Origin of the sequence: Candidatus Thiodiazotropha sp. CDECU1 (assembly GCF_963455295.1) — a bacterium.
Lineage (GTDB): Bacteria > Pseudomonadota > Gammaproteobacteria > Chromatiales > Chromatiaceae > Thiodiazotropha.
This window is the reverse complement of sequence record NZ_OY734020.1, coordinates 2,766,723-2,824,393: the sequence shown is the minus strand read 5'-3', so window position 1 is coordinate 2,824,393 and position 57,671 is coordinate 2,766,723. Positions and strand designations below refer to the sequence as shown.

The 57,671-nt window shown below is 54.0% G+C and carries 50 protein-coding genes and 1 pseudogene (2 of these 51 cut by a window edge); 35 read left to right on the top strand and 16 right to left on the bottom strand.

Annotated features, from left to right (window positions below; translation table 11 throughout):
* The 5 genes and pseudogenes from R2K28_RS12855 to aat form a co-directional block, all read right to left on the bottom strand.
* A protein-coding gene (locus R2K28_RS12855; protein WP_316364886.1) for a hypothetical protein crosses the window boundary here: on the bottom strand, positions 1-422 show its 5' portion. Its footprint begins 364 nt before the window's first position; 422 of the gene's 786 nt are visible here — the first part of the coding sequence; its start codon is at positions 420-422; its stop codon lies off the left edge, out of view.
* Positions 423-433: 11 nt separating this feature from the next.
* Positions 434-2,608 (bottom strand): TonB-dependent receptor, encoded by a 2,175-nt coding sequence (locus R2K28_RS12850; protein WP_316364884.1) that lies wholly within the window; start codon positions 2,606-2,608, stop codon positions 434-436.
* Between the two features lie 307 nt (positions 2,609-2,915).
* Positions 2,916-6,755: pseudogene (locus R2K28_RS12845) on the bottom strand (beta-propeller domain-containing protein).
* 76 nt (positions 6,756-6,831) lie between these two features.
* Positions 6,832-7,581: an arginyltransferase gene (locus R2K28_RS12840; protein WP_316364882.1), complete on the bottom strand. Its 750-nt coding sequence runs from the start codon at positions 7,579-7,581 to the stop codon at positions 6,832-6,834.
* Positions 7,575-8,294, bottom strand: a complete 720-nt coding sequence (aat, locus tag R2K28_RS12835) for a leucyl/phenylalanyl-tRNA--protein transferase (RefSeq protein ID WP_316364879.1) — start codon at positions 8,292-8,294, stop codon at positions 7,575-7,577. Before aat ends, R2K28_RS12840 begins: the two co-directional genes overlap by 7 nt.
* Positions 8,295-8,533: 239 nt before the next feature.
* Here aat and R2K28_RS12830 point away from each other — a divergent pair, with 239 nt between their 5' ends.
* The gene (locus tag R2K28_RS12830) at positions 8,534-9,202 is read left to right on the top strand and encodes a flagellar brake protein (protein WP_316364878.1); all 669 of its coding nucleotides are present in this window, start codon (positions 8,534-8,536) and stop codon (positions 9,200-9,202) included.
* Between the two features lie 337 nt (positions 9,203-9,539).
* On the opposite strand, the gene R2K28_RS12825 is transcribed toward R2K28_RS12830, so the two are convergent.
* Positions 9,540-10,496 (bottom strand): acetylxylan esterase, encoded by a 957-nt coding sequence (locus R2K28_RS12825; protein WP_316364876.1) that lies wholly within the window; start codon positions 10,494-10,496, stop codon positions 9,540-9,542.
* Between the two features lie 85 nt (positions 10,497-10,581).
* Between R2K28_RS12825 and R2K28_RS12820 the strand changes: the two genes are divergently transcribed.
* A complete protein-coding gene (locus R2K28_RS12820) occupies positions 10,582-12,597 on the top strand; it encodes a cyclic nucleotide-binding domain-containing protein (protein ID WP_316364874.1) in 2,016 nt (671 codons plus the stop codon).
* 30 nt (positions 12,598-12,627) lie between these two features.
* On the opposite strand, the gene R2K28_RS12815 is transcribed toward R2K28_RS12820, so the two are convergent.
* Positions 12,628-13,848 (bottom strand): ribonuclease H-like domain-containing protein, encoded by a 1,221-nt coding sequence (locus tag R2K28_RS12815; RefSeq protein ID WP_316364873.1) that lies wholly within the window; start codon positions 13,846-13,848, stop codon positions 12,628-12,630.
* On the bottom strand, positions 13,838-16,285 hold the full coding sequence (locus tag R2K28_RS12810; protein ID WP_442871398.1) for a DEAD/DEAH box helicase: 2,448 nt from the start codon (positions 16,283-16,285) through the stop codon (positions 13,838-13,840). Before R2K28_RS12810 ends, R2K28_RS12815 begins: the two co-directional genes overlap by 11 nt.
* A gap of 66 nt (positions 16,286-16,351) precedes the next feature.
* Here R2K28_RS12810 and lexA point away from each other — a divergent pair, with 66 nt between their 5' ends.
* The 6 genes from lexA (at position 16,352) to R2K28_RS12780 (ending at position 23,706) form a co-directional block, all read left to right on the top strand.
* Entirely contained in the window at positions 16,352-16,948 is a 597-nt protein-coding gene (gene lexA / locus R2K28_RS12805) for a transcriptional repressor LexA (RefSeq protein ID WP_316364871.1), read from the top strand.
* A gap of 12 nt (positions 16,949-16,960) precedes the next feature.
* Positions 16,961-17,821, top strand: coding sequence for a DUF4743 domain-containing protein (locus R2K28_RS12800; protein WP_316364870.1), 861 nt, complete (start codon positions 16,961-16,963; stop codon positions 17,819-17,821).
* Positions 17,822-17,971: 150 nt separating this feature from the next.
* A complete protein-coding gene (locus R2K28_RS12795; protein ID WP_316364868.1) occupies positions 17,972-20,059 on the top strand; it encodes a carboxy terminal-processing peptidase in 2,088 nt (695 codons plus the stop codon).
* Positions 20,060-20,236: 177 nt separating this feature from the next.
* Positions 20,237-21,862 carry a glutamate--cysteine ligase gene (gene gshA, locus R2K28_RS12790; RefSeq protein ID WP_316364865.1) on the top strand — a complete coding sequence of 542 codons (1,626 nt, stop codon included), beginning with the start codon at positions 20,237-20,239 and terminating at the stop codon, positions 21,860-21,862.
* A gap of 66 nt (positions 21,863-21,928) precedes the next feature.
* A complete protein-coding gene (locus R2K28_RS12785) occupies positions 21,929-23,119 on the top strand; it encodes an O-succinylhomoserine sulfhydrylase (RefSeq protein WP_316364862.1) in 1,191 nt (396 codons plus the stop codon).
* Positions 23,116-23,706: a class I SAM-dependent methyltransferase gene (locus R2K28_RS12780; RefSeq protein WP_316364860.1), complete on the top strand. Its 591-nt coding sequence runs from the start codon at positions 23,116-23,118 to the stop codon at positions 23,704-23,706. Before R2K28_RS12785 ends, R2K28_RS12780 begins: the two co-directional genes overlap by 4 nt.
* A gap of 21 nt (positions 23,707-23,727) precedes the next feature.
* On the opposite strand, the gene R2K28_RS12775 is transcribed toward R2K28_RS12780, so the two are convergent.
* Positions 23,728-23,931 carry a hypothetical protein gene (locus R2K28_RS12775; protein WP_116444856.1) on the bottom strand — a complete coding sequence of 68 codons (204 nt, stop codon included), beginning with the start codon at positions 23,929-23,931 and terminating at the stop codon, positions 23,728-23,730.
* A 144-nt stretch (positions 23,932-24,075) separates the two neighbouring features.
* Between R2K28_RS12775 and R2K28_RS12770 the strand changes: the two genes are divergently transcribed.
* From R2K28_RS12770 to R2K28_RS12735, 8 genes are all read left to right on the top strand, one after another.
* Positions 24,076-24,765: an MBL fold metallo-hydrolase gene (locus R2K28_RS12770; protein WP_316364857.1), complete on the top strand. Its 690-nt coding sequence runs from the start codon at positions 24,076-24,078 to the stop codon at positions 24,763-24,765.
* A 9-nt stretch (positions 24,766-24,774) separates the two neighbouring features.
* A complete protein-coding gene (locus R2K28_RS12765; protein ID WP_116444854.1) occupies positions 24,775-25,080 on the top strand; it encodes a CDC27 family protein in 306 nt (101 codons plus the stop codon).
* Between the two features lie 234 nt (positions 25,081-25,314).
* Positions 25,315-26,238, top strand: a complete 924-nt coding sequence (gene hemF, locus R2K28_RS12760) for an oxygen-dependent coproporphyrinogen oxidase (protein WP_316364855.1) — start codon at positions 25,315-25,317, stop codon at positions 26,236-26,238.
* 7 nt (positions 26,239-26,245) lie between these two features.
* On the top strand, positions 26,246-26,839 hold the full coding sequence (locus tag R2K28_RS12755; RefSeq protein WP_316364854.1) for a DUF938 domain-containing protein: 594 nt from the start codon (positions 26,246-26,248) through the stop codon (positions 26,837-26,839).
* Positions 26,840-27,239: 400 nt separating this feature from the next.
* The gene (locus tag R2K28_RS12750) at positions 27,240-27,776 is read left to right on the top strand and encodes a glycine zipper 2TM domain-containing protein (RefSeq protein WP_316364853.1); all 537 of its coding nucleotides are present in this window, start codon (positions 27,240-27,242) and stop codon (positions 27,774-27,776) included.
* Positions 27,777-27,793: 17 nt separating this feature from the next.
* Entirely contained in the window at positions 27,794-28,060 is a 267-nt protein-coding gene (locus R2K28_RS12745) for a PepSY domain-containing protein (protein ID WP_116444850.1), read from the top strand.
* Positions 28,061-28,168: 108 nt separating this feature from the next.
* Positions 28,169-28,843 (top strand): response regulator transcription factor, encoded by a 675-nt coding sequence (locus tag R2K28_RS12740; RefSeq protein ID WP_316364850.1) that lies wholly within the window; start codon positions 28,169-28,171, stop codon positions 28,841-28,843.
* Between the two features lie 41 nt (positions 28,844-28,884).
* Positions 28,885-30,243, top strand: a complete 1,359-nt coding sequence (locus tag R2K28_RS12735; protein WP_316364848.1) for an ATP-binding protein — start codon at positions 28,885-28,887, stop codon at positions 30,241-30,243.
* A 17-nt stretch (positions 30,244-30,260) separates the two neighbouring features.
* Here the strand turns inward: R2K28_RS12735 and rsgA are convergent, their stop codons facing one another.
* The 3 genes from rsgA to R2K28_RS12720 all read right to left on the bottom strand — a co-directional run bounded on the left by rsgA (position 30,261) and on the right by R2K28_RS12720 (position 32,924).
* Complete coding sequence (rsgA, locus tag R2K28_RS12730; protein WP_316364845.1) at positions 30,261-31,262, bottom strand: small ribosomal subunit biogenesis GTPase RsgA; 1,002 nt, start codon at positions 31,260-31,262, stop codon at positions 30,261-30,263.
* Positions 31,263-31,270: 8 nt separating this feature from the next.
* Positions 31,271-31,555, bottom strand: a complete 285-nt coding sequence (locus R2K28_RS12725; protein WP_316364842.1) for a c-type cytochrome — start codon at positions 31,553-31,555, stop codon at positions 31,271-31,273.
* Between the two features lie 130 nt (positions 31,556-31,685).
* Positions 31,686-32,924, bottom strand: a complete 1,239-nt coding sequence (locus tag R2K28_RS12720) for a M48 family metallopeptidase (protein ID WP_316364839.1) — start codon at positions 32,922-32,924, stop codon at positions 31,686-31,688.
* Between the two features lie 445 nt (positions 32,925-33,369).
* Here R2K28_RS12720 and orn point away from each other — a divergent pair, with 445 nt between their 5' ends.
* A complete protein-coding gene (gene orn, locus R2K28_RS12715; RefSeq protein ID WP_316364838.1) occupies positions 33,370-33,918 on the top strand; it encodes an oligoribonuclease in 549 nt (182 codons plus the stop codon).
* 3 nt (positions 33,919-33,921) lie between these two features.
* Here orn and queG read toward each other — a convergent pair whose 3' ends face one another.
* Complete coding sequence (gene queG / locus R2K28_RS12710; protein WP_442871397.1) at positions 33,922-35,001, bottom strand: tRNA epoxyqueuosine(34) reductase QueG; 1,080 nt, start codon at positions 34,999-35,001, stop codon at positions 33,922-33,924.
* Positions 35,002-35,207: 206 nt separating this feature from the next.
* On the opposite strand from queG, the gene R2K28_RS12705 reads away from it, so the two are divergent.
* The 12 genes from R2K28_RS12705 to R2K28_RS12650 all read left to right on the top strand — a co-directional run bounded on the left by R2K28_RS12705 (position 35,208) and on the right by R2K28_RS12650 (position 48,480).
* Positions 35,208-36,716, top strand: coding sequence for an NAD(P)H-hydrate dehydratase (locus R2K28_RS12705; RefSeq protein ID WP_316364836.1), 1,509 nt, complete (start codon positions 35,208-35,210; stop codon positions 36,714-36,716).
* Positions 36,709-37,179 carry a tRNA (adenosine(37)-N6)-threonylcarbamoyltransferase complex ATPase subunit type 1 TsaE gene (gene tsaE / locus R2K28_RS12700; RefSeq protein ID WP_316364834.1) on the top strand — a complete coding sequence of 157 codons (471 nt, stop codon included), beginning with the start codon at positions 36,709-36,711 and terminating at the stop codon, positions 37,177-37,179. Before R2K28_RS12705 ends, tsaE begins: the two co-directional genes overlap by 8 nt.
* Before the next feature lie 103 nt (positions 37,180-37,282).
* A complete protein-coding gene (locus R2K28_RS12695; protein ID WP_116444363.1) occupies positions 37,283-38,599 on the top strand; it encodes an N-acetylmuramoyl-L-alanine amidase in 1,317 nt (438 codons plus the stop codon).
* Positions 38,600-38,727: 128 nt separating this feature from the next.
* Entirely contained in the window at positions 38,728-40,503 is a 1,776-nt protein-coding gene (gene mutL, locus R2K28_RS12690; RefSeq protein ID WP_316364830.1) for a DNA mismatch repair endonuclease MutL, read from the top strand.
* Position 40,504: 1 nt separating this feature from the next.
* Complete coding sequence (gene miaA / locus R2K28_RS12685) at positions 40,505-41,473, top strand: tRNA (adenosine(37)-N6)-dimethylallyltransferase MiaA (RefSeq protein ID WP_316364828.1); 969 nt, start codon at positions 40,505-40,507, stop codon at positions 41,471-41,473.
* A gap of 176 nt (positions 41,474-41,649) precedes the next feature.
* Positions 41,650-41,919, top strand: coding sequence for an RNA chaperone Hfq (gene hfq / locus R2K28_RS12680; RefSeq protein ID WP_069125889.1), 270 nt, complete (start codon positions 41,650-41,652; stop codon positions 41,917-41,919).
* A 94-nt stretch (positions 41,920-42,013) separates the two neighbouring features.
* The gene (gene hflX, locus R2K28_RS12675; protein WP_316364824.1) at positions 42,014-43,297 is read left to right on the top strand and encodes a ribosome rescue GTPase HflX; all 1,284 of its coding nucleotides are present in this window, start codon (positions 42,014-42,016) and stop codon (positions 43,295-43,297) included.
* A gap of 184 nt (positions 43,298-43,481) precedes the next feature.
* Positions 43,482-44,633 carry an FtsH protease activity modulator HflK gene (hflK, locus tag R2K28_RS12670; RefSeq protein ID WP_316364822.1) on the top strand — a complete coding sequence of 384 codons (1,152 nt, stop codon included), beginning with the start codon at positions 43,482-43,484 and terminating at the stop codon, positions 44,631-44,633.
* Complete coding sequence (gene hflC, locus R2K28_RS12665; RefSeq protein ID WP_316364820.1) at positions 44,633-45,499, top strand: protease modulator HflC; 867 nt, start codon at positions 44,633-44,635, stop codon at positions 45,497-45,499. Before hflK ends, hflC begins: the two co-directional genes overlap by 1 nt.
* Positions 45,500-45,731: 232 nt before the next feature.
* Entirely contained in the window at positions 45,732-45,917 is a 186-nt protein-coding gene (locus tag R2K28_RS12660) for a DUF2065 domain-containing protein (RefSeq protein ID WP_116447622.1), read from the top strand.
* 1 nt (position 45,918) lies between these two features.
* Positions 45,919-47,100: an ATP phosphoribosyltransferase regulatory subunit gene (locus R2K28_RS12655; protein ID WP_316364818.1), complete on the top strand. Its 1,182-nt coding sequence runs from the start codon at positions 45,919-45,921 to the stop codon at positions 47,098-47,100.
* Between the two features lie 84 nt (positions 47,101-47,184).
* On the top strand, positions 47,185-48,480 hold the full coding sequence (locus tag R2K28_RS12650; protein WP_316364816.1) for an adenylosuccinate synthase: 1,296 nt from the start codon (positions 47,185-47,187) through the stop codon (positions 48,478-48,480).
* A 184-nt stretch (positions 48,481-48,664) separates the two neighbouring features.
* Here R2K28_RS12650 and R2K28_RS12645 read toward each other — a convergent pair whose 3' ends face one another.
* The gene (locus R2K28_RS12645; RefSeq protein WP_316364815.1) at positions 48,665-49,105 is read right to left on the bottom strand and encodes an RDD family protein; all 441 of its coding nucleotides are present in this window, start codon (positions 49,103-49,105) and stop codon (positions 48,665-48,667) included.
* A gap of 157 nt (positions 49,106-49,262) precedes the next feature.
* Between R2K28_RS12645 and R2K28_RS12640 the strand changes: the two genes are divergently transcribed.
* The 6 genes from R2K28_RS12640 to cmoB all read left to right on the top strand — a co-directional run bounded on the left by R2K28_RS12640 (position 49,263) and on the right by cmoB (position 56,223).
* Complete coding sequence (locus R2K28_RS12640; protein ID WP_316364814.1) at positions 49,263-49,658, top strand: PilZ domain-containing protein; 396 nt, start codon at positions 49,263-49,265, stop codon at positions 49,656-49,658.
* A 328-nt stretch (positions 49,659-49,986) separates the two neighbouring features.
* The gene (locus tag R2K28_RS12635) at positions 49,987-52,536 is read left to right on the top strand and encodes a PAS domain-containing sensor histidine kinase (RefSeq protein ID WP_316364813.1); all 2,550 of its coding nucleotides are present in this window, start codon (positions 49,987-49,989) and stop codon (positions 52,534-52,536) included.
* A gap of 2 nt (positions 52,537-52,538) precedes the next feature.
* The gene (locus R2K28_RS12630) at positions 52,539-53,174 is read left to right on the top strand and encodes a response regulator transcription factor (RefSeq protein WP_116447186.1); all 636 of its coding nucleotides are present in this window, start codon (positions 52,539-52,541) and stop codon (positions 53,172-53,174) included.
* A gap of 6 nt (positions 53,175-53,180) precedes the next feature.
* Positions 53,181-54,455 (top strand): MFS transporter, encoded by a 1,275-nt coding sequence (locus tag R2K28_RS12625; RefSeq protein WP_316364809.1) that lies wholly within the window; start codon positions 53,181-53,183, stop codon positions 54,453-54,455.
* Between the two features lie 59 nt (positions 54,456-54,514).
* Positions 54,515-55,252 (top strand): carboxy-S-adenosyl-L-methionine synthase CmoA, encoded by a 738-nt coding sequence (cmoA, locus tag R2K28_RS12620; protein ID WP_316364807.1) that lies wholly within the window; start codon positions 54,515-54,517, stop codon positions 55,250-55,252.
* Positions 55,249-56,223, top strand: coding sequence for a tRNA 5-methoxyuridine(34)/uridine 5-oxyacetic acid(34) synthase CmoB (cmoB, locus tag R2K28_RS12615; protein ID WP_316364804.1), 975 nt, complete (start codon positions 55,249-55,251; stop codon positions 56,221-56,223). Before cmoA ends, cmoB begins: the two co-directional genes overlap by 4 nt.
* Positions 56,224-56,247: 24 nt before the next feature.
* Here cmoB and R2K28_RS12610 read toward each other — a convergent pair whose 3' ends face one another.
* Together R2K28_RS12610 and R2K28_RS12605 are read right to left on the bottom strand one after the other, a co-directional pair.
* Positions 56,248-57,396, bottom strand: coding sequence for a GGDEF domain-containing protein (locus R2K28_RS12610; protein ID WP_316364801.1), 1,149 nt, complete (start codon positions 57,394-57,396; stop codon positions 56,248-56,250).
* 236 nt (positions 57,397-57,632) lie between these two features.
* Positions 57,633-57,671 carry the 3' portion of an OsmC family protein gene (locus R2K28_RS12605; protein WP_316364799.1) on the bottom strand. The gene runs 354 nt beyond the window's last position, so 39 of the gene's 393 nt are visible here — the last part of the coding sequence; its start codon lies off the right edge, out of view — the gene reads right to left on this strand; the stop codon is at positions 57,633-57,635.

Genomic DNA, 57,671 nt, shown 5'->3' with positions numbered 1-57,671 from the left:
CGCGAGTGGTAGCGATAGTGCTCCCGCGGGATCGGATCGGGGACGATCTCAAACTCGGTCTTCTGCTGGGCAGCCAGCCTGGAGGGGCTCTGTTTGCTGGGAGGACCGTGCCGGTACTCATAACGGATCACCACCTCCTTGTGATCACCCCAATCCTTCTCTGCCAGGATGGCGTGGTAGTTGTCCATCCCGGTCTTGGGTAGGGTGACGCCACCATGTTCCAGGGTGAGCGGCTCGGTGGAGAGATCGGGCTTCCACAGGGTGATGGTGGCGTTCTCGCCATTCTCCAGGATGATGCGTTTTTCCCCACCACGGTGGTGGGAGGGCTCGGGGGCTGGGTTCTCTCCATCCGCCGCAAATGCCACTCCGGAGAGTGGCAGCAAAGAGACGCATATAAAGACAGCTAACAGTCGCCTGTTCATTGGATCCATTCCTAAAAGTTATAGCTGTAGCTCAGCATGGCGTTACGCGGTGAGGCTGCCGAGTAGGTCTTGTCGCCGCTGGTGCTTTTCTTCACTTCGAGGGCGTAGAGTTTGTCGAACAGGTTCTCCACATTCAGCGAGATGTTGTGAGGGCCGGACTGGTAGCTCAGCAGCAGGTTGGTGACAAAGTCATAACCAGCGTACTTTTCCGTATTTGCATTGTCGACGTAGTAGCTGCCCCAACTGTTGCTGCGCAATACCGCTTTGAATCCAGCCGGATGGCTATAACCTATGCCGAGACCATATTGTTGTCGCGGAATGAAAGGCAGTTGGTTGCCGGAACGATCGACTGGTGTCTGGGTTCTGCCTGTGCGTACCAACTCCTCAAAATCAGTGAAGCTGTAGTCACTGTAGGCAAAACTGCCTTCCAGCCAAAAATGGCGGTCCAGGTCATAGCGCCCGCTAAGTTCAAATCCTTTCTTCAGGGTCTCACCGGCGTTTTGGAATTCGGTGGTAAGATCCTCATTCAAGACAGAGACGATCTCATCGCTGACCGTGGTTCGATAGAGGGCGAGGTCGAAGGACCAGGCTTGGGCCCGCCCTTTCACTCCGACCTCCAGATTGCGCGCGGTGGCGGCATCGAGTTTGACGTTGCTTTGAATCTCCGACTCCGAGGGAACCTGACCCGATTGTGCAATCACACCATACAGATTCAACAACTTGTTGAGTTCATAGGTCAGACCCAATTTAGGCGAGAACAGATTGAAGGTCTTGTCGGTATTGGTGATCTCAGGATCTGCGAAGAAGGTATAGCTTGATGCACCCCAGCTATATTCGCCATAAGCGGTATTATCGATATCGAAGTGGTTGCGGTCGTAGCGAAAGCCGATGTCGATGCTGGTGCGCTGATTCGGTTGCAGGGTCTCCTGGATAAAGAAACCATACAAGGTATTGGTCGCATCCTCCTCTTCGAGCAATTCACCCGCCTCATCGGAGTTGGTATGCAGGATGGTTTCCGGACCCATTGGATTCCAGGCCGGTGGTGGACTGGTTTCAACATCCGCATAGGTGAACTTCTTGGCACCCTGTGTGTCGTCACGTCGGGCGGTCACACCGGCAACCAGGGTGCTTGCTCCCCAGAGTTGATGCTTGTAGGCAATCTCCAGATCGGTACCGATTACATCGGTGCCCGGATTATCATTGATTGCGCCGGTTACCGGATGGTAGTGATCCCAACGATTGGCATAGATGCGCGGCTTCAGGGTCAGGTTTCCCAGCTCCTGTTCATAGCGTGAGTTGAAGAACCAGATCGTGGAGTAGCGGCCGCTGTGTTGCCAGGGACTGCTGGTGGTGTCTTTCTGCTCACCTGTGTCGAGGTAACGCTCGAATTCACTATCATCCATCGAGCCTGGTAACTGCAGATCCGCTTCGTGATAACTCAGTTCGGATTCAAGGGTGGCGCCATTGTCGAGCAGATAACCGTGTTTGAAGGCGAGCTGTTTGGATTCGAACTCGTTCCAATCCCGCCAGTCGTTGTCGCTCTTGCGATAGGAGGCGGTGAGGGAGAAGGCGTTGCTTTCGTTGATGTCACCGGCCAGACGACCGTGCAGATTGCTCTGTCCGAACTGACCGACGCCCAGCTTGACCCGGTTGCTGTCGGTGTCGAATACGGATTTGGAGATGATCTGGATGGTGCCGCCGGCAGAACCGGCGCCGAACAGGGATCCCGGTCCTTTGGTGATCTCGATACGCTCGATGTCCTGGGTATCGATAAAATCGAAGCGGGAGAAGCTGTCCGGATCGGTCATCGGCACACCGTCGCGGATGACCATGATCTCACGCACCCCATAGTTGGCCTTCTGTCCGGCGCCGCGAATGATGAGGCGGCTGTCGTAGGCGGAGTTTTTGGAGTTGATCAACACCCCGGGGCTGCCTTGAATGGCATCCTTGATATTGAACATCTTTTCGTTTTCGATGCGCTCGGAGTCGATCACATCGATGGAGCCTGCAACATCCTGGGTGCGTCGTTCGACCCGGGAGGCGGTGACACTGATGACATCATACTCTTGGTCACTGTCAGGCGCTGTGGTTTGGTCTTCTTCTTCTGCAAAACCGCCGTGATGAAAAAGAACTAATAGGAGAATGAGGGGGTAATTGATCTTATTCTTTCTTGGTAAGCGCTTCATACAACTTCATATCCGAATCTATCAGGCAGAGGATCACCTCAATGTGCCTTTGACCTGGGGAAAAACAGTGCATCCATGGACAGTGATTCAAGATACAGAGGCAAATAGCGGACCAATCACTAAGCTCTAGATTTGTAAGTGATTAATAGATTGGGAAAGCTGGGGGTATGGGGCATATCACCCAATAACGGGTCATATCGCATGAAGTTGCCTGGAGAAGGCTCAACCCCACTTCAGCGGTGGCACAGGATCGGACCCATGGCCAGGGTAAGGCCTTATGGAAAAAAGTTACAAGTCTTGTGGTGCGTCAATAGAGATATTCGAAATTATCACTCGGCAGCTCGATCTCCGCCAGATTGGTGTTCGGTGCGGCCAGGTCGTTGACCAGCATACCCCGGCCGCTGATGGAGTAGATATAACTGTTCATCGCGTCATCGCCAACAAAGAAACTCCTGCGTACATTCTCCGGATAGTAGAATCTATCGCTGTCTGAATCCAGATAGAAGATGTCATGGTCGATGGCGGCATAGGGTTCTATTCCCGCCTGGGCAGTGACTCTGAACAGCTCCAGTCCATTGAATATGTCGTTGTAACCAAATGTGGTGCCGGTCAAGGCGTTGCCCCATGCCGTGATCGGGATTGCAAGCATCTTCTCCTGCTCGAACCAGGTGAAGGCGTGGTGGTTGTAGGCGGCTTCGGTGTAACTGCTGCTGCCTACAAGATGATCGTATAACAGCGTTGGCTGGGCGAAATCACTGATATCGAACAGGCTGAGCTTGATACTGCTGCCTTCGCGGCCCACGGCGAGAATCATATCCTCCTCGATGGGGTGCAGGTAGGTGGAGAATCCCGGCACCTCCAGTTCACCCGCAACCAGCGGATTCCGGGCATCGCTGAGATCCAGGGTGATCAGGGGATCGATCTGCTGGAAGGTCACCACATAGCCCTTCTCCTCATCGAAGCGTACCGCATATACCTCTTCACCGGGTTTGCCGAGACCCTCCAAATAGGCGCGCTCTGCCAATTGCTCTCCCGATTGGGCCAGTACATACAACCGGTTGTTTGTTTCCCATGACCACCAGTTGCGCTCAGACGTCACCAGGCGCAACGCACCCTGGTGTTCATCCATGGCGAATTGATTCAGCAGATGGCCCTCGACACGACCACTGGCAAGATATTGGGGGGACGATTGTAGACTGAATTTATGGATGGTGGTGGTAACTGTCTGATCAGCGCCCCCCATTATTACCGGCAACCAGATCCAGGCATAATCCTCCGTACTGGCGATGTAGAGGTTCTCCTGGTTGGCATACACCAAACCGGTGTTGCCCAGTATGGTCTGGCTGGAAATATCCGCCAGCGGGTTTGCCAGATCGAAATTGAGAATGGTCAGGGTGCCGGTGCCGTTGGGGATCTCGGGCCGGTAGATGTCGTCACAACCACAGATTGCCGAGGTGGCGGGTTGACTAGCTGTTCCGGGCGCTGTGTTGTCGGCCTGTATGGGCAGCAGCGCATCGATCTCCACATTGACCGGATCGTCAAGGGCAGGATTCAGATCCAGAAGGGCGCTCACAATCATATATACCTGCTGACCGATCCTGCGCGCATCCACATAGCTCGACTCAAATACGCTCTCCCTGATCAGGGCAGGTTGCGCTGGATCGGTGACCCGGAACAGGGATACCTTGGTCATCTGGTAAACCCTGGGTGCGAAATCCGCTGCAAGACTCTCGGTGAATTACGGGTAGCTGGATTGGGTCAGATCACTCACCACCCATACCATATCCTCATACAGGAACAGTGCCCGGGGCGTGCCGTCGATCGCTGTTCTCGATAGCTCCTGGCTCTGGGCCGCAGGCCAGGTTTGCAGGACCAACAAATTTCCCCCGGAGAGCAGATAGGTATGGTTTCCATCGGTCTTGATGAAGTCCGCCTCATCCACCCCGACAACCTGATTATTGGTGCCGGTCACACTGTTGACGGAGGGTTGTGAATCGGTCTGTCCCGCGTCGAAATCCGGCAGCGGGGCGGGTCCAGAGATGGGTGCGCTGCTGAAATCACTCCCGGACGAGGCGCCTGCGTAAGACAAAAGCTCATTCTGCTGTTGATTGGTATCGATCAGAAATGACTTAACCTCATCACAACTATCGAATCGGGTCAGCTGCGCCGCGTTGAATAGATAGACATAGTCGCTATCGGTCGGTAGCTCTATCTGTGCCAGGTTGACATCCGGTGCGGCGAGGTCGTTGACCAGTAATCCACGCTCGCTGATGGAGTATAGATAACTGTTCATAGCCTCATCAGAGACAAAGAAACTCCTGCGGATGCCCTCGGGATAGAGCCATCTCGAGTTGTCTTGATGTTGATAGAAAATATCGTGGTCAATGGCGGCATAGGGTTCTATCCCCTGCGCTGCGGTGACCCTGAACAGCTCCAGCCCATTGAATATGTCATCCGTATCGAACACCGCTTCCAGTGCCGAGCTGTTCCAATGGGTGACCGGGATCGCCAGCATCTGCTCCTGTTCGAACCAGGTGAAAGCATGATGGTTGTAGACAGCCTCGGAGTAACTGCCGGCACCGATCAAATGTTCACTGAGCAACGCCGGTTGGGCGAGATCACTGACATCGAACAGGCTCAGCTTGATACCGTTGGTAGCCGTATCCTGACCGATGGCGAGAATCAGCTCCCCCTCGATGGGGTGCAGATAGGTGGAAAATCCCGGCACCTCCAGTTCTCCCGCGACCATGGGGCTGGCGGCGTCACTGAGATCCAGGGTGATCAGGGGGTCGATCCGTTCAAAGGTCACCAGGTAGCCCTTATCCTCATCGAAGCGTACCGCATACACGCTCTCACCAGGCTTGCCCAGACCATCCAGCCTCGCACGCTCTATCAGTTGCTCACCCGACTGCTCCATGACATAGAGTCGGTTTTCAGGATCGGCATTGGTCCACCAGGTCTGTTCGGTGGTCACCAGGCGTAATACACCCTGATACTCATCCATGGCGAACTGGTTGAGCAGATGGCCATCGACACTTCCGCTGGCAAGATATTGGGGGCTCGATTGAAGACTGAATTTATGGATGCTGGTGGAGGGTGTCGGATGCTCCTCCCCATCCATCAGTGGCTGCCAGAGCCAGTGATGGTCCTGGATACTGGCGATGTAGAGGTTTTCCTGATTGGCATAGACCATGCCGCTGTTACCCAGTATGGTCTGGCTGGAAATATCCGCCAGCGGGTTCGCCAGGTCGAAGCCGAGGATCGACATGGTGCCGGTGCCATTGGCGGTTTCGGGTCGATAGACTGCGTCGCAGCCGCAGATCACCGAGGTGGTGGGTTCGGTATTCGTGGAGGGGGCGGTGTTATCGGCCAGGGTGGGCAAGAGTTCATCGACCTCGACACTCGCGGGATCCTCAAGCACAGGGCTTAAATCGAGTTGCGCTGTGACAATCAGATAGACCTGCTGCTCAACCATGCGTGCATCCACATAGAGCGATTCAAGTACGGTCTCTCTGATCAGCACAGGTTGCGCGGGATCGCTGACCTGGAGCAGAGTGATCTTGGTCATCTGGTTGATGCGGGGTGCGATGTCCACCGCCAGGCTCTCCTCGAACTGGGGGTAGCTGTGCTGGAACAGATCACTTACCACCCAGACGACATCGCCGCTTAAGAAGAGTGCCCTGGGTGTGCCATCGATCTCTGTTCTGGAGAGCTCCTGGCTCTGATCCGCCGGCCAGGTCTGTAAAATCACCAGATTCCCGCCAGAGAGGAGATAGGTATAGTCACCGTTTGTCTTGACGAAATCCGCCTCATCCACACCAGCGACCTGATTATTGGTGCCGGTTACACTATTCACGGCTGGTTGCCCTGAGCTGCTATCCGAGATTGTCTCAGGGGAACTGCTGAAGTCCTCCTGGGGTATCACCGATGAGTTTTGCACATAGTCCAAAAGCGCATCCTGCTGCTCGGTTGTACTGATCAGGTATGACTTCAACTCATCACAATGGTCGAACTGTTTCAGGGCTGTACCAGTATCAACAGTTGTAGGTGTGGTCTGATCACTATCGGATGAGTTGCAACCACTTAGAAGAGAGAGGAGCGTGCTTAGGAGGATAGCGGAGATGCTGCGTATGATAGGTTTGGACATCAATGTCTCCAGCGATGTATCGCTTACCAGAGAAGGATAGCTTGATGGCTACAGGTCAGACTTCAGGGTCTATGCCCTAGCCGGGATTCCTGAGTTCAGTATGATCTATCCATTGTTGACCTGTCCAGGCCTGAAACGGGCGAAAACGTGATTTATATTTCATCTTGTCGCAGGCCTCGATCCAGAATCCCGGATAGACCCATTCCAAGCCGAGTCTCCGCGCATGGTCGATCTGCCACAGCAGGGCGAAGATACCCAGTCCCTCCCGTGACATCTCCGGATCGAAGAACGTATACACCGACGAGGTGCCGTTGGGCAGCAGATCACTCACGGCGACAGCGGCCAACTTGCCTGCCTTGCTAAACTCGATAAAGCGGGTTTCAGCCCAGTCACAGGTTAGAAACTGAGTATATTGTCCCGGGCTGTTGCATGCCATGGCGCCATCGGGATGACGTTCCAGCAGGTATCGCTGATAGAGTTGATAGTGAGCTTCCTTGAATTCGGCCGGGCCGGAATTCACCTCATACAGGGGCAGGTTGCGATTCCAGATGCGACGTTGACTGCGAGAGGGTTGAAATCGTGCTGTTGCTATCCTGAGTGAAATACAATCATTGCAGTGGGGGCAGGCAGGTTGATAGAGATAGCAGCCACTGCGGCGAAACCCCCGGTCTATCAACTGCTGATAGAGGTGATGGGAGACCTGGGCATTGGGGTCGAGAAACAGATTGCGCGCTTCCCGCCCGGCTAGATAAGAGCAGTCGTGAACCTGACTCATGTAGAGGGCATAACTCCCCTCTTGTTCAAATCCAGGAGGAGAATTCAACATTCCTCGATCTCGGGATAGAGTTTACCCTCGTCGGCCCAACTGCCTGTCCATCCCTCCAGTCGGGTCCAACGATACAGGTCGGCACAAAAAATGGCCCTGGGTATCTCTTCGGCACCCAAACTGGCCAGGTGTTTGGTATAGACTTGACAATCGATCATCTTGAACCCCCACTGGGTCAATTTATGACTGAGGTGAACCAGGGCGATTTTTGAACTGTCGGTAGCGCGACTGAACATCGATTCGCCAAAGAAGACCCCACCTATGGTCATGCCGTAAAGACCACCCACGAGCACATCTTTGTGCCACACTTCAACGGAGTGGGCGTGTCCAAGCTTATGCTGCTGGCGATAGGCATCGATCATCTCGGGTACCAGCCAGGTTCCTGGTGAATTTTCACGCGGTGCCGCACAACCTTGGATGACCGCCTCGAAATCGTGATCAAAGGATACTTTATAGACCTTTTTTCTTAGCACTTTTCTCAGACTGCGACTGATTTTGATCTTTTCAGGATAGAGCACCGTACGGGGATCGGGTGACCACCAGAGGATAGGCTCGCCCTCTGTGAACCAGGGGAATATGCCCAGCTGATAAGCCTGAATCAGCCGTTGGGGTGTAAGATCACCACCCACGGCCAACAACCCGTCGGGCTCCCTTTCGGCGAGGGAGACGTCAGGAAATGGCGTGTCCGGATTGTTGTCGAGCACGAAAATCATCGTTTGCCGTTTTAAAGGGCTTAAAGTAACCTTATCAGTTACTTGTTTTTAAAGTAAAAAAATTCGCATTATTCTTGGTGCCTGTAAACTCGGGTTAAGTGCTCACTGGCAATTGTTTTGAGTTTACAGGCCCTTGACTGAACTATTGATTGCCACTGACTATTATGTGCTAAATCATAGCAGTTGGTTATTATCGATTTGTGGCTCAATACTAACATAAGCCGTGTGGGAGTGAGGCCTTGCCAGACAGAGTCAGATACTTGCAGATAGGTGATGTGCTGCAACTGCAGTTTGCGCCACCAAGTGAAAACGTGGAGCGTTTTGCAGCAACTCTTATCGGTTTCATGCCGGGACAGAGTCTGGTGATAACTACCCCCCGTAAAAACGCAAGACCAATTATCGTTCGAGACGGTCAGAGCTTTACGGTGAGAATGCTACAGGGCAGCAATATCTTCGGTTTTGTTGCTCAAGTGCTGAATGCCTCATCAAAACCCTATCCCCATCTGCATCTCTCCTATCCATCGGATGTGGAGAGTGCAGTGGTGCGTAACGCCCCCCGTGTGCCGACTGAAATCGACGCACAAGTGGTCAGGCCTAAGGATGCCTCGGGGAACGAGGTGGAGCAACCTGTCATCATTACCGATATCAGTAGTACCGGGGCACGGGTGATTGATAAGCAATCCCTGGGTAAAGTCGGGGATGTATTGCAGGTTATGTATACCTTGAAGGTGTGTGGCGGAGAAGACACCTTGAAAATAATGAGCGTGATCCGCAATATTCGTGAGGTGGCGGCAGGGGAAGGGCGAAAAAATTATATCCATGGATTGGAATTTCGTGGTCTGAATCGATTTCAGCAATTGGTGCTCTGCTCCTATGTCCTGGGGAGTATCGCCAGGGAGCGGGGTTGATCCTGCTCTACTATCTGTTTCTCCTCATCTGTAGCTCCTTGAGCGTATTCTTTTTTGCACTCTACATCCGATCAAAACAGACACAGCAGGCGCTGACTGCCGTTTTGCTGGTGGTGCCAGTAGTCTATGAGGGGTGGGTGCTGCAAAACTGTACGGGTGAATGCAATATCAGAGTTGATTTGATTCTGCTGTTTCCTGTTGAGTTATTGGTTCTTTCCGCACTATCTATCCACTCGTGGAGGCAATACAAAAAAAAGTCTCTGCATCAATGAGAAAGTGATGAATAGGGTTGTACGGCCCAATAGGGGTAGAGGTTATCTTCCTCAGGTGCAGGCGTTCAGCTTGTTGGAAACGGTATCGAACCGAAATCCTCACTGACCCCTTCAATCGTCAGCTTCAGCCAATACTGTTCGAAACTATCCCAAAGACGCTCCTCCGGCAGATCGGTATGACTGACGGGAAACTCCATAATCTCCTTCTTCCCGGTAAGGTGATTGGCGATGGCGTAGACGGTCTTGGCAGGTACCACATCGTCTTTCAGTCCCAGACCGACGAGAGCGGGGCAGTGCACGCCATCGGCAAAGTTGACAGGATCAAAGTAACGCATCACCAGCATCACATCGTCCAAGCGCTCCGGATGGTTGGCTAGATAGTGGTTGATCTGGGCCCCTGAGCCTGATTTGACAAAGATATAACGGCCTTCAGTCCAACCGAATGTGGGTACGCCCACTGCAAGCAGGTCCGGCGCACCCAGTACCGCTGCGGATTTAAGGGCCAGGGCACCGGCAAAACTGACACCCTGATAGGTATGATGGGTGGTCGAATTGAGCAGCAGTCGTTCTGCGACCCTGGCGCCTTGTATATAGTCGCAGACTGCACCTCGGATGACCGAGGTTTCAGGTGATTGGATACCGGTCAATACCCAGCCCCAGTGAGATGGCTCCCGGAGGGCGTCATGGGAGAGGCCAAAGCCACGAATATCCACCCCAAAGCAATTCAGTCCGCTGCTTGCCCACGACCACTGCGGCATGCATCGACCGCCGTATCCATGGCTGTAGACGACCAGCGGCCGGGGCAGATCGTCTTTCCAATGGATGAGCTGCCCGCTAATGCGTATACCGTCCAAGGACAGAAAATCAACATACTCCAATACAAGGTTGGGGTGACTGGATGAATGTTCCTTACTTGAAATAACCGGATCGGGATCGATTGTGTCCAGTTTGTGTAGTGTTTCCTGCCAGAAAAGATCAAAATCCTTTGGCTTTGTGTGATCCGGTTTGAATTGGCGCCGCATGTATCTACTATAGATTAGTAATAGGGGTGAGGTTAGAAGTGCCCGATTAATAATAACTAGACAAAGGTCTCCATGGGTAACCGCAATGGTTGAAGCGTCTGAATTTTCTAAACTCGCATTCTTCCAGGATATCGACCCGGATGTGATCGACTATCTTGCTGAAGGCACCGAAGTGAGGCATATGGATCCAGGGGAGATTCTGCTGCATCAGCACGATCGGGCCATCTCACTCTATTTTCTCTTGAGCGGAAAGGTGCAGTTTCTGATCCATGTGGCAGGCATGGATGATCTCCTTGTGGGCACCGACAGGGAGACAGGGGCCCTGATCGGCTGGTCAGTGTTTCGCGCGCCCTACCGTCATACCGTAACGGTACGCTGTGAAACGGAGTGCAGTGTAATGCGCATTCCGAGAAATCTGCTGGCTGAGTTGATGCAGGAGTCGCCGCGCATCGCCTATACCCTGCTGCGTCGTGTGGCCGTGGTCCTGGCACGTCGACTTGAGTACAACAGGGACCGTCTGATCGCCAGCAGTGGTGTCGAGGGCAGGGCAATGGTGGAACCTGGTGCCTCGGTTAAGGCCAAGGGATCAAACCCGCTTATGGATTATGAAAACCTGGGCAGTGACCAAGACTCAACCTTCCGTTTTTTGCGCCATGCCACTTTTTTCGAGGCCATGTCAGATCAACATCTCCGATCCATGCTCTCCCTGGGGCGAATGATTCGCGTTGATCCCGGCACTACCCTGTTTCAACAGGGAGAGGAAGCGGAGGCCTTCTACCTGCTCGTCAGTGGCCGGGTGGAGCTCTGGTATTGCAGCAGCGAAGGCAAGGTCTGTATTTTTCTCAATAGCTTGGAGAGCACCGGACAGGCATTCGGCTGGTCCGCACTGGTCAATCCCAATCACTATCAGGTATCCGCAATCGCCAGCGATACAGTCTGTGCCCTGGTATTCACCGCGGAGGCACTCACGGATCTGTGTCGACAGGATCCATTATTCGGCACGGAGCTGATGGAGCGCGTGATCTGGTTGATCGGCAACCGGCTGCGGATGGCACGCACCCAACTGATTGCAAGGCGCTACCACAAAGAGACCCTGGCGGTGAAGGCGCTACTGGAACAGAATGCCGATACCCTGCACGTCACGTCGCCACTGCATAAAATCCCCTATCTGCTGGAGAACCGGCTGACCCTCTCCGATGCATTCGGTACCTTGGAACTGATCCGTAATCACGGCGACGATGAGAATGAGCGTAACCTGGCGAGATTGTCATTGGATATCCTGGAAAAGGTCCATGATGAACTCCATTTTTACCAGGGATTGCAACGCATCTATGAAAGTGTCGCCAATGCGCCTGTGGATCAAACCCCAAGGGAGGTGAGACACCACTGTATGCAGGCGTTCAAGGCACTGTTTGAGAAGACATGCTACGCGGTGACAGGGGAGGAGCATTTGCCGGACAGCTCAGGACATCTGTTTATCATGAACCACCTGGAAAACCATGCCGACAATATGCTGCCCAACGATTTTCGCCTGACCCTGGATACCCACTTCGTCTCCAGTATGCTGATCTATCCGAAATACCATGAAGCGCCGATCAGGGTGGTGAAAAAACCTGAACTCGACTGGTATGGTTTTCAGCAATATTTCGACCGCCTTGAGTACCTCTATGTCTATCCGGGCGAGGTGGATGAGGAGGATCGCGATCATCACTTGACCCGGGAGCTACGTAACCGCCAGTTCGTGGATCAGGCATTGGCGAGGCTGAAACAGGGAGACAACATCATCATCTGCCCGGAGGGGCGTTGCTACTATACGGAAGAGTCGCCCGGTCCATTCAAGGCCGGGGTATTCCGCCTGGCGCTGGCAGCCGAAACTGAGCCGCTGATCGTACCCATCGCAGTCGCCAATTTCGATAAGCGACTGACGCGCACCTGTACCGCAGCGATTGTCTTTCCCCCTTTCAGGGTGAGCGACCACCTCCAGGACAGGGAAGATCCTCAGTCGCTGTCTGATTTTATTCAGACCGTCAACGAGTGGTATAAGGGTTATGTCAGACAGGCCATCGAACTGGCGGAGAGACATTACGAGACTCTGCAGTGAGGCATTGTAGGATTGCCATGACGATCCATCTCAGGGATGCAGTAGCGGTTGCATCTCTTGAACATAGAGTTTGTTGACGATGCGGTTCAAGCGCCGCTGCTGGTCAGCGTCGATGGGAAGCCGTTCGCAATAATGTTGCGCGCGCTTCAGGTCCCTGCTGATATGCTCATAATACTTGGCAAGCTGTTCGGTGGCGCTTCGGCAGCCCATCTGCGAGAGCGCATCCCAGGTCTCCGTCGCCAACCCCCAGTCGCCGAAACGCCTGGCCAGTCGGCCCAATAAGCGCTTGCCGCTCAGGGGTAATGTGTGTCGATGTCGTTTTAACAGGGCATAGGCTGCCCTGGTGTCGTGATCCGCCTGCCAGCGTGCCAGGGCGGCTATGTCCACACCATGGCGTTCGGGCTGGTCGATCACTTGAGTCAGGGCCACGTGGGTCATGGCGAGGGAGAGTATGTCCTGTAAATTGTGCTCCACCACCCCTGCCAGTCGTGCTGTGCGGCCTGCTCTTATAAAATCGAACCAGGCCTGGGGGGCTTCTGAACCGGGCAGGTCGTTAAGCCGTTGCAGACCGAGCAGTCGCTGTTCCAGGGTCACAAGACGGCAGTCTGGCCATGTGTTGCGAAACAGACGGCGTATGGGATGCAACAGGTCCAGATGGGGCAGCTGGTCCAGTTGCGCTGGCATGTCATGCATGCGGTATCGGGTCTTCATCAACGGAAGGTCATAGCTCTTGCCGTTGTAACTCACCAGCCGGTCCTCAATACCCAGGATGCCGTTGATCGCCTCGAGCATGGCCGTTTCTCCCGCAAAACGGGTGATCAGGTACTGGGTCAGCTGCAGGCTCTCCGGCTCGATTGTGGCAAAACCGAACAGAAAGGCGAGGGTACCGCTGCCCCCCGAGAGGCCGGTGGTTTCGGTATCGAAATAGACATGGCGGTGGTTGGCCATGGCTGCTTCACCAGGCAGTCTCGGTTGTTGTTGGAGCAGTGAGAGAGGGTAGCGACCCATACAGCCGTGCAGGGGGATACGTCGGTATATCCGGATCAGACCCTCACTGACAGGGTAGCCCTTGAGCTGCCTGGCGAGTCTCTCCTCTGCTGACTTCTGCTGCTGCAGCTTCGATCCACCCGGAAGGCGTGTTCGGTCGATTCGCGCCAAGCGCTGCTGCAGATCGGTGGCCGATGTGACAGGCTGCTGCCCCTTATCCGCTTTTAGCGCCTGCAGGCGAGAGAGTTTTGCGCTAAGTGTCATTGTCCGACGCAACAGAGCCGATTGGATGAGAGTGATCAGGTCCCAGTAGGGATAGTATTTTGAGCGCGGCCTGTTTGGGCGAGTAGCCCCGTATCTCATCGCTGGCCAGGATGGGGCCGATGCAGCTGGGACAACCATGCCTGCAACTGCAGTCAGTTACCAGCCGCAGGGCTTCATGGACGATAGTGTCCCGGCTCTCGCAAAGAGGTGCTGAGAGTCCGATGCCCCCTGGATAGTTGTCGTAGAGAAACAGGGTGGGTGTGAAGCGATCCAGGCGTGCCGGATCGATCATTTCGTCATCCTTGTTGCGCAATTCTCCCCGTCCATTGGCATGCAGCGTGGCGAACCAGCGGGCGTTACCATCACCCACCGCCTTGCCGATATCGCCGGGTTCGGAGAGCATGCGCATGGTTGCGATGATATGCAGGGCGTAGCTGGCGCCGAGAAAACCGTCCAGGGCAATCTGGCGTGATTCGAATGCAGCCTCCAATGCCTGTGGATTCAGCTGCCACCAGACGGCGGTGGTGTGCATCTCCTGATCCGGCAGTTCGATCTTGCCATAGCCCACATTGTCGTGGCTGTAGTAGCGGATTTTCTTATAGCCGGTGATGCGCTTGACCAGATGCACCTCCCCATGAGCCACCTCATACTGGCGATGGGTATACTCCTCGAAAGGTTCCAGAATCTTCAAGCGGGTATAGTCGATGGCATCGGTGTAGTAGTCGGCCCGGGTGCGGGTGACGAATGCCTTGCGTCCCTCCCAATCGAGACGCTCCACCTGGTAGGGGGTGGACTGGATCATATAGATTGCTCCCTCGTAGATGGTCATCGGTGCGGAGCTGTAGTCGACCTCGGCAATCACTGTTTTTTCGCCACCGCTGGTATCCACCACCACAAAATTGCCCTCCGCCACCGAACGCAGGCTGACGCTGTTTGCGGGGTAGCTGTCGCTCATCCAGTGCCACTCATCCGCCTCCCGGTGCAGGATGCCATGCTGCTCCAGGTAGGCGAGCATCTCACTCAGCGGTTGATTGCCAAACTGCTCCCCATCCTTGAATGGCAGCTCGAACGCGGCGCAGCGTACATGATCGAGCAGGATCAACAACTGATCGGCATCGATACGTGCCTGTTCCGGCGAGGCGCCGAGGAAGAAGTCGGGATTGCGAATGATGTATTGATCCAGCGGCAGGCTGCTGGCCACCAGCACCCCCACTGCGGAACGTTGGCGCCTGCCGGCCCGTCCCAGGCGCTGCCAGGTGGCTGCAATGGTGCCCGGGTAGCCGTTAAGCACACAGAGATCGAGTGCCCCTATATCCACACCCAGCTCCAATGCCGAGGTGGAGACCACGCAGTCGAGTTTTCCGTCACGCAGCCTGCGCTCCATATCCCGCCGTTCAGTGGGTAGGTAGCCGCCCCGGTAGGCGGCGACCCGGGCAGGATGCCGGGGGTCTTTGTCGAAGGCATCCTTGAGATACTTGGTCAATACCTCAACCATGAGTCGGGAACGGGCGAAGACTATGCTTTTCAGCCCCTGGCGCAGCGCCAGTTTAGTGATGCGGGTGGTCTGGGAGCGGGCCGAGGCGCGGATGCCCAGATCGGGATTGACCACCGGCGGATTCCATAGCAACAGATGTCTGCTGCCCTGGGGTGCGCCGCTCTCGGTGATGGCGTTGACCTCGTCGCCGATCAGCAGCGCCCCCAACTCTGCCGGATTGGCAATGGTGGCGGAGCAGAGAATGAAGATGGGGTCGCTGCCATAGAAGCGACAGATTCGCCGCAGACGTCGCATCACATTCGCCACGTGGGAGCCGAATACGCCGCGGTAGCTGTGCATCTCATCGATCACCACATAGTGTATGGATTCGAAGAACTGCGCCCACTTGGTGTGGTGGGGCAGTATGCCCTGGTGCAACATATCCGGGTTTGAGACCACGATGTCGCCACGGATGCGTACCGCCTTGCGCGCATCCCCGGGGGTATCCCCATCGAAGGTGAAGGCGCGTACACCCAGGTCGCTGGCCTGGTTGAGGGCGGTCAACTCAGCCACCTGGTCCTGGGCCAGGGCCTTGGTGGGGAAGAGGTAGAGGGCCTTGGCCTGTTTTTGCAGGACCGATTGCAGCACCGGCAGGTTGTAACAGAGGGTCTTGCCTGATGCGGTGGGGGTGACGACCACCGTATGCCGAGCAGCCTGTACCGATGCCCAGGCGGCTGCCTGGTGGGTATAGAGCCGTTCGATCCCGCGCTCGCGCAGGGCAGCGGCAAGACGGGGATCGAGATCGCCGGGCAGGGGGCTGTAGTTACCCTGTTTGGCGGGGAGTATCAGCTCGCCCGTGATACGCGCTGGGTATTCGCTGCGCAGTTTGGCGGCCAAATGGTCGGCCGGATCCTTGGCGGAATCAGGGTCTGCGGTTGCCATGGAAGGTGCGGGAATGCTCATATCTGTTCTCTTTCTGTTCTCTTGGTGTAGAATAGAGAACAACTGGAGAACAAATCAAGGGCCAGCATGCAATTAACCCGGCGCCAGCAAGAGATCTACCAGATCCTGCGGGACAATCTGGATCACTATCAGCAGCCACCCACCTATGACGAACTCTGTGGTCTGCTAGGACTGAAATCCCGGGGTTCCTTACACAAACATATCCAGGCGTTGGTGGAGGCGGGGTTGGTGGAGCCCATGGCGGGCCTGAAACGTGGTATACGCCTGGTTGAACCCGGGGCGGAGGAGGGCATTCCCTATCTCGGCCGTATTGCCGCCGGCAGACCCATCGAGGCCATTGCCGAGGCGGAACCGATGCAGGTTCCCGATCAGTTGCTGGGAAAAGGGCCCTGCTATGTGCTACAGGTGTCGGGGGATTCGATGATCGATGATGGGATCCAGGATGGGGATTATGTGGTGATCGAACAGCAGGCACAGGCACAGAATGGAGATATTGTTGTGGCATTGATCCGCAATGAAGAGGCCACTTTGAAGAGGATCGAGCAACGTCCGGGTGAGGTTATACTACACCCCGCCAATCCAGCCATGAGCGCGATGGTCTACCGGGCGGAAGAGGTCAGGATACAGGGTGTCCTACGCGGACTTCTCAGGTCCTACATCTAGGAAAATTGATCCATGAACTTACAAGGGTATCTGCGTCATATCGAACGCCTTAATCATTGGGATCCGGGAAATTTCAAACCACTCTTTTTCCAGGAGCGGTGCTATGGACGCCTTAAACGACCCATGTGGGAGGCCCTCGGTAACTGGCCGGATGCCTTCAGCCAGGATGAGGAGGGTGTATATCTCCAGGGTCATTATGCCGACTTCGATGCGCGCACCCGCCTGTTCGCGGAGATTACCTCGACCTTGGTTGAAGAGGGGGTCATCTCCCATGTGCATGGTGAGCAGTATCCGGTGACACATGCTGGCAGGGAGACGGCGATTGCCACCGTGGATCGTGCCAGTGCCCCCTACTTCGGGTTACGGGCCTATGGCCAACACCTGAATGGTTTTGTCCGTGACGGGGAGGAATTGAAACTATGGATAGCCAGGCGTGCAGCCGATCGGCGTAATTTCCCCGACTGTCTGGACAATATGGTCGCAGGGGGGCTGCCTCACAATCTTTCCCTGGCTGAGAATCTACGCAAAGAGTGTATGGAAGAGGCCAATGTGGGGCCATCCTTGGCTAAGCGTGCTGTTGCCGTGGGTGTCCTGACCTACTGCACCGAGACGGATGTTGGTCTGAAACCCGATACGCTCTACTGTTACGATCTTGAACTCCCGGGTGATTTCCAACCTCAGAACGGTGACGGTGAAGTGGCTGAGTTCATGTTGTTACCTGTAGCCGAGGTGGCAAGACTGGTTGCCCAGACCGATGAGTTTAAGCTCAACTGCAACCTGGTGGTGATTGACTTTTTAGTGCGGCATGGGATTATAAATCCCGAATCCCCGGGTTATCTGGATCTGGTACAGGGTCTGCATGAGAATATATGAGCGGTGTGGGGCTTGATCTTGAGGTCCAGTACACCTTTTAGGCACTAAATGGAACCTGTGGAGTGGTAATCCAGTCCAATCCTAGTCCTATTTACTATGATGTATAGTCAGGCGCCCACTGTTTCCGCGCATACAAGACCAGGTAGTTACATGAAAATATTTAAGGTTATTCTGTTCAGTTCCCTGTTCCTAATCGGTAGTACCACCCTATGGGCCAATCGCCAGGTTGTCCCGATCAGCGAACTGCAACCGACACCTGAGCAGCAGCAAACGGCAAATGTAATCGTCAAGGTTATCGAAAAATACCACTACAAGGAGGTAGCGCTCGATGATGCGATGTCAGAGATGATCCTCGATCGCTACTTTGACGCCCTCGATCCCAATCGCGCTTTTTTTCGCGCCAGGGATATCGCTCGTTTCTCCCTCTATCAGGATAAACTCGATGACTACCTGAAAAACGCCAGAATCGAACCTGCCTTCGAGATCTTTCGCCTCTATCGCAAACGTGTGGCGGAGGCTGTGGCTCATGCACAAAAACTGGTTGATAAAGATTTTGACTTCACCATCGATGAGAGTTATCTCTTCGAGCGGGATGAAGCGCCCTGGCCACAGACCCGCACAGAACTGCAGGAGGTTTGGCGCAAGCGGGTAAAGAACGATTTCCTCAATCTACGCCTGATGGACAAAAAGGACGATGAGATTCGTGATACCCTTCGTGAACGCTACAAGCGTCTGCTTGACCGGGTGGAGCAGTTCGATAGCAACGATATTTTCCAGACCTTCATCAATGCCTATACCCTGAGCCTGGAGCCCCATACCAGTTACATGTCGCCAAGCACTTCGGAAAACTTCGATATCAGTATGCGACTATCACTGGAGGGCATAGGAGCGGTACTCAAGGATGAAGACGGCTTTACCGTGGTGCAGAAAACCGTGATAGGTGGGCCCGCAGAACAGAGTGACCTGCTCCATTCGGGGGATCGTATCGTCGGCGTTGGACAGGGATTGGAGGGAGAGATCATCGATATCGTGGGGTGGCGGTTGCAGGATGTGGTTGAACAGATCCGTGGCCCGAAGGGCTCTGTGGTCAGGCTGAACGTTCTGCCCAAGGGGACTGAAACAGGGGCCAAGCGCAAGACTATCACCCTGGTGCGGAACAAGATTAAATTAGAGGAGCAGGCAGCCAAGAGTCGTATCATCGAAGACCTGGATGGTATGAAAGGGCTGCGCATCGGCGTGGTGGAGGTGCCGACTTTCTACCGCGATTTTGCTGCCGAGGCGAGAGGGGATGAGGACTTTCGCAGCACTACCCGTGATGTGCGCAATCTCCTGGTGGATCTGAAGAAGCAGGGTGTCAATGGCATCGTGATTGACCTGCGGGAAAACGGAGGCGGTTCACTCTCCGAGGCGACCGAACTGACTGGCCTGTTCATCGATTCCGGACCGGTGGTTCAGATCAAGGATGCCTTCGGTAAGATAGAGATCGAGCAGGATCCGGATCAAACCATTGCCTACGAAGGCCCCTTGGCGGTGTTGGTTGATCGCAACAGTGCCTCTGCCTCCGAGATATTCGCCGGTGCCATCCAGGATTATAAGCGGGGTATAGTCATCGGCGAGCCCACCTTCGGTAAAGGAACCGTGCAGACGCTGGTGGATCTCGGGCGTTTCGTACCGGGGCGTAAGAAGGACCTTGGCCGCTTGAGACTGACCATGGCACAGTTCTTCCGCATCAATGGCGGTAGCACCCAACACCGGGGTGTGGTACCTGACATCCAGTTTCCCACCGCGAAATTTTCAGCGGATTATGGCGAGCGTTCACTGGAGAATGCATTACCCTGGGCACAGATCAGGCCGGCCAATTTTGCAACCAAGGGAAAATGGTCGGTCCCTAATCTCATGGTCAACCATATGAGCCGTGTTGAGAGTGACCCGGGTTTCGAGATGTTGGTCGATCGGGAGAAACGCTTTCAGGCGTTGGAGGAGCGTATTGAGATGAGCCTGCTGGAGAGTCGTCGCCGCACTGAATGGGATGATCGGGAGCAAGAGCAACTGGTGCACAAGAATCGCTTCAGGGCATCGCAAGGCCTGGAGGCAATCAAAACCCTCGACCAGGAAGAACTGGATGATGAGGCTGATGACAAGGAGTCTGAAGCGGCACAACGCATCGAGTTGAACGAAGCGGCCCGTATTCTGACGGACTCTATCCGGATGCAAGCACCGATGGCGGTGATGCGCTAGCGGAAGCATGCATCCCAACAGATAATATGATGGTATGATGCATGCCTTCAATCAACGCCCCTGTGGGGCGTAAAATATCAAACCTGAGTTTTGTTTCACCTGCATGTTAATAACCAAGTCAGAATCGTCGTTTCGATTCTGACATGAATCCAATTGATCACATGGGTTGCTCCCAGTTTGTATAAGACACTCGAACAACGTTTGGAAAAACTGCGTCAAGCAGATCAGGTCGGGCTGCTAAGAGGGGGGCTTATCGGTCTGGAAAAGGAGGGATTGCGTGTTTCCCCGGCCGGCTGCATTTCGCGAAAACCACATCCAGAGGCGTTGGGTTCGGCCCTTACCAACAGGTATGTCACAACGGATTACTCCGAGGCACTGACCGAGATAATCACACCACCCTCGGCAGATCGCGAAGAACCGTTGCGATTTCTGTCTGAGGCCCACCACTTCCTCTACCAGCATCTTGATGATGATATCCTCTGGGCAACCAGTATGCCCTGTGTGGTTGAAAGTGATGATCAGATACCGATCGCAGAATACGGCAACTCCAACGCGGGCATGATGAAAACCGTCTATCGTAGAGGGTTGGGTCATCGCTATGGTAGAGCCATGCAGGTGATTGCCGGGGTTCATTTCAACTATTCAATCCCGCTCCCGTTCTGGCAAGCCTTTCAACACCTGGAGCAGGATGAAACACCGATCCAGAGTTTTATTTCAGAATCCTATTTCGCCATGTTGCGAAATCTGCAGCGGGTCGGGTGGTTGATTCCCTATCTGTTCGGGGCCTCTCCCGCGGTATGTAAATCCTTTCTTGGCGGCAGACCCACCACCCTGCAGGTATTCGATGACTACAGTTATTACTCCCCCTACGCCACCTCTTTGAGGATGGGGGATATCGGTTACCAGAACAGCAAGGAGCAGGGAACGGGTATCAAGGCCTGTTACGATTGTCTCAGCGCCTACATCGAGACCCTCTCCCGTGCCATCGAGACACCCTGTCCGATCTATCATGCCATCGGGGTCAAGGTCGATGGCCGCTACGAGCAGCTGAATGCCAATATTCTGCAGATAGAGAATGAGTACTACAGTACGGTACGGCCAAAGCAGATACCCGAGATGATGGAGAAACCGATCCATGCCCTGCAGCGGCGCGGGGTACGTTATGTGGAGTTGCGCTCGTTGGATGTGAATGCCTTCCATCCCCTGGGTATCGCCGAAGAGCAGGTCTATTTCATCGAGGCCCTGATGTTGATGTGCCTGTTGCATGGGAGCCCGTCGATCAACGTTGCCGAACAGAAGGAGATCGACTGGAACGAGTTGACGGCCGCACACCAGGGGAGAAAGCCTGGTTTGATGCTGCAGCGGAATGGAGAGAGGGTTGGCTTGCAGGGTTGGGGCTTGGAGATTTGTGATGCCTTGCTGCCCATATGCGAGATATTGGAGGAGGGTCTGCCTGGTAAACCCTACAGTGAAAGCCTGATGATACAACGCTATCGTCTGCAGGATGCCGATCTGACCCCGTCGGCGCGAATGCTGACGGAGATGCGTGATAAAAGGGAGAGCTTTTTTCAATTCGCCCAACGCATGTCGAAACAGCACCAGCACACCTTCAGTCAGCAGGAGCACTCAAGTCAGGATCAAAGGCTGTTGCGGCAGGAGGCAACCGATTCCTGGCAGCGCCAACGAGAACTTGAGGATTCAGATAGGGTCAGTTTTGATCAATTTCTGCAGGACTACTTTTCCCAACAGCTGCATGATCAACCGGCACCTGAAGCTGAAAACAGAAGCATATCGGCACGTTGAGTTGTAGAATAACCGGCATGTGGCAGCACACCGATTCTGAATGAATATGAAGAGTGAGGACGGGATATGGGGGAGTGGAAAGATGAAGAGTGGGGGTTTTCTACTCAGGCGATACGCGTAGGACACCACCGTACATCGGAAGGGGAACATGGCGAGCCCATCTTTCCCACTTCCAGTTTTGTGTTCCGCAGCGCTGCCGAGGCCGCAGCGCGATTCAGCGGCGATGAGCCGGGCAATATCTATTCACGCTTCACCAATCCCACGGTAAGAAATTTTGAGGAGCGCCTGGCGGCGCTGGAGGGAGGTGCCTGTTGTGTCGCCACCGCCTCCGGCATGTCGGCAATCATGGCGACCTGCACCGGCTTGCTGCAGACCGGGGACCACATTATCTCCTCGCATAGTGTGTTTGGTTCGACCACCATGCTGTTTAATAAATATCTCACGCGATTTGGCATCGAGACCAGTTTTGTCGATCTGAATGATCTGCAGGCCTGGGAGGCGGCGATGCGGCCTCAAACCAAACTCATGTTTCTGGAGACCCCATCCAATCCGCTCACTGACGTGGCGGATATCACGGCATTGAGTGAATTGGCCCATGCCCATGATTGTCTTCTGGTGGTGGATAACTGTTTCTGTACACCTGCCTTGCAACAGCCCCTCAAGCTTGGTGCGGATATTGTCATTCACTCGGCCACAAAATACCTGGATGGACAGGGGCGTTGTGTCGGTGGTGCTGTGGTGGGTAATCAGGAGTTGGTGGGTGATGCGGTGTTTGGTGTTCTGCGCACCACCGGTCCTACCATGAGTCCGTTCAATGCCTGGGTATTCCTGAAAGGGCTTGAGACCCTCGAGCTGCGTATGTATGCCCATTCGCGCAATGCTCAAATAGTGGCCGAATGGCTGGAGCAGCAACCACAGGTCGAGCGTGTCTATTTTCCCGGTCTGGTCAGTCATCCACAACATGCCATGGCGATGAAGCAGCAACGTGCGGCCGGTAGTATTCTCTCCTTCGACGTCAAGGGTGGGCAGCCGGCGGCATGGATGGTCATCGATGCCACCCGCGTGCTCTCCATTACCGCCAATCTGGGTGACACCAAGACGACCATTACCCATCCGGCGACTACGACTCACGGACGCTTGACACCAGAGGAGCGGGTCCAGGCCGGTATTGGACAGGGACTGGTACGGATTGCTGTCGGGCTGGAAAATGTTGAAGATATCAAAAATGATCTGGCGCGTGGTCTCGATAGTTTGTGAACAGCAATGATCTTCAGAACCTGCGTGAGAAGTGGGATAAGCGTCATGCCGATGCGGACAAGCGTCCCACACCTGCCGAGGTTCTAGAGAGAAATCTGCATCTGCTTCCAGCCCAGGGTCTGGCGCTGGATCTCGCCTGTGGATTGGGCGGTAATGCCCTTACCCTGGCGCGTCACGGACTGGATGTGGTGGCATGGGATATCTCACCTGTCGCCATTCAGCGGCTCAATGCCTGCGCCGCAGAAGAGGGATTGACGAACCTGACAGGGGAGGTGCGTGACGTAGAACAATCGTCTCCACCCCACAACCATTTTGATCTGATTATTGTCAGCTACTATCTGGAAAGGGCATTGATACCCGACCTTGTCGACGCCCTGAGGTCCGGTGGATTGATCTACTATCAGACCTTCATTCAGGCAGCGGTCTCTGCCACAGGACCCCAGAATCCAGCCTTCAGATTGGCGGATAATGAGTTATTAAATCTGTTTTCCAGCTTGCAGCTGCGCTACTACCGTGAGGAGAATCGTCTGGGTAATCTGGAACAAGGGACACGGGATGTGGCGATGCTGGTGGCGCAGAAGCCCTGAGGCCTGGGCCAGATATCGTACCTAGTGGGCGACCCGGGTAAAATCCGTACCCGGACGCAGACCGAAGGCCTGTTCCAGGTCCAGCTCTTCAATCAGCCGATCGCCGGCCTGCTGGCCATATTCCCGTTGAATCTCACCAAGCAGCAGGCGTACTGCATTGCGGTTGTATCCGCTGCCGAAGCTGATCTGCTGTTTAATGATCTCGCGTGCCTTATCGATTGTCATCGGGCGGTTTTCCGTATGTTGAAACTATATTAACAAAGCGCCTGCAAACTATTTCCCTGTAATCCCATTGGTTGAATGATCTACGATATCCCTCATCTAATGACAATATCAATACAAATGTCATAGGTGGTGATTTTAGTGAAGATGCAGATGCGACAGTTGTTCGATCCCCAATCCAGTACCTATACCTACCTGGTGTGGGATGGGGATAGCCGTGAAGCAGCGGTCATCGACTCGGTCAGAGAGCAGGTTGAACGCGATGTAAAGCTGATCGGTGAATTGGATCTGACCCTGAAGCTAGCCTTGGAGACCCATATCCATGCCGACCATATCACCGGCAGCGGACAACTGCGCGAACGATTGGGCTGCCAAGTGGGGGTGCATGAAAAGGCAGCAACCGAGTGTGCCGATCTCCGCCTGAATGATGGCGATCTAATCTCATTGGGCGAGACGAGGCTGAAAGTTATCTATACCCCCGGGCATACCGACAACGATATCTCCTTTCTTGCAGAGGGTATGGTCTTTACCGGCGATATCCTGCTGATACGCGGTAGCGGCCGCACTGACTTTCAATCGGGGGATGCAGGGTTATCCTACGATTCGATCACCCAACGCCTGTTCAGCCTGCCCGATGACATCTTGATCTATCCGGCCCATGACTATAACGGTTTCACCTGCAGCACAGTGGGTGAAGAGAAGCGATATAATCCAAGATTGGGAAATGCGACCCGGCGCGATGACTATATTCAGATTATGCACGCCATGCAGCTGGAGAAACCGGAACATATGGATATCGCCCTACCTGGTAATTTGGCCTGCGGAATGGTCGAGTGAGGCATTGATATGGATCGAGGAAGCCTGGAGAAGATGCTCGAACAGGGGAATGACAATGCCCTGTTACGCTATACCTTGGGTTCGCTCTGCTTGAAGGAGCAGGATGCGGAGATGGCGGTGCACCACTTGGCCGAGGCGGTAAACCAGGATCAGAACCACTCAGCGAGTTGGAAGCTGTATGGTAAGGCGTTGGTGGCATTGCACAGGGAAGATGAGGCCCGGCAAGCCTACCAGAAAGGGATTGCCGTGGCTGAGGCCCGTGGGGATGTTCAGGCGGCAAAAGAGATGGGTGTTTTTTTGAAGCGGCTTGGCTAGTATCTGTTAATATTGTTTATCTCGAGTCATATACACACTGTCGCGATGTTTGATGCATAGGGCGTAGGTCTGACCTCCGGTGCCCGAGGGTTATTTTTTTCCGACGCCCTGACAGCACTTCCTTGTGCTGGCAGGGCTTACGCGGCATCCCTGCCGCTACTCCAAAAGATAACCCTCGGACACCTACCTGCGTCTAAGGTCTCTAAACGCGTTAACCAAAGAGTCAACTCGATTATGGATCAACCTGATAAGCAACAAGTCAAAGAGTATCTTCTACAGCTGCAACAGACGATCTGCTGTGCCCTGGAGGAGGAGGATGGCAAGGCACGCTTCTTTCAGGACAGCTGGCAACGGGAACCCGGGGAGCATCTGGGGGGCGGTGGCATCAGCGCGGTGCTCCAGGAGGGTGAGGTATTCGAACAGGCGGGGGTCAATTTCTCCCATGTCACCGGCGATCAGTTACCCGGCTCGGCGACGGCGCATCGACCGGAATTGACCGGACGCGCCTTCGAGGCCATGGGTGTGTCTCTGGTGATTCATCCCAACAATCCCTACGTTCCCACATCCCATGCCAATGTGCGTTTTTTTATCGCTGAAAAGGCGGATGAAGAGCCGGTATGGTGGTTTGGTGGTGGCTTCGATCTCACTCCCTACTATGGAAACGATGAGGATTGCCGCCATTGGCACAAGATGGCCAGCTTGGCATGCCAACCCTTTGGTGAAGATGTTTACGCAAAGTACAAGGCTTGGTGTGATGACTATTTCTACCTCAAACATCGTCAGGAGCCGCGGGGCATCGGCGGGCTGTTTTTCGATGATCTGAATGAGGGGGGGTTCGAAAACTGTTTCGATTTCATGCAGAGCGTGGGAGATCACTACCTACTGGCCTATATACCCATTGTAAGGCGCCGTCGCCACACGGCTTATGCTGAACGTGAGCGAAATTTTCAGCTCTATCGTCGAGGTCGCTACGTGGAGTTCAATCTGGTTTATGATCGGGGCACCCTTTTCGGCCTCCAGTCCGGGGGGCGCACCGAGTCGATTCTGATGTCCCTGCCGCCCCTGGTGCGCTGGCAATACAACTGGCAACCGGAGCCTGGAACTGAGGAGGCACTGCTCTATGAACGCTATCTCAAGCCCAGGGACTGGCTGGAATAGGGGAGTCATGAAACCCTTCTCCGATGCCTGTGAAGAGAACAAGGCACCGATCCTGGATGTGCTGCTGCGCCTTTTTGATGATGCCCGGACAATCCTCGAGATTGGCAGCGGTACCGGACAGCATGCGGTTCACTTTGCCGCCGCCATGCCGCATTTGATCTGGCAGACCAGTGACCTGGAGGAGAATCACCCGGGGATCCGTGCCTGGTTGGAGGAGGCGGCATTGGCCAATACGCGGGAGCCGATACTGCTCGATGTAAGCCGTGATTGGCCGCTCGTAGCGTATGCCGGGGTATTCAGTGCCAACACCACCCACATCATGTCATGGCCGGAAGTGGAGAAGATGTTTCACGGAATCGGGCGGGTATTGAAGCCGGAGGGGTGTTTTGCACTCTACGGTCCCTTCAACTACCAGGGCGGTTATACCAGCGACAGCAATCGAAACTTCGATCAATGGCTGAAATCCCGTGATCCCTTGAGCGGTATTCGTGATTTCGAGGCACTCAACGAGCTGGCGGTTTCGAATCGACTTCAGCTCACTGAAGATGTGGAGATGCCGGTCAACAATCGAATTCTGGTGTGGCGCAAGGTTCACTCATAGGCCGGCAATCACTCCGGAGGTGTTCGCTGCGCTCACGGGTTTACTGTCCCCCTCTCCCTGGCCCTCTCCCGCGAGGGGAGGGGGATGCATGGATCAGGAGCCGCAGCAAAAACATGGCTTGAGTCAACGAGCTTTGACTGGAAGCATTCGATGCACTCGAAATGCGCTTTCCCTCTCCCCTTGCGGGAGAGGGCCAGGGAGAGGGGGAACTCATCTGACTTCATAGCCTTACTCACAGCTTGCTGAAGTTAACAGAGCAGTCATATAATCCATTGAAAATTAACAATAAATCATGCATTCGCCCGGTTCAGGCGAGGTTCAGTTTAGACCTCGTAAGCTTTAACCATCAACAGAGATTCACTGATATCAGGATTAAAGCTAGAGAACCAGGAGCAGCAAAATGAAAACAAAGGCATTAACAATCGGAACAGCATTGATGATCGCTTCTGCAACCGCCACGGCGGGAGGCCATCGCGACCACTATCGAGATACTGCCAAGGTCATCGATGTGGAGCCGATCTACCGTAGTGTAGAGGTTTCATATCCCGAGAGAGAGTGTTGGGATGAGGCGGTCGATCGCTATCATCCGGACGGTCGCCGCTACACCGGCACAGTACTGGGGGGTATTATCGGTGGTGTGGTAGCGAATAAGATCAGTCGCGGTCGTGGTCGAGGCAGAGATGCCGCCACTCTGGCAGGGACACTGCTCGGTGGTGCCATCGGTCACGATATCAGCCAGCAACACAGGGGTGGGCACCACACCACATCGGTGGAGCGTCGCTGTGAAGTCACCCACCACTCCCGCTATGAGGAGCAATTGGTCGGCTATGATGTAACATATCGCTACAAGGGGCGTGAATTCATCACCCGTACCAATAATCATCCCGGCAAGCGGATACCGGTTGCGGTGACTGTCAGACCAGTGGATGACCACTAAGTCAGGTAGCAAAGACGATGACCTATAGAACTCGAATCATTTCCAAGATGCTGTTGTGCGCACTACTGCTTATACCCAGTCTCTATGCCAGCGCTGATATGAGCCTGGATCAGGCAGTGGAGCAGGCCAAGCAGCGTCTGGGAGGTCGAGTCATCTCCGCCGAGACACGGGAACGTGACGGCAAGCGGGTTCACAACGTGCGTATTCTTACCAAGGAGGGCAAGGTACGTAGACTGCGGATCAATGCCGAGGGTGGTCGTCGTCAGTACAACGGTCGCCGTTGATCCAGCTCAGCAGGTCATGCATTCACTGTTGATTGATGAATCTTGGAACAGGCCGTTATCAACAATTTTAAAATGACCTGGTGATGAAGCCAGGTATCGGGTGCAAAGATGCGTGTGTTATTGGTTGAGGATGAGGCAGATATTCGCGAGCCATTGGCGGAGAAACTGCGTAAACAGGGTTATACCGTAGACAGCGCCGAGGATGGTGCCGCCGGACTGTTTCTCGGTAGGGAGTATGGCATCGACGTGGGCATCGTTGATATTGGGCTGCCAAAGCTGTCAGGAATCGAACTGATCAGGGAGTTGCGCAAACTTGACAAGGATTTCCCGATTCTGATCCTCACCGCCCGTGGAAACTGGCAGGACAAGGTCGAGGGGCTGGAGGCGGGCGCGGATGACTATCTGGTTAAACCTTTTCATGTGGAGGAGCTGCTGGCGCGTCTGAACGCACTATTGCGGCGTAGCGGCGGCTGGTCTCAACCGGTGCTCGCGGGTGGCCCGGTGGAACTCGATACCCGTACCCAAACGGTAACCCTGCACGGCGACCCAGTGGATTTGACGGCCTATGAGTACAAGGTGCTTGAATACATGATGCTGCATGCCGGCAAGGTGATCTCAAAGACCGATCTTACCGAACATATCTACGATCAGGATTGGGATCGCGACAGTAATACCATCGAGGTCTTCGTGCGTCGTCTGCGCAAAAAACTCGATCCGGATGAGCGCTACAAGCCGATAGAGACCCTGCGTGGTCGAGGATACCGCTTTGCCCTCGAACGCTGATCCTTTCCACCGTCACCACTGAAGGGAGCAGAGCGGCCGGCATGGGAACAGCGCTAAACCCCTCTATCCATCAGCGACTGCTGCTGGCGGCCAGTCTGGTTTTGGGTGCATTCCTCGGCTTGACGGGATTAGCCCTCGACAAGGCATTCCGCTCGGCCAGTGAGGAGGCACTACAGGCACGTCTGTTCAGCAGTGTTTATGCGCTCCTGGCGGCAGCTGAGGAGGATCAGGCGGGCAGACTCAAAATGCCAGGTGTAATGACCGATCCCCGTTTCAACCGTCCGGATTCGGGACTCTATGCAGAGGTCAGTGGCATGCAGGGGAACTACCGCTGGCAATCACCCTCATCACTGGGGCGCAGGTTCGGATTTCTACGTCAGATGCAACCGGGAGAGTCGAAAATAGAGCGATTCAACCTGCAGGGTAGTAGTGCCATGGTGTTGAGCTTTGGGGTCGTATGGGAGGATTTTCAAGGACGTGAACTGGAATATGTCCTGGCAGTGGCAGAGGACTTGAAACCACTGCGGGAACAGGTGGCCGCTTTTCGAGATAGCCTGTTTCTCTGGCTCGGTGGTGCTGCACTGTTGTTGTTACTGGTTCAGGGTTGGGTGTTGCGTTGGGGTTTGCATCCGTTGCGGGAGGTGGCGCAGGCGCTCACCGAGATTGAGTCGGGCCGAGCGGATCAGTTGCAGGGTGACTATCCGAAGGAGCTGAATGGTCTCACCTCGAATATCAATTCACTGATCCGTCACGCCCAGGCCAGGCAGCAGCGTTATCGCGACAGTCTTGGTGATCTTGCCCACAGTCTGAAGACACCGTTGGCAGTACTCCAGGGTGTTGCTGAGAAAGAGAGCGGTGAGCCACAATCCAGCCAACACACACTGCGCGAGCAGGTCGAGCGTATGAATCAGATCGTCAGTCATCAGTTGCAGCGGGCGGCCGCCTCAGGGAGTAGCGTGCTGACTCAAAGCCTGTCGGTCAAACCAGTGGTGGAACGGATTGCAGGTTCTCTCGATAAGGTCTATCGGGAGCAGAGGATAAACTGGGAGCTGGAAGTTGCAGAGGAGACCCTGTTTCGCGGCGATGAGGGTGATCTAATGGAACTGCTGGGAAATCTGATGGAGAATGCCTGCAAGTATGGCAACGGCCATGTCCGTGTGCAGGCGGAAACCGGGCAGGATCTCTACCTGAGGGTGGAGGATAACGGAAAGGGTATTCCCACGGATCAGTTTGAAGCGGTATTGCAGAGAGGTCATCGTGCCGATCAGCAGCTGCCCGGTCAGGGAATAGGCCTCTCGGTTGCCGCCGATATCGTTAGCGCCTATGGTGGACGAATTGAGATCGGCGTGGCCGAGCAGCTGGGTGGTGTTGCGGTGCATGTCCACCTACCGGGCGGATGAGAGCCTTGAACCTTGGATCAGCGGTCTGATACCTGGCTTAACCTGAGGAAGTTTTCCAACCGTTGGGCAGCGATCTCGCCTCTCTCCATGGCAGCTTGAATGGCACAACCGGGCTCATGGTCGTGGCTGCAGTTATGAAATCGGCATTGGCCGAGAAATGGCTGGAACTCTCTGAACCCCTGTTCCAGTTCCTGGCGGGAAAGGTCGGTGAGGCGAAAACTGCGCACCCCTGGAGAATCGATCAGCTCTCCACCCTGGGGAAGGGTATAGCAGGTTGCCGCTGAAGTGGTGTGCCTGCCCAGTCCGGTTGCCTGCGAGAGACGTCCTGTTTCAACCTGCATCGATGGCAGCAGTGCATTGATCAGTGATGATTTACCGACCCCAGACTGTCCGAGCAGGATGCTTGTCTCGTCCTTCAGCCTTTCGATCAGGGGATCGAGTCCATGTTCGCGTTTGGCACTGATGCCAAAAACCGAATATCCAATCGAACTATAGGCTTCAAAACGCTGCATGAATTCATGTTCCAGCCCCCCCTCAAGCAGGTCGATCTTATTGATTGCGATCAAGGGTGGAATACCGATGGTTTCGGCGGTGACCAGATATTGATCCAGAAGGTAACCGCTGGGCTCGGGTTTGGGGGCGAGCACAATGACCAGTTGGGTGATATTGGCTGCCAGTGGTTTGTGTCTGCCGCTATAGTCGGGTCGGCTGAGGACGCTGCTCCGGGGTTGTAGCGCCGTTACAACACCCGTGGTCTCATCCACCGGTTGCCAGATGACCCAGTCACCACACACAGGGTGGCCGATATGTTGGCGGGTCTGGCAGCGGAACAGTTTGCCCTGCCCATCCATGACACCGAGGGTTGCGCCATGGCGGATAACCACACGCCCCTCAAGTGATGGGTTGTCATCAGCCTCTGAAAGTGATTGCCTGGCCTTTGAGTCGAGGCGTATACGACGCTTCTCCTGAATGGCCTGAATGCGGTTTTTCTGTTGTTTGGTCAGGCGACGTCTGGCCATGGAGCGTCTCAGGGTTTAATGTCGAATTTGTAAAACTCCAGGTTGAGATAGGTTGCGGTATTTTCAATCTGATCATCAAACCAGGTCAGGCCCAGGTTCTGTTCACAAAAACGTACCTGTTTATGCAGACCTGGCAGGTCGGTTACACGCCGGTTCTCCCGCGTATAGACTTCACTGCCGTGGCACCTTACACAGTTTTGTTCGGTCAACTGTTTACCGATGGCAGGATCGGCAGCCAGAGAGGTGGTTGACGCAAGAGTCAGCATCATTGCAGTTATCACGGTTTTCATCATTTGCTATCTCCATTAAGCAGGGGTTTCTGTTGTCCCGAAATCGCCAGGTGTTCACCAGACTTCCAATCATTGGCACTTGCTGTCTGTAAGGGGGCGTGAGGATATATGATTGACATATATGAATTAGGGTTTACCGATTCAGGATGTTGGCAATTCGCACCGGCGCTGGTGGATGGCTGTCATGAAAAAGCGAATACAGCGGATCCGGTGTCAAAGTACTCGCGTTGTCCTGGTAGAGTTTAACCAATGCCTGCACAAGAAACTTCCCATTCGTCTGGCTGACGGCGTAATTGTCGGCCTGAAATTCGTAACGGCGGGATAGATAACTCCCCAGGGGTGTAAAAAAGACAGTGAAAACCGGAATCGCCAGCATAAACAGGAGCAGTGCGGCAGCGTTGGAGGGTTGGCTGATCCCCAAGCCGTTATAGAACCAGGCTTGCTGGGAGAGCCATCCCAGCAGGGCCAATCCGAGCAGAGAGAGAACCCCCATCATGAACATCTGTTTGAAGATATGCTTGTAACGGAAATGGCCAAGTTCGTGAGCCAGGACAGCTTCCATCTCATCAATGCTCAATGCCTCCAACAGGGTATCGAAGAAGACGATGCGCTTGCTTTTGCCGAAGCCGGTGAAATAGGCATTGCCATGACTGGATCGTTTCGAGCCGTCCATGACGAATATACCGTCGCTGGTGAATCCACATCGCTGCAACAGCGACTGGATGCGGTTGCGCATTTCTCCCTCATCCAAGGGTGAGAACTTATTGAACAGTGGGGCGATCAGCCGTGGGTAGGCCCAGCTCAGGGTAAGTGTGAACCCCATCCAGACCGCCCATGCAGCGAGCCACCAGAATTTGCCCGCACCCTGCATGAGGAGCAGGATGATCCATAGTAAGGGCCCTCCCAACAGGAGTGAGAGCATGACACCGAGCAGGCGGTCCTTGAGGTATTGCAGCGGAGTGATGCGGTTGAATCCGAAGGCCGCTTCCAAGCGGAATGTTCGATAGAGATCGAAGGGCAAGTCCAACAGACTGCTAATGAGAAAGAAGGAAAAGATGAACAGCATGCCGATGATGATCTCCTGCCAGCCAAAGCCATGCCAGTATCGATCGAGCAGATCTAGTCCGCCGCCAAGGGTCCACGCAAGCAACAGGCCAACACCCAGTAGAGTCTCAATGATCGCGAGGCGGCCTTTTGCCTGGGTATAATCCGCAGCCTTCTGATGTTCGCCAAGGGTCACGCTTTCACTGAACTCGTGGGGCACCCGGTCGCGGTGCTGCCGGACATGCCCGAGGTGGCGTAACAGCAGCCAGAGTTGAAGCAGGGTGCCAATGGCCAGGAAAATAAGAAATAGTTGGGTAAATATCGGCATCAGTCCTGTTTCTGTTTTTCGGTTGAGGTATGAACTCTCTAGGGCCTGTTAACACTAATCCAATGCACTCTGCTGGGGCTGTTTTTTCGTCCAGCAAGGCAGAATGAGCGTGGTGTAGCAGCGCTACATGAGCGAATGATAACGCCGCTGGGTGGAAAAACAGCCCCAGCCCTTCGGGTTGCGCCTGAAAAAGCGCCACTCAGCGTTGCTCGTCGTTCATTTGGAGTGACCAAACTTCTCTCCTCGCGCCTTGATTGGCGCTTTTTCAGGCACAACAGAGTGCATTGGATTAGTGTTAACAGGCCCTAGTTAGATTGCGCCAGTTGAAAAATGCTCACAGTTTTTTTCAGGGCGATTCGTGGCATGGGTCGGCCTCTGATAGAATACAGAGAGTGGCGGCTTCCTGCTAGAATCAGGCAGCTGTAACTGAAAGAAGGATAACAAGATGCCTGTTGACGCCTCCAACCTGATATGGATCGATCTGGAAATGACTGGGCTCGATCCCCAGAACGATGAGATTATCGAGATCGCCACCATCGTCACCGATGCAAGGTTGAGCATCATCGCGGAAGGGCCCATGATCGCTATACATCAGTCACAGCAGAGACTGGATGGGATGGATGAGTGGAACCAGCGGCAACATGGTGCTTCCGGGTTGGTTGAACGGGTTCAGCAGAGCGGCTATAACGAGGCAAAGGCAGAGGCTGAAACCCTCGATTTTTTGCACCAATACCTGCCCGTTGGTGCCTCACCCATGTGTGGCAACAGCATCTGCCAGGATAGGCGTTTCCTGGCCAGGAGCATGCCGAAGCTTGAGGCCTTCTTCCACTATCGGAACCTGGATGTGAGCACCCTGAAGGAGTTGATGAATCGATGGGCGCCTTCCCTTAGCGAAGGATTCTCGAAACAGGGGAAGCACCTGGCATTGGATGACATCAAGGACTCCATCAATGAGTTACGCTACTACCGGGATCATTTCCTGCGCCTGCCCTGATCACTACACACGATGCTGATCGAGGGCCCATACAACATGCTCCCGGAGCATGGGCGATGGGTGATTCAGGCGCTTTCGCAATGCCGTGACAACCGTTACTGATGAAGGGGCATTACCCAGGGCTACGGCAATGTTACGCAACCAGCGCGTGTGTCCCAAGCGGCGGATCGCAGAGCCTTCAGTGGTCTTCAGGAATCTGGCTTCGTCCCAGTTGAACAGCTCGACCAGGGTGGAGCTGTCGAGTGAGGCACGGGGCAGGAAATCGATCTCTCCGGTAAGTTTGGCGAAACGGTTCCAGGGACAGACCTGCATGCAGTCGTCACAACCGAAGATCCTATTGCCTATATCGGGTCTTAGCGCTTCGGGGATCGAGCCATGCAGTTCGATGGTCAGGTAGGAGATACAGCGTCTGGCGTCCAGCTGATAGGGGGCGACTATGGCCTGGGTGGGACAGCAGCTGATACAGGCCGAGCAGTCACCGCAATGGTCCTGTGCCGGTGAGTCGCAGATCAAAGGTATATTGGTAAAGATCTCTCCCAAAAAGAACCAGGATCCTGCATCCCTGGCAATCAGGTTTGTATGTTTGCCAATCCATCCCAGTCCCGCCTTTTGCGCCAAGGGCTTTTCCATCACCGGCGCCGAGTCGACAAACACCCGGAAATCGGCGTTGTCCACCCCGGTGCGGATCAATTCCACCAGTCTCTGTAATCTTTTACGCAGTAACTTATGGTAGTCACGGCCCAATGTATAGCGAGCGATAAAGGCCAGTTCGGGATCCGCCAGGACTTGTTCGGACTGAGTCAATGGTTCCGGCAGATAGTTTAATCTGGCCGATATGATGCGAGTGGTGCCGGGTTCCAGTTCAGCGGGACGGCTGCGCTTGGTGCCATGTTTTTGCATGTAGTCCATTTCACCGTGGTAACCTCTGGCAAGCCAACTGTTCAGTTCGGATTCCGCCCTGGTGATCTCGGTATCGCTGATACCGATGGCACTCAGTCCCAGGATTTGCGCCCATGCCTTGATGTTTTGGGTCAATTCCTCCAGCTGATCTTGTTGCAATATTTGAAGCCCTGAATGCGCCATATATGGTTGTCGGGTTAATCGTATGAAAGCGGCTGACTGTGGATGGATAGTGGAGTGTCACTATAGCTCAGTTGTAGTATGACTCCTATCTGTTCACTTGGTGCTCGAACACATTTTGAAGCCTCATATGCAACAGGGTATGGTTGCTCAAGCACAATGGGTAAAGAGCGTGGATTGGAACCTGGACTTTGATTGAGAATAATCGAATGCGTGTTATGCCACATATCGAAGAGCTGCCCTATGCCCTTTATCGGGCGGATCAGGTGAGAGAGTTCGATCGTATCGCCATCGAGGAGTTCAACATCCCCGGTGCGGAGCTGATGGAGCGTGCCGGAAGCCGAGCCTATCAGTTCATGCAGGATCGATGGCCGGATCTATCTGAGATCGTCGTGGTCTGCGGTATGGGCAACAATGGCGGCGATGGTTATGTGGTTGCTCGATTGGCCAGCCAGGCCGGCATACGGGTACGGGTACTGCAGTTGGGTGACGCCCTGCAACTAAAGGGGGATGCCCTGATCATGGCGGAGTCCTGGACAGCCCTGGGCCATCCCATAGAGCCCTTTGAGAAGCTGGGTAAAACCGATCTGATCGTGGATGCCATCCTGGGTACGGGACTTGAACGTGATGTGAGGGGAGATTGGGCGTCGGCCATCGAACAGATAAACCGTCATCCTGCGAATGTATTTGCCATCGATATCCCTTCCGGGCTGCATGCCGATACCGGGCGTATTATGGGTTGTGCCATCGAGGCACGCGCCAGCATCAGTTTCATTGGCCTGAAACAGGGGATGTTTACCGGCCGGGGGCCTGATTGCTGTGGTGAGATCGTTTTCGATGCCCTGGAAATCCCGGCACGGGTCTATGCCCATCAACGGCTTGCCTGCAAACGCATCGACTGGCAAAAGCGCTCCAGCCTCATCCTGCCCAGGCGACGCACCGCCCATAAGGGTGATTTTGGTCACCTGCTGGTTATTGCCGGTGACCGGGGCTATCCGGGTGCTGCCCGCCTGGCAGCCGAAGCGGCCGCACGGAGCGGGGCGGGTCTGGTGACCCTGGCTACCCATCCCGACCATGCCCACTGCCTGAATCTGGGCCGTCCCGAACTGATGGTGCGGGGAGTGACTGGGGTGGAGGAGCTGGAGCAACTGATGGATCGCGCCGATGCCCTGGTGCTGGGGCCTGGTCTGGGGCGAAATGAGTGGGGAGAGATGTGCCATCGGGCTGCCAGTGGTTTCACGCTTCCGCTGGTCATCGATGCGGATGGTCTCAACTGGTTGGCCGATCAGCCAAGGCGGCGGGAGAATTGGATCCTGACACCGCACCCGGGGGAGGCATCGAGGCTTCTCGGTTGTGATATAGCACGGGTGGAAAATGACCGATTTAGCGCAGTGGAAGAGATACAGCAGCGCTTTGGGGGGGTTGTGGTACTGAAAGGTGCGGGTACCCTGATAGGTGATGGCAGTGCTCAGCCCACCTCACTCTGCAGTGACGGTAATCCGGGTATGGCAACAGGGGGGAGCGGTGACGTCTTAAGCGGCATCATCGGCGCCATGATAGCGCAGGGCCACCCAGGTCTCGAAGCTGCTGAATTGGGGGTCTGTCTGCATGCGGCAGCGGGTGACAGGGCTGCAATCAAGGGTGAAATCGGTCTCTTGGCCGGTGATCTGCTGCCTGAAATACGCACCCTTCTCAATGGTATTGGTGACAGTGTTTGAAATAGAGGTCAAAGGCGAGCAGCGACAGGAGGCGGTTGGTGCCTGTCTGGCATTGAACTGCAGACCACCCTTTATTGTCTATCTCGAGGGAAACCTTGGGACGGGAAAGACAACCCTCGTAAGGGGGTTTCTGCGGCAGCTCGGGTACCAGGGAAGGGTCAAAAGCCCGACCTATACTTTGCTAGAGCCCTACGAATTGGCGGGTCAATCCTACTACCATTTTGACCTCTATCGTCTCTCTGATCCCAGGGAGTTGGACTATTTAGGCATTGAGGATCTGTTGAATAGGGATGCATTACTGTTGATAGAGTGGCCTGAAAAGGGTATCGGTGTATTGCCCCAGGCGGATCTGATGGTGCATTTCACCCACCATGATCAGGCGCGGAGGATAAAATTCGAAGCTGTGACCGATCGAGGTGCAAAATCTCTCCCGGAGTTGCAGAAAGCACTGGCAAATGTTTAAGTTTTTTAAAGAAAAATTGCCTATCCTACAGAAAACCTTGGAAAAATGATTATAGCGTGCTATTTTTAGGATGAATTTGCTCGTATTCAAAGGTCATGGGGAAATGAGGAAGAATTGCCTACTGCTGCTGCTGATGTTGCTGAGCAGTCTCCCTCTCTACGCTAAACAGTCGCAGATCACCGGCTTGCGCATCTGGTCGGCACCCGATCATGTCAGATTGGTGTTCGATGCGAACAGTCAGATCAGCCATAAGATCTTCACCCTGAAGGGGCCTGATCGCCTGGTGCTGGATCTGAAAAACACCACCCTGACCGAACATCTTCCCGACCCAACCAAAGAGAACAAGATCATCCGGGGCATGAGATCCGCGGTTCGCGACAAGCGTGATATGCGAGTTGTATTCGATCTTACCAGCGCGGTCAAACCTAAGAGCTTCTCACTCAAGCCCAATCGGGAGTACGGCCATCGTCTGGTTATCGATCTGTATGATGACAAACATACCGCTGCCCGACGCACCCAACCGGTGAAGACAGCAAAGGCGCTGGGGAAGCGGGATGTGGTAATTGCCGTGGATCCGGGTCATGGTGGTGAGGATCCCGGTGCCCGTGGCGTCAAGGGAACCTATGAAAAGGACGTGGTGCTGGCGATAGGGCGTAAATTGGTTGCAGCGATCAATAAACAGAAGGGTATGCGGGCGGTGCTGATTCGTGATGGTGACTACTATCTCGGATTAAGAAAACGGATTGCCAAGGCGAGAGAGGCCCAGGCGGATCTGTTCGTGTCGATTCACGCCGACGCCTTTCACAACCGCAAGGTGCGGGGTTCATCGGTCTACACCCTGTCGCGTAGCGGGGCCTCCAATGAAGCGGCCCGTTGGTTGGCGGAAAGGGAAAACAGTGCGGACCTGGTGGGTGGTGTCTCCCTCGAGGATAAGGATGACATGCTCGCCTCCGTATTGCTCGATCTCTCCCAGATCGGCACCTTGCAGGCGAGTTCTGAGGCCGCCAACCGGGTATTGAGGCAGCTCAAAGGGCTGGGTAAAACCCATAAGCGCAGGGTGCAGCAAGCGGGTTTCGTGGTGTTGAAGTCTCCAGATATCCCATCCATGCTGGTGGAGACCGCGTTTATCTCCAACCCGGATGAAGAGCGGCGCCTGAGGAGTAAGAAACACCAGCAAAAGGTGGCCACCGCCCTGATGAAGGGGATTCGCGACTATTTCAAATTCCAACCCCCCCCTGGAACCCTGCTTGCCTCCAATCAGGCGCGAAAGGCGCCGCGCAAGCATGTCATCTCCCGGGGTGAAACGCTGATCGCCATTGCCAATCGATACCAGGTCAGTGTCAGTCGACTGCGTAATGCCAATGAGCTGAAAGGCGATACCATTCGGATCGGCCAGGTGCTGCAGATTCCCGGCGGCTGATCTCAGATCCCCTATCCCTATCAACGCTTGATTTCCTGCCATATCGGCTTGGCCATGGCCCGTTTCCTGGATGGATGGCACAATAGCCCATTCCGACAGCTTCCACCGATGACAACCGCCAGCTGATTATGCCGATCCGTATCCTGCCGCCACAACTTATCAATCAGATTGCCGCTGGTGAAGTGGTGGAGCGTCCGGCATCGGTGGTCAAGGAGTTGCTGGAGAACAGCCTTGATGCGGGTGCGCATCAAATCGATATTGAGATCGACCAGGGGGGTATCAAGCGCATCCACATTCGCGACGATGGGGTGGGAATTGTGAAACAGGAGTTGAGCATGGCCCTGTCGCGACATGCCACCAGTAAGGTCACCCAGTTCAAGGATCTGGAATCACTTCGCAGCATGGGTTTTAGGGGTGAAGCGCTACCCAGTATCAGCTCGGTTTCCCGTCTCAGACTGATCTCCCGTCATCAGGAGGCCGATGAGGCCTGGGAGGTTAGGGGGGATGGATCGGATACAGTCACGGAACCCAGTCCGGCGGCACATCCTCCAGGCACCAGCATCGAGGTGTGCGATCTCTTTTACAATACCCCGGCGAGGCGTAAGTTTCTGCGCACTGAAAAGACCGAATTCAATCACATCAATTCACTGTTTCAACGCTTTGCCCTGGCACACTTCGGGGTGGGGCTCTCTCTGCACCATAATCGACGTCAGATCCATAGGTTGCCACCCTGTCGTGATCAGCACGACAGGGAAGGACGCATTCAAAGCTTGCTTGGAGCCGGCTTTCTGGAGCAGGCGCTACCAATCGAAGAGCAGACCGGCGATCTGCGCCTGAGCGGGTGGGTGGCAAGACCGAGTTTTTCACGCTCACAGGCGGATATGCAATATTTCTACGTCAACCAGCGAATGGTCAGGGATAAGCTGGTCACCCACGCAATTCGCCAGAGTTATCAGGATGTGCTCTATCATGGCCGTCATCCTGCTTATCTGCTGTTCCTTGATTTGGACCCGCGTAAGGTGGATGTGAATGTGCACCCGACAAAACACGAGGTGCGTTTTCGCGATTCCCGCTCTATCCACGATTTCATCTATCGGGGCCTGCACAGGCTGCTGGCCGAGACGCGACCCCAGCCCAGCCAGGAGAGTGTTGTTGCATCAGTAGCGCCGGCGAGTGAATCGGCCTATGAGCGCTTACAACAGCAGGGTATGAATTTGCGCGTGGCCGAGCGTCCTGCTGCCTATCGAGCAGCATTCGCGGCGCAACAACCCACCCATGCTGAAGAGGATTCAACGGCCCAGTCTACCCAACCAGAGCAGATACCGCCGCTTGGGTTTGCCCTGGGACAACTGCATGGTGTCTATATCCTGGCGCAGAACGAAGCCGGCCTGGTGTTGGTCGATATGCATGCAGCTCACGAGCGCATCACCTATGAGCGCTTCAAACAGACTCACGGCGGTGATGGCATCACCAGCCAGCCGTTGTTGGTTCCTGTCACGGTTGCGGTGAGTGCGTCCGAGGCGGACTTGGTAGAGGAATTTCAAGGATTGTTGCGCCAACTCGGCATCGAAGTCAGCCGCCTGGGCAGGGATTCCCTGGCGATCAGGACGATTCCGGCACTGCTGCGGGGTGCCGATGCGGAGACCCTGTTACGCGATCTGCTATCCGATCTTGCGGAATATGGCCACACCGACCGTATGCAGGTGGAGATCGAAAAGGTGTTGGCCACCATGGCCTGCCATGGATCCGTGCGGGCCAATCGACGGCTTGAACTGGATGAGATGAATGCCTTGTTACGCGATATGGAGAGGACCGAACGTGCAGATCAGTGCAATCATGGCAGGCCCACTTGGGTGCAGATGACACTAAGCGAATTGGATAGACTCTTTCTAAGGGGTCGATGAGATGGGAATCGGAGAACCGGCTCAAGGTTTACCGCCTGCCATTTTTCTTATGGGGCCTACCGCCTCGGGAAAGACCGAACTGGCAGTGCAACTGGTCAAGCGCCTGCCGCTGGAGATCATCAGTGTCGATTCGGCGCTTATCTACCGGGGTATGGACATAGGTACAGCCAAGCCGGATCAGACCACGCTGCAGATTGCGCCGCATCGGCTAATCGATATCAGGGATCCAGCGGAGAACTACTCTGCCGCAGCATTTCGGCAGGATGCCCTGGCTGAAATGGCTGCAATCACCAGGATGGGAAGGGTCCCCCTGTTGGTGGGCGGCACCATGCTCTATTTCAAGGCCCTTGAAGAGGGGCTTTCTGACTTGCCGGAAGCCGATCCCGGGGTCAGGGCGCAATTGGATCAGGATTTACAAAGGCTCGGTTTGCAGGCGTTACACCAGCGTCTGTCCCAGCTGGATCCCACAGCGGGGCGGCGTATCCATGCCAATGATCCCCAGAGGATCCTTCGAGCATTGGAAGTGATTGAGATCAGCGGAAAAACCCTGACTGAACTTCAGCAGGGTAGCGCGGGTCATAGATTGCCATACAGTGTGTTGAAGCTGGTGCGGGCACCCGGGGAACGAACTCTATTACACGCACGTATAAAAAGACGCTTTCTTGAGATGTTGGCACAGGGATTCGAACAGGAGGTCAGATCATTGATGGATCGGGGTGATCTCTCACCCGCGATGCCCTCGATGCGGGCCGTGGGGTATCGTCAGATGCTCAGTTACCTAGCGGGTGAGTTATCTCGGGATGAGATGATAGAAAGGGGCATAATTGCCACGCGACAGCTGGCGAAGCGTCAATTCACCTGGTTGCGAAGCTGTGAGGGGTGCCACTGGCTCGATGAAGAGAGAGGGGTGTTTGAACAGGCGTTGGAACTGATTTCAGGCCGGTTCTCGTCATTTTTCACCCCTTCCTAGCCTCTTTTAGTTGATTCGGGTACTATTTTTCATTCATTGCTATTGATATTTTGAATACATGGACAAAAAAACATTGTGCTAAACTTGCGCCTGTGGCGTCGTTTTTTTTCTGTTGCCAGCATACATTGTGCGCTTAATATCACTGCCAAATTAGAAACACAATAAGGAGAAACTCCATGTCTAAAGGGCAAAGTCTACAAGACCCTTTTTTAAATGCACTGAGGAAGGAACGCGTGCCAGTATCGATTTTTCTAGTCAACGGTATCAAACTGCAGGGACAGATTGAATCATTTGACCAGTTTGTAGTGCTTCTGAAGAACAGTGTCAGTCAAATGGTCTATAAACATGCAATCTCAACGGTCGTACCCGCGCGGAATGTCCGTATTCAGCATGCGAATGGCCAAGGTGAAGAGCCAGCACCACCCACCGGTACTGGCAATTTCTAGCCTTTACGAACAGTTTGCTATCGGGCCTATCGCATACAAGGTATGCCCGATAGCATAGTCCTCTACCTCCCGGCCTATCCTCTCTGATCCAAATATGTTTGAACGTCCCAAAGCGGGTGAACGCGCTGTACTTGTCCATCTTGATCTGGGTGCAACCAGGGATCAGGGTGAGATCAACGAGTTTCGTGATCTGGCGCTCTCTGCAGGCGCGGAGATCGTATCCTTTGTCTCGGGGAGCCGGCAACAACCCGATCCCAAGCTCTTTGTCGGGCGAGGTAAGGCGGAAGAGATCAGGCAGATCGTCGCCGATGAGCGTGCCGACCTGGTGATTTTCGACCATACACTCTCTCCCAGTCAGGAGAGAAATCTCGAACGGGAGTTCAAATGTCGGGTCGTCGATCGGACTGGCCTGATTCTGGATATTTTCAGTCAACGGGCGCGCTCTTTCGAGGGTAAGCTACAAGTGGAGCTGGCCCAGTTACAACACCTCTCTACCCGTCTGGTGAGAGGATGGACCCATCTGGAACGTCAGAAAGGCGGCATTGGCCTGCGCGGACCGGGTGAGACCCAGTTGGAGAGTGACCGGCGTATGCTGAATCAGCGTATTCAACAGATCAAACGACGTCTGGTGCGGGTGGATTCTCAACGTGAGCAGGGACGACGCGGGCGCGAACGGGCTGATATCCCCACAGTCTCCCTGGTTGGCTATACCAATGCGGGTAAATCCACGCTTTTCAATACACTTGTTGGTTCCAGGGTCTATGCCGCTGACCAGTTATTCGCGACCCTCGATCCAACCTTGAGGCGACTGGATCTTGAGGGTGAGGGGGCGGTGGTGTTGGCCGATACTGTCGGTTTTATCAGCCATCTGCCCCACGATCTGGTAGCCGCCTTCAAATCCACCCTGCAAGAGACAACTGATGCCTCTCTGTTGCTGCATGTGGTGGATGCATCCAGCCATCAGAGGGCGACCTGTATAACGGAAGTGAACAGTGTGCTGCAACAGATCGGCGCTGATAAGGTCCATCAGATAGAGATATTCAACAAAATCGATCAACTTGCCAATGTTGATCCCAGAATTGACCGGGACAATAGTGGTCAGATTATACGTATCTGGCTCTCTGCCATTACCGGCGAAGGAACCGAGTTGTTGCATCAGGCGCTCGCTGAGTTCTTTCGTAAAAATCATATCCAGCAGCGGCTGCGATTGAATCCTGAGGATGGACGCTTGCATGCGCTGCTGTTTGAACGCGGTTCGGTGCTGCAGGAGTCGAGTACCGATGAGGGGGGCTGGGAGATGGATATCGATATGTCTGAGCGGGAGTTCCTGAAACTCTTGAAGGAAGAACCTCTATTGCAGAATTGTATTATCGGTTAGTGTTGAGTGTCACAGAATCCATCACGATGTACACTACCCCCCCGGGTACTGATAGAATGGCGCCAGATTGGGGTTTGATGGATATCCTAATACGGATTGAATTTGGCTATAGTCGTCCCCATAAATAGATATCCGCTGCTTGAGTTAACGCGGATTAAACCAGTAACAATAGTTGGAGTGTTCAATGGCCTGGAATGAACCGGGTGGAAACGGTAAAGATCCTTGGAGCGGTAAAGGTGGCGATCAAGGTCCACCAGACCTGGATGAAGTGGTAAAAAAGCTTCAGGATAAATTCGGTGGAATATTCGGAGGCGGCAAGCCTTCCCGGGGCGGTTCCTCGATTGGCGGTGGCTCAGGGCCTGGTTCCAAAACGATCGGTGTGATCGTCGCTATCGGGCTGATCGTCTGGCTCGCCAGCGGAATCTATATCGTCGAGCCCGCCGAGCGTGGCGTGGTACTGCGCTTCGGCGCCTATTCAGAGACCACCGAGCCGGGACCCCACTGGCATATCCCGTTTCCAATCGAAAGGCGCATTCTGGTCAATGTGGACCAGATATCCTCATTTCGTCACAAGGCGCAGATGTTGACCCGGGATGAGAATATCGTCGATGTGGAGTTCACCATCCAGTCCCGTATACAGGACGCAGCCGACTTCCTTTTTCAGGATCGGGATCCGAACAAGACCTTGCGCGACGCAACCGAGACCGCGGTGCGTGAAATCATCGGTAAGAGCGATCTCGACTTTATCCTGACCCAGGGGCGTGGCGCCATAGCGGCTCGGATAATGACTGGTGCCCAGGGCTTGGTCGATACCTACAAGACAGGCCTCATTATCACCAGTGTGAATATGCAGCCCGCGAAGCCGCCGGAGCAGGTGAAGAGTGCATTCGATGACGCCATCAAGGCCCGCGAGGATAAGGAGAAGCTGGAGAATCAGGCCGAAGCCTACGCCAATGAGGTCGTACCCAAGGCGCGTGGTGAGGCGGCACGCCGTACCGCCGACGCGAATGCCTACAGAGACCGGGTGATTGCCGAAGCGGAAGGTGATGTGAGCCGTTTTCTGGCGATTCTCAAAGAGTATCGTCTTGCACCTGAAGTCACACGGGAGCGTCTCTATCTGGATGCAATCGAGTCGATGTTGGGGCAGTCAAGCAAGGTTATGCTGGACACGGAGGGTGGCAACAGCCTGATGTACCTACCTCTGGATAAGCTGATCCAAGGTAGTGAGAAGGGAAGTACCGTGAGAGAGCAACAGTTTTCTACTCAAGAGTCCTCGCGCAGTCAGAGCGGTAGCGGTCCGATCCGCAATGTGGATCGTACAAGGGGGGTTCGTTGATGAAAGCGTCTAAATTGTTAATCCCTGTGGCAGCGATTGCTGGAATCATTGTCTATGCCTCCGCTTTCGTTGTGAATCAGTGGGAGGTGGCATTGAAGCTGCGTCTGGGTGAAATTGTCGCCACTGACTACAAACCGGGTCTCCACTGGTTGGTGCCGGTACTGAACAATGTCCAGACCTTCGATGCCCGGATCCAGACCATGGATGCCCGTCCCGAACGTTTTCTCACCGCTGAGAAGAAGGATGTTATCGTCGACTATTTCGCCAAATGGCGTATCGCCAGCGTAGCGCAGTATTATCGTTCCACCGGCGGCAGTCTCGACAAGACCGCGCGCCTGTTGCAGGAGCGTATAAATACCAGTCTGCGTGATGAGTTTGGTAAACGCACGGTGCAGGAGGTTATCTCCGGCGAGCGTACCGAGATCATGGACAAGCTGACCAAGGATTCCGATGCCAAAGCGGCAGAGTTAGGTGTCGAGATCCTCGATGTGAGGGTCAAGCAGATCGATCTGCCCCCGGAAGTGAGTGAGTCGGTCTATCAGCGGATGCGCGCGGAACGTGAACGTGTAGCCAGGGACCTTCGGGCCAAGGGTGCTGAGGCGGCTGAGAAGATCCGCGCCAACGCCGATCGTGAGCGCGTGGTCATCGTGGCCTCCGCCTACCGGGAGGCGGAAAAACTACGTGGTGAGGGTGACGGCAAGGCTGCGGAGACATACGCCAATGCATATAAACAGGACAGCGAGTTCTACTCCTTCTATCGGAGTCTGAATGCCTATAAAAATAGTTTTCAAAACCGTTCTGATGTGATGGTTCTGCAACCTGACTCCGATTTCTTCCGCTACTTGAAGAACCGCGGGGGTCAGTAACCTCAAGTGACAAATCAGCCACCACCTGCGCTACGGGTGGTGGGCTGATTCGCATCGCACCATTACTGTTCAGTCATTCTGTAGTCATAACCCCTTGATTTTCCAATATCGGCTTGCTTGATCCGATCCGCATGGACAACAGGGTCCTGCTCTGAGAGAATGGCCGGCGGTCCTGGCGGGCCGCATGCTTACGACCGGGATGATCCCCGGTTTTTTTATGGGGAATTCATCGATGTGGCATGATTTGCTTGTAGCGCTGGCGCTATTGTTGGTGATCGAGGGGATATGGCCCTTCCTGAGCCCGAATAGCATGCGGGAAGCACTCTTGATGATAGCTCAGCAAGATAACCGCTCACTGAGAATCAGCGGTTTTGTCAGTATGGTTTTCGGGGTAATCCTGCTCTACCTGGTGAACTAAGATGGAAAATGAACGTTGGATACTGCCTGATGGCATCGATGAAGTGCTTCCGTTGGAAGCAGGCCTCATCGAACAAAAGCGCCGTGAGTTGCTCGATCTATACAGCAGCTGGGGCTATGACTTTGTAATCCCGCCATTTGTCGAGTTTCTCGACTCGTTATTGACCGGCACTGGCGGCGACTTGGATCTGAACACCTTCAAATTGACCGATCAACTCAGCGGACGGCTGATGGGGATTCGTGCGGATATCACCCCCCAGGCTGCGCGCATCGATGCGCATCACATCCGCTCTCAATGCCCAACCCGTCTCTGTTATCTGGGTACGGTGCTGCATACCCGCTCGGATGGATTCGCCGGTACCCGCAGTCCGCTGCAAATAGGCGCAGAACTCTACGGGCACAGTGGGGTTGAGAGTGACATCGAGGTACTGCGGTTGATGATGGAGACCCTCAAAACCACCGGTGTCGAGGATGTCTACCTGGATCTGGGCCATGTTGGTATCTATAAAGGCCTGGCGCAACAAGCCGGTCTCAACAATTATCAGGAGCGGGAGCTTTTCGATGCATTGCAACGTAAGGCGATGCCGGAAGTCGACAGGCTTCTCGAGGCGTTTTCCATCGCCCCTGAGCATGCAGCCATGCTCGCCCGACTGGGAGAGTTGAATGGCGATAACGCGTTACAACAGGCCAGGGATCAGCTGCAAGGCGCTTCCAAGGTTGTCAAGGAGGCATTGGAGTATCTGCAGATGATGGCTGATCAGATCGCAGTCTGGCTGCCTGAGGTGCCGGTCCATTTCGATCTTGCGGAGTTGCGCGGATATCACTTCCACACCGGTGTGGTGTTCGCCGCGTTTGTGCCCGGCAGTGGCAAGGAGATCGCCCGGGGCGGGCGTTACGATGCCATCGGCAGTGTGTTTGGTCGATCCAGGCCGGCAACCGGCTTCAGCTGTGATCTCAAGACCCTGATAAGGGTGGCACATCTACCCCAGCAGACGGCGCAGAATTCCGCGGTCTTCGCCCCAACCTCGGATGATCAGGGTCTGCAACAGGAGATTGCCCGCTTACGGGCAGCAGGGGTAAGGGTCGTCTGTGCCTTACCCGGTCAGCATGGTGATGCCGAAGAGATGGGGTGTAATCAACAGCTGGTATTGACGGATGGTCAATGGCGGCTGATTTCTGTTTGATTCTGTAACAAATTCTGCAAGAATCGCTAACTTTATCGTAAATCTAGCTCCGATAATGATCGGAAATAACAATTTGAGAGTGCCATGGGCAAAAATGTCGTAATAATAGGAACTCAGTGGGGGGACGAGGGCAAAGGCAAGGTTGTGGACCTGCTGACTGACAAGGCCTCTGCTGTGGTCAGGTTTCAAGGTGGTCACAACGCCGGTCATACACTGGTCATCGATGGAGAGCAGACCGTTCTGCACCTGATTCCCTCCGGGATATTGCGCGAGGGTGTACGCTGCCTGATCGGCAACGGTGTGGTGTTGGCCCCGGATGCCCTGCTGGAGGAGGTAGACTCCCTTGAGAGTAGAGGGGTGCCGGCGTCGAGTCGCATGGGTATCTCCGAGTCCTGTCCGCTGATCCTCCCCTATCACATTGCCCTTGACACCGCCCGGGAAAAGGCACGCGGAAAAAAGGCTATCGGCACCACCGGGCGGGGCATTGGCCCGGCTTACGAGGATAAGGTTTCCCGGCGGGGCATTCGCCTGGGTGAGATCTTCGACCAGGCCCATATTGCCGAACGACTGCGTGAGGTGATGGATTACCACAACTTCTCCCTCAAGCATCTGTTCGAGTACGGTGAGGTCGACTATCAGCAGGTACTGGATCAACTGCTTGAACAGGCGCAACGGCTGCAGCCCATGGTGGAAGATGTCACTGGCACCCTGCATCAGTTACGCAACGATGGAAAGAACGTTATGTTCGAGGGTGCCCAGGGGGCGTTGCTCGACATAGATCATGGGACCTATCCCTATGTCACCTCATCCAATACCACCGCCGGCGGTGCGGCGACAGGCAGTGGTGTCGGTCCCCGTTATCTCGACTATGTGTTGGGGATCGTCAAGGCCTATACAACCCGGGTCGGAGCAGGCCCTTTTCCCACCGAGCTGTTTGACGAGGATGGTGACCATCTTGGTACCAAGGGACATGAATTCGGTGCAACCACAGGCCGTAAGCGCCGCTGTGGCTGGCTGGATGTGGTAGCCCTGCGGCGTTCCCTGGAGATCAACAGCGTCAGCGGAATGTGCATTACAAAACTGGATGTCCTCGATGGCATGGAGAAGGTCAAGATCTGCGTCGCCTATAATCTGAATGGCCAGGAGGTCACATCCCCACCTTCCGGTGCAGACCGTTTTGAGGAGTGTGAGCCGGTTTATATCGATATGCCGGGTTGGCAGGAGTCCACCGTGGGCATGACCGGTTACGATCAATTACCCCAAGCCGCGAAAAACTACCTGGCCAAGGTTGAGGAGCTGTGTGACACACCCATCGATATCATCTCAACTGGCCCGGATAGGAACGAGACTATCATTCGTCGTCACCCTTTCGACAGCTGATATTTTCAGCCGGTTTCCGTTCATGACCCAGCCACTTCTGTCACATTGTCGCCTGCGTGCTATGTGATAGGGGGGCTGATTCCGAATCGAGTTTATCAGATTGCTATCCACACTCTGCCGAGTGTGGAAAAGTCCTGTCGACTCGATTCGATTTCGGCCAAAATGAAAACGTGATCTGGATCAATTATTCGACAATTATCAATCGAGTCTTTGACAGCCTGTCATGCCAGGCGAGTTTTTGCGGATCGACCAGGATCCAGATAAATCCAAGGCCAAAAACCAGCAGCGAAAAGAGTGCGGCGAGGTGGCGTCTGAAGGCATCCGCCCAACTGACATCCCCCCCATCCATGCGGACCAGTTTGAGTCGCCAAGCGCGCATGCCAAGTGTTTGGCCGCCCCAGGCCCAGAACCCGGTAAAGAATATCAAAGGTATGATTTCAAAGACAAAAATTTGAAAAACAAGTAACATGATCCCGCTTGGTTTACCCAATGGCAGGGTGATGATGGCGGTGGTCACAAAGAGTAGAGCGATCAGCAGCAAGCCATCGTAGAGGATGGCAGCGAAGCGGCGGATGAGGCCTGGAGCAAGAGCAGCTGTCGGCTCGAGGTCGCTATTTGTCGTCATCTCTTTTCATACCATATCAAGGGGGTTTTGAGGGTCGTTGGGGTCCTGACCTAGGATAAACCCTAATCTCTTGAGGCAATACTCCCGATTTGAAATTTTCCCCCCTGGGTCCATACTTTCAGGTCCTGACTAAAGAGCGATTATACGGAGCCAAAGCATGGAACACAGACGTGACCATCGCAAGTTGCTAACTCTAGACATTATCATCAATGATCGCACTCTCGGTAAAATAGACGCTAAGATAAGAAATATCAGCTTGAGCGGTATGCTGGTCGATATTGGCGACAGCACACATAAGCTGAATCCGATCGTTGAAGTCTCATTCCCTGTCGATTCCTGTGGCGGCCAGAAGCAGTGCCAGGCCAAGGCGTTCATCGTGCATCAGCAATCCGGTTGTCTGGGCCTGATGTTCAGTGAGTTGGATGCCGGAGTTAGACAGATGCTACGAAAAATGCTGTATGGCTATGCTACAGTGGCGGAAAGGGCATATATGCACACTGGCTATAGTGAAACCTCCCAGGCCTTGTCTAAACAGGTTGGTTATAACTATTGACCTAATCGAACCTCCTGAAAACTATAATAATTCCAGCTAGCTGGATTTCATATTTAAGAAGACGCATTCTGCGTCTTTTTTTTGTTTTCCAAGTTCCGCTAAAACTCAAGTATCCAGAGACCAAACATTAGACCTACGAAGCTGACATCGGGCACATTCATGATGCTTGGGAATTAACTGATTTTCATAGCATTTACCCAATAAACTGGAATCGCGATAGCAACCAGGGTAAAAAGGGTGAAGTGGACGGTGTATGTGGCTTCCTTATGTACCGAAAGCCTTATTAGAATTTGATGGTTTATTGCCGCCCACCTCGACTATCTGCATTATGAGCACTATTAAAACAAAAAGTTGGCGTGCCAAGTTACTAAATATATCCTTGCCTGCACTCTCCCTGTTGGCAGGTATTTTCAGCGGATTGGTTGCTTGGTTATTACTGGATCCGATCCAGGGTAAGCACCTGGAACAGCTGTTTCAAAGTGAGTTGGTGCGGCGGCTGGATGTACGTGCCGTGGAGACCCGGCGTCGCTTCGAAGAGTTTATAAGAGAGTGGCAAGTGCAGGGGCACTCTCTATCAAATCACTGGCAGCTCATCACCTACCTCAACTCTTTTTCCTGGCAGGAGTCGGCGCAGCGCGCAAAATATTACAATGATACGCCAAGCTGGTTGGAAATCGGCCACCCAAATGTAAGTATGATTGAGCCCAGCCAAGTGGTACTGATGGATATGCAAGGCAATGCGCGTGAGATCTACCAACGAAAGCTGCTGCCTTTCAGTCTCGAAAGAGTAATTGAGTTGTATCCAAATCATGATGCCCTGAATGTCACTCTGATCAATGGCTACCCCTATCTGTTGGTATGGTCGAATATCGCCTATCAGCAGGAGACGGATCCAGCAGTACTCCTGCTGATCATCGATATAGATGAACGCTTTCTTGCCGAGTCGCAGAAGATGGCCCACGGTACGGATACCCTTATTGCATTGATCAACTCAGATGACCAAAGGCTGCTGGTAAGCAGCGATAACAGGGAAATACCCCAGGGTTCCTATATACGGGATTGGCATGACAGCTATCTATTGACATCCCAGGCAATAACGCACTATCAATCGTTGGAACACAATCTGTTGTTCACCACTATGGTATCGCGGGATTTGGTGCGGCAGAACATAGAAAATATAACCAAACTTGCGCAGTTGGATCGATTGCTTGCTGCGCTGGTCTATGTGGTTGTGTTCTCCTTTATCATCTATTTGATATCTGCCAAGATCAATCAGGTTTTGAAGCGCATCTCCAGTTATGGGCAGCAGGCGCTGGGGGTGAAACAGCCGGTCATAGAAAAAGGAAATCAACTTCTGCAACTGGAGGATTGGGTAAAGAAGTTTTTCCGCCAGTTAATTACGGCACGTGATACATTGCACGACAGGCAGGAGAAGCGGATCAGGGAAACGGAGGTTCTTAAGAGTGCGCTGTTCGATAACTCCATGGTTTCGATCATCACCTTAAATGGGCAGGGTATTGTTGTGGAGGTCAATGGAACTGCACTTAAATTCTTCGGTTATTCCAGGGATCAGTTGATCGGTAAGCAATTGGAGGAGATTGCCATAAAGCCCGATTATCGCACCCGTTTCCGCGAAATGCTGGGACAATGCATCAAGCGGAGTGTCGGCTCTGATCAATGTCATGATAAACCGATGCTGGCACAAACTGCCAATGGTGAGGAGAAGGCAATCGAGTGCTCGGTCATTTCGATTCATCTCCAACACCAGACGGTTTTCAATGTCTATCTCCGCGATATCAGCGCACGTAGACAGGCCGAGCGGGAGATCTCAAGTTTGGCCAAACTTGCGAGTGAAAATCCCAACCCTGTATTACGCGTCAATGACAGGGGTGTAATCGTTTATGCCAATGAGGCCAGTGAGCCGTTGTTGACCTACTGGGATTGTGAGCGTGGTCAGACGTTGCCTCTCTATTGGCGCAACCTGGTTGCCAGTGTCCTCAATGATGGTGTTAACAAGGTCTACGAGATTAATCTGGAAGAACAGATATTCTCACTATTGCTGGCACCCATCAAAGAGTTGGAATATGTCAATATCTATGGCCGCGACTTCACCCAAATGCGTATGGCCGAGATACAGAGCAGACAGCACCAGTCTGAACTTGTCCATGTCTGCCGGCTCAGTACAATGGGAGAGATGTCGACGGGCTTGGCCCATGAGCTGAACCAGCCACTCTCGGCAATTATCAATTTTGCCAGCGGCTGTGTCAGACGTCTGCAAGCAGGAAGTGGCGGTGAAGCCGAACTGTTGGACGCCATGGCTCAGATCACTGTGCAGGCGGAACGGGCCGGTGAGATTATCAAGCGCCTTCGCTCGTTGGTGGGGAAACGCCCCCAGGAACGTGAGGCGGTGAATCTCAATCACCTGGTATTGGAAGTCGCCTCATTCATTGAGTTCGAGGCAAATCGACAGAAGGTAGAGGTGAGTGTGGAATTGAGTGATGAGGTCCTTCCGGTTATGGTTGACCTGGTACAGATTGAACAGGTGATGCTCAACCTTGTACGGAACGCTATCGATGCCATGAAGCAGGTCGATATCAGTAAACGCAAGTTGCTGCTGAAGTCGGAGAGAATAGACAATAAAATGGTCCAAGTGCTGGTCAAAGATACTGGTCAAGGCATGCCGGAAGAGACCTTGAGTCATCTCTTTGATGCATTTTTTTCCACCAAGAAAGGCGGTATGGGAATGGGATTGCGGATTAGCCAGAAAATCATGCAAGATCATCATGGCATGATCGAGGTTGATTCTCAGGTAGGCAGTGGGACGACCTTTCATGTCATTCTACCAACGGATTCTAAACTCAAACTACCAGGTTTTTAATGATGTCCAATCGACCGACAGTTTTTGTAGTAGATGATGACCAAGCCATGCGGAATTCCCTGAAATGGCTTATAGAATCGGTGTCCATGCAGGTGGAGACATTCGAGTCGGCTGATGCCTTTATCAATAGTTACTATCCGGGACGATCCGGCTGTCTGTTATTGGACGTTCGAATGCCCGGAATGAGCGGCTTGGAATTGCAGGAGTATTTGCGGGAAAATCAGATTGCCATTCCCGTGATTATCATTACCGGTCATGGTGATGTGCCTATGGCTGTTAGGGCTATGAAATCGGGAGCGATCGATTTCATTGAGAAACCTTTTAATGATGAATTATTACTGGAGAGCATTCGCCATGCATTGGCGCTGGATGTAAAGCAACGGGATATGCAGGCCCAGCGCGCTGAGATCGCCACCCGCCTGGCACGCCTGACACCGAGAGAGCACGAAGTGATGGTGATGGTGACCAATGGCAAGGCAAACAAGGAAATCGCAAGCGGCCTGGGGGTCAGCGCCAAAACCGTCGAAGCTCACCGTGCCAGGGTCATGGAGAAGATGCAGGCCAATTCACTCGCTGAACTGGTGAGGATGGCGATCAACGCCAATCTGACACTCTCTGAGCCGAACAACGAAGAGTAGACTCAATTGCCCAAATCCTTGTTAAGGGAGCCAAGGGTTCTCGCCTGGAGTCTGTACGACTGGGCCAACTCCGCCTTTGCCACCACGGTAATGGCCGGATTCTTTCCAATCTTTTTCAAACAGTACTGGAGCGCCGATGCGGCGGTGACCGAGAGCACCTTCCGCCTGGGGATGGCCAACTCGGTGGCAAGCATCGTGGTTGTTTGTCTCGCACCTCTGTTGGGGGCAGTGGCGGACCAGGCCGGGGCAAAAAAACGCTTTCTGCTCTTCTTTGCCGCTATGGGCATAGTTATGACCGGCTCACTCTATCTGGTGGTTATGGGGAACTGGGTCATGGCCCTGGCGCTCTATGGGTTGGGAATCCTCGGGTTTTCCGGTGGCAATATCTTCTACGATGCCCTGATGGTCTCGGTGACGCAAAAAAAACACTATGACAAGGTATCCGCCTACGGCTTTGCCTTCGGTTATCTTGGCGGTGGTCTGTTATTCACTTGCAATGTCCTGATGACCCTGTTCCCCGGGTTTTTCGGTCTTGCGGATGCCGCACAGGCAGTGAAACTCTCCTTCGTGCTGGTCGCAATATGGTGGGCTGTCTTCTCTATTCCACTTTTCCTGTTGGTGGAGGAGCCTGTGGTTGGAGCCCGCGAAAAGGCGTGGCTACTTGCGGGTTTTCGCCAACTGGCCAGTACCTTCGGTAAGTTGAAACAACTGCGTATGGCATTTCTGTTTCTGATCGCCTATTGGTGCTATATCGATGGCGTCGATACCATTGTCAGAATGGCGGTGGATTTCGGGCTTTCGATCGGATTCGATGCGAATAATCTGATGGTCGCCCTGCTTATCACCCAATTTGTCGGTTTTCCCGCTGCCCTCGTTTTTGGTGAGATCGGCAATCGGCGCGGTCCCAAACAGGGTATCATGCTGGCTATATTCATCTACCTGCTGATACTCTTGTGGGCCTATCATATGGAGGCGGTTTGGGAGTTCTATCTGTTGGCCATCGCCATCGGTTTGGTGCAAGGTGGAATACAGGCACTCTCCCGTTCCCTCTATGCCCGCTTGATTCCTCACGATCAGTCGGCGGAGTTCTTTGGCTTTTATAACATGCTTGGGAAATTCGCAACCGTGTTGGGGCCGTTGTTGATGGGATGGATCGGCGTACTTACCGGGGATACTCGCCTCTCTATTCTCTCTATTGGCATACTGTTCATCATTGGCGGTGTATTGTTGAATTTTGTTGATGTCGAGGCAGGTGAGCGAGCAGTACAAGAGAATAGTTAAGCAACAACCATGTGTAACCTGTAAACTTCAAAATCACGCTACTGATTGTCTATCGATTCATGGCTGAAGACCCGAAAAAAGACAAGCTCTATGTAAATACTCACGAAATCGTTCCCGATTTCGTCTTCGATGACAGGGTGGCCTCTGTCTTCCCCGATATGATAAACCGTTCGGTTCCCGGTTACGCAACCATTATCAATATGATCGGAACCTTGGCTGCGCAGCGTATTAGACAGGGTACCTGCTGTTACGATCTCGGTTGTTCCCTGGGTGCGGCCAGCATGGCGATCCACTCCGCCATCGAAGCTGACGATGTGCGCCTCATCGGCGTCGATAACTCTCCGGCGATGTTGGCCAGGGCCAAGGAAAATCTTGCTCAATGTACACAAGCTCCGGCGATTGAACTGATCTGTGCGGATATCCAGGATGTGGTGATTCAACAGGCATCGATGGTGGTATTGAATTTTACCCTGCAGTTCATTCCCGCTGAGGAGCGAAGCGCGATTCTGAATAAGATCTATGCTGGCATGTTAGCGGATGGTCTGTTGGTGTTGTCCGAAAAGATTGTTGTACCCAACGATACTGCCCAGCAACTCTTTACAGAGATGCATCACGGCTTCAAAAAGGCCCAGGGATATTCCGACCTGGAGATCAGTCAAAAGCGTTCAGCCCTGGAGGATGTCTTGATCCCAGAGAGTCTGACCGCTCATATCGATCGCTTGAAGGGAGTGGGTTTTTCCACGGTCGAGGTCTGGTTTCAGTGTTTTAATTTCGTCTCCCTGCTGGCAATCAAATGACTGATCCATGGGCATGGCGTCAACCCTACATGGACGGACCGCTGGGGTTATGGCTTGAGCAACTGCCGCGGCAGGTCGAACAGGTATGGCGGGAACGGGCCCACGGGGATATTACACGCTGGCGCCAGATCATTGCTCAACTGCCGACTCCTACGATCTCATCTATTGAATTGACAAGTAGTCGAGTCAGGGCAGGTACGCAGAAGGATTGCGACGAAGAGACGCGCCAGCATTTAGTGCAACTTCTCTCCGGGCTGCATCCCTGGCGTAAGGGGCCCTATGAGATTTGCGGTCTGCATATCGATACCGAATGGCGCTCCGATTATAAATGGGACAGACTGCAATCCCATATTCAGCCACTGAAGGGTAGGCTGGTATTGGATGTGGGCTGCGGCAACGGCTATCATGCCTGGCGCATGTTGGGGGAGGGCGCCAGGCTGGTGATCGGTATCGATCCCACCCAACTCTTTATCATGCAGTTCGAGGCCATCAAACACTTCCTCGGTGGCCACTATCCAGTGCATCTCTTTCCCCTCGGCATCGAACAGCTGCCCCCGGACATCAAAGGCTTCGATACTGTATTCTCCATGGGCGTCTTCTATCATCGACAATCCCCATTTGAGCACCTGGCTGATTTGAGAGGCGCGCTATGCAACGGTGGTGAACTGGTATTGGAGACCCTGGTGATAGAAGGAGGAGAGGGCCAGGTGCTGGTACCACAGGGACGCTACGCCAAGATGCGCAATGTCTGGTTTATCCCGACCACTGAAACACTGCATAAATGGTTACAGCGGGCTGGTTTTAAGGATGTGAAACTGATTGATGTCTCGGTAACCACCGTCGATGAACAACGATCAACGGAGTGGATGCGCTTCGAGTCCTTGGCGGACTATCTGGATCCGCAGGATCAGTGTTTGACCATCGAAGGTTATCCTGCACCGCGTAGGGCTATATTTATTGCCAAACGATAATGCGGGTCCAGTGAATCGACGTAATCAATGAACTGACCCGGTAGTCGGGTCTGGGGAATCCAACTCGCAACCATCGACGTGCAATATCCCCCCACGGCCTTGTTTCAATTTACTCCGATACATTGCTTTGTCGACGCAATCGATTACGGTCTCCAGATCAAGGCCATGATCGGGATACTTGCCCATACCGATTGAGATGCTGAAGTCGATTTGGTTGTCCTTGGCATAGTCGTCGATTGCCTGTCGCACGCGCTGAGCCACCAGTTCACCGCCCTGCTTGGTGGCATCGGGCAGTAGGAGCAGGAACTCATCCCCACCATAGCGTGCCACCAGGTCTTCGTTACGTACTGTCTTGGCGATGTTGCTCGCAACCGCTGCCAGCACGCGATCACCCACATGGTGGCCATGGGTATCGTTGACGGTCTTGAAGCCGTCCAGATCAGCGAACAATACGACCACGCCGTTGCCATTCTCCTGGGGTTGGAACAGGGTCGATGAACGCTCGATAAGGGCGCGTCGGTTGAGCAATCCGGTAAGGGCGTCGATATTGCGCTCGTGGGCAAGCTTGGCACGGCCAAGCTCGGTTTTGGCCGTGAGTGTATAGGAGTAGATAACGATAATCGCGAAAAAGACGAGAAAGAAGATGGCACTGACTGAAAACAGGTCCACATAATCGTACAGCCGCAGGCTGACGATCAGTACCGCTGCGCCAAGGCTTCCCACTACAGCTTCGCCAAACAGGCGCAGTCCGTAGCGCATGCCGTTGCCGAGGATGACCATCAGAAAGACCAGAAAGCCGGGTGAGCTGACTGTGGTGTCTGCCAAAACCGCAAACGAGGTCATGAAAATGTCCACCCACATGGTAAGGCGTTGACGCCAGGGTGCGTGTGGCATCCGCGAGGCGTGATGCATGAAGAACAGAATCTCGATGCCAAAGGCGACAAATAACAGGTTGACCACCTGGAGGCTGGTCCAGTCGCGAACCTGCTCCTCACCGCCGAAATTGAAATATAGGAGCGCCAGACCGCAAAACAGCAGGCGAGTCCAATACTGGGTACGCTGATCCTCCCAGGTCATCCTGTATTGGGAGCCATGTCCATCTATCTTACTTGCTCGGCGCTCTATACCGGAACGCCGATCTGCTGTACGTTGGCCGGAATTGATGTGACTCACACAGTTACCTTCTTGGTTGTTCCATGCGCCCGTGCGCGACCTTTAGCTTAGCCCGCTTGCGGGGAAACTCCAAGTTATAACTAAAATTCATTAGAATCAATGTTTTAACAAACAAATAATGATTCTAAATCCCAAAGTAAATGTGTGGTAATTCTTAGCGAGGATAGTTGTCGTTGAGCCGATTGAGGTCGCCAGACAAATTTATTCGTATCAAAGCTGAGATTGGATTTTCACTGTCAACAAAGCTCAACAGAAAATTCCGGTGTCTCCTGCAT

Coding starts and splice junctions, on each gene's coding strand:
- R2K28_RS12850 (WP_316364884.1), bottom strand. CDS start 2,608: ATGAAGCGCTTACCAAGAAAGAATAAGATCAATTACCCCCTCATTCTC.
- R2K28_RS12840 (WP_316364882.1), bottom strand. CDS start 7,581: ATGTTGAATTCTCCTCCTGGATTTGAACAAGAGGGGAGTTATGCCCTC.
- aat (WP_316364879.1), bottom strand. CDS start 8,294: ATGATTTTCGTGCTCGACAACAATCCGGACACGCCATTTCCTGACGTC.
- R2K28_RS12825 (WP_316364876.1), bottom strand. CDS start 10,496: ATGCGGCGCCAATTCAAACCGGATCACACAAAGCCAAAGGATTTTGAT.
- R2K28_RS12820 (WP_316364874.1), top strand. CDS start 10,582: ATGGTTGAAGCGTCTGAATTTTCTAAACTCGCATTCTTCCAGGATATC.
- R2K28_RS12815 (WP_316364873.1), bottom strand. CDS start 13,848: ATGACACTTAGCGCAAAACTCTCTCGCCTGCAGGCGCTAAAAGCGGAT.
- R2K28_RS12810 (WP_442871398.1), bottom strand. CDS start 16,285: ATGAGCATTCCCGCACCTTCCATGGCAACCGCAGACCCTGATTCCGCC.
- lexA (WP_316364871.1), top strand. CDS start 16,352: ATGCAATTAACCCGGCGCCAGCAAGAGATCTACCAGATCCTGCGGGAC.
- R2K28_RS12800 (WP_316364870.1), top strand. CDS start 16,961: ATGAACTTACAAGGGTATCTGCGTCATATCGAACGCCTTAATCATTGG.
- R2K28_RS12795 (WP_316364868.1), top strand. CDS start 17,972: ATGAAAATATTTAAGGTTATTCTGTTCAGTTCCCTGTTCCTAATCGGT.
- R2K28_RS12785 (WP_316364862.1), top strand. CDS start 21,929: ATGGGGGAGTGGAAAGATGAAGAGTGGGGGTTTTCTACTCAGGCGATA.
- R2K28_RS12775 (WP_116444856.1), bottom strand. CDS start 23,931: ATGACAATCGATAAGGCACGCGAGATCATTAAACAGCAGATCAGCTTC.
- R2K28_RS12770 (WP_316364857.1), top strand. CDS start 24,076: ATGCAGATGCGACAGTTGTTCGATCCCCAATCCAGTACCTATACCTAC.
- R2K28_RS12765 (WP_116444854.1), top strand. CDS start 24,775: ATGGATCGAGGAAGCCTGGAGAAGATGCTCGAACAGGGGAATGACAAT.
- hemF (WP_316364855.1), top strand. CDS start 25,315: ATGGATCAACCTGATAAGCAACAAGTCAAAGAGTATCTTCTACAGCTG.
- R2K28_RS12755 (WP_316364854.1), top strand. CDS start 26,246: ATGAAACCCTTCTCCGATGCCTGTGAAGAGAACAAGGCACCGATCCTG.
- R2K28_RS12750 (WP_316364853.1), top strand. CDS start 27,240: ATGAAAACAAAGGCATTAACAATCGGAACAGCATTGATGATCGCTTCT.
- R2K28_RS12745 (WP_116444850.1), top strand. CDS start 27,794: ATGACCTATAGAACTCGAATCATTTCCAAGATGCTGTTGTGCGCACTA.
- R2K28_RS12740 (WP_316364850.1), top strand. CDS start 28,169: ATGCGTGTGTTATTGGTTGAGGATGAGGCAGATATTCGCGAGCCATTG.
- R2K28_RS12735 (WP_316364848.1), top strand. CDS start 28,885: ATGGGAACAGCGCTAAACCCCTCTATCCATCAGCGACTGCTGCTGGCG.
- rsgA (WP_316364845.1), bottom strand. CDS start 31,262: ATGGCCAGACGTCGCCTGACCAAACAACAGAAAAACCGCATTCAGGCC.
- R2K28_RS12725 (WP_316364842.1), bottom strand. CDS start 31,555: ATGATGAAAACCGTGATAACTGCAATGATGCTGACTCTTGCGTCAACC.
- R2K28_RS12720 (WP_316364839.1), bottom strand. CDS start 32,924: ATGCCGATATTTACCCAACTATTTCTTATTTTCCTGGCCATTGGCACC.
- orn (WP_316364838.1), top strand. CDS start 33,370: ATGCCTGTTGACGCCTCCAACCTGATATGGATCGATCTGGAAATGACT.
- queG (WP_442871397.1), bottom strand. CDS start 35,001: ATGGCGCATTCAGGGCTTCAAATATTGCAACAAGATCAGCTGGAGGAA.
- R2K28_RS12705 (WP_316364836.1), top strand. CDS start 35,208: ATGCGTGTTATGCCACATATCGAAGAGCTGCCCTATGCCCTTTATCGG.
- R2K28_RS12695 (WP_116444363.1), top strand. CDS start 37,283: ATGAGGAAGAATTGCCTACTGCTGCTGCTGATGTTGCTGAGCAGTCTC.
- mutL (WP_316364830.1), top strand. CDS start 38,728: ATGCCGATCCGTATCCTGCCGCCACAACTTATCAATCAGATTGCCGCT.
- miaA (WP_316364828.1), top strand. CDS start 40,505: ATGGGAATCGGAGAACCGGCTCAAGGTTTACCGCCTGCCATTTTTCTT.
- hfq (WP_069125889.1), top strand. CDS start 41,650: ATGTCTAAAGGGCAAAGTCTACAAGACCCTTTTTTAAATGCACTGAGG.
- hflX (WP_316364824.1), top strand. CDS start 42,014: ATGTTTGAACGTCCCAAAGCGGGTGAACGCGCTGTACTTGTCCATCTT.
- hflK (WP_316364822.1), top strand. CDS start 43,482: ATGGCCTGGAATGAACCGGGTGGAAACGGTAAAGATCCTTGGAGCGGT.
- hflC (WP_316364820.1), top strand. CDS start 44,633: ATGAAAGCGTCTAAATTGTTAATCCCTGTGGCAGCGATTGCTGGAATC.
- R2K28_RS12660 (WP_116447622.1), top strand. CDS start 45,732: ATGTGGCATGATTTGCTTGTAGCGCTGGCGCTATTGTTGGTGATCGAG.
- R2K28_RS12655 (WP_316364818.1), top strand. CDS start 45,919: ATGGAAAATGAACGTTGGATACTGCCTGATGGCATCGATGAAGTGCTT.
- R2K28_RS12650 (WP_316364816.1), top strand. CDS start 47,185: ATGGGCAAAAATGTCGTAATAATAGGAACTCAGTGGGGGGACGAGGGC.
- R2K28_RS12645 (WP_316364815.1), bottom strand. CDS start 49,105: ATGACGACAAATAGCGACCTCGAGCCGACAGCTGCTCTTGCTCCAGGC.
- R2K28_RS12640 (WP_316364814.1), top strand. CDS start 49,263: ATGGAACACAGACGTGACCATCGCAAGTTGCTAACTCTAGACATTATC.
- R2K28_RS12635 (WP_316364813.1), top strand. CDS start 49,987: ATGAGCACTATTAAAACAAAAAGTTGGCGTGCCAAGTTACTAAATATA.
- R2K28_RS12630 (WP_116447186.1), top strand. CDS start 52,539: ATGTCCAATCGACCGACAGTTTTTGTAGTAGATGATGACCAAGCCATG.
- cmoA (WP_316364807.1), top strand. CDS start 54,515: ATGGCTGAAGACCCGAAAAAAGACAAGCTCTATGTAAATACTCACGAA.
- cmoB (WP_316364804.1), top strand. CDS start 55,249: ATGACTGATCCATGGGCATGGCGTCAACCCTACATGGACGGACCGCTG.